The organism is Lentzea aerocolonigenes (genome assembly GCF_000955955.1).
Classification (GTDB): Bacteria; Actinomycetota; Actinomycetes; order Mycobacteriales; family Pseudonocardiaceae; genus Lentzea; species Lentzea aerocolonigenes_A.
The window spans coordinates 1-56,539 of the sequence record NZ_JYJG01000027.1 but is presented as its reverse complement, the minus strand read 5'-3'; the positions used below and the strand labels follow the sequence as shown (position 1 = coordinate 56,539).

Sequence of the window (56,539 nt, the reverse complement as noted above, 5' to 3'; positions counted from 1 at the left end):
GCTGATCCTGGCGTTGCACCGCTGCGACCGGCAGACCGAGGCGTTGCAGGCGTACGACTCCGTCCGCGGCAGGCTGGCCGACGAGCTCGGCCTCGATCCTGGCAAGGACCTGCAGAAGGCCCACCAGCAGGTGCTCACCGCCGACAACCGGCCCAGGGCCCGCAACGACCTGCCCGGCGACATCCCGGACTTCGCGGGACGTTCCCAAGATCTCGACGAGATCCTCGCCGCCGTCCCGTCCGGCTGCGTCGCGATCACCGCGATCGACGGCATGGCGGGCATCGGCAAGACCACGCTCGCCGTCCGCGCCGCCCACCGGCTGGCCTCGCGGTTTCCCGATGCGCAGCTGTTCGTCGACCTGCACTCCTACACCGACGGCGTCGAGCCGCGCACCCCGTCGGACGCGCTGCTGGCGTTGCTGACCGCACTCGGCGTGCCCGCGCACGACATCCCGGACGGCATCGACGCCCGCGCAGCTCGGTGGCGGGCGGAAATGGCCCACCGCAAGGCACTCGTGGTGCTCGACAACGCGGGCAGCGCCGCCCAGGTCCGCCCGCTGCTGCCCGGCACCGGGCTCGTGCTGGTCACCAGCAGGCGCCGGCTCCTGGATCTCGACGCCGCTCACACGGTCTCGCTCGACGTGCTGTCCGAAGAGGACTCGCTCAACCTGCTCGCGAGCATCGTCGGCCCCAAAGCCGATGTCGAGGAGTCACGCGAGATCGTCCGGCTCTGCGGCTACCTCCCGTTGGCCGTGCGCGTCGTCGGCGCCCGTTGGCGCACCAGGCCCGCGTGGTCGGCCCAGGACCTCGTCCGCAGGCTCACCGAACAGCGGCTGCTGGAACTGAAAGCGGGCGAGCGCAGCGTGTCGGGCGCGTTCGCCCTGTCCTACCAGCAACTCACGCCTCGGCATCAGTGCCTGTTCCGGCGGCTCGGCCTGCACACGGGCGACGACTGGGACGCCTACCTCGCCGCCGCGGTGATCGGCTCGACGCGCGCGGAGGCGGAACAGTTGCTGGACGACCTGCTGGACGTGCATCTGGTGCAGCAGAAGGAGAACGGCCGCTACCGCTTCCACGACCTGCTGGCCGACCACGCCAAGGCCAGCGTCGAGCCGGACGAGAAGGACGAGGCGGTCGTCCGCATCCTCGACCACTACCTGAACGCCGCCGCCGCCTCCGCCCTGCGGATCGCACCTGGCAGGCCCGAGCTCTACGACACGGTGTCGTACGAGCTGGTCGACCCGCCGGTGTTCGCCACGCCGGTCGAGGCGCTGGCGTGGCAGGAGGCGGAGCGGCGCAACCTCAGGGCGGCGGTCTACCTGGCCGCGTACGAGGGGCACTACCGGTACGCGTGGCAACTGCCGCACCACTTCTCGCACTTCCTGCTGTTGCGCGGATCTGGCCGGGAACGGGTCGAGGTGCAGAGCGTCGCGCTCGCCGCCGCACACCAGCTCGGCGACCTGCGGGCACGTGCCGAGGCGTTGCGCGGCTTGGGTTCTGCGTACCTGGGACAGGACGACCGCGGGAGAGCCGCGCGGCATCTCCACGAGGCTCTCGGCCTCATGCGGCAGATCGGCGACATGCGTGGCGAGGCGTCGACGCTGGGGCTGCTCGGCATGATCGCGCGAGACGAGTACGAGTACGACAAGGCGATGGAGTACTTCGAACGCGGCGTCGTGCTGATGCGGGCTGCCAACGCCCCCACCGGGGTGGCCAACGCGCTGCACAACATCGGCATCGTGCACGCCGAGCTCGGACGTACCGAGGAGGCGCTCGCCGCCATGCGCGAGTCAGCCGAACTCCTGAAGTCGCACGCGGATCTGCGGTCGTCCGCGATGGTGCTGCACGACATCGCACATGTGCACTTCGACGCGTTCCAGGACCAGGAGTGCCTGTCGTACCTGGAACAGTCACTGGCCTCCTACCGGGCCACGGGGGACCGGCGGGGCGAGGCGCTGGCTCAGGCGGACTTCGCGTACTGGCAGTACGTGATGGGCGACTTCGCCGGTGTGCGGCAGCGGGTGCCGGAAGTGGCGAGGTTGTGCACGGCGTACACGAACCTGCCCGACGTCCGGGCGGTGCTGGCCGCGATGGAGGACGTTCACGATCACATGGGTCAGGTCGCGGTGCTCGTGGCCTTGTCACTCGACGCCCAGCTGAACGGACGGCTGGCCGAGGCGATCGATCTCGTGCGGCGGTGCCTGGGCGTGGTCAGGTCGACCAGCCGCTGGTGGAGCGAGTGCCGGCTGCTCGGGCAGCTTTCCACGCTGCACCTGGCACTCGGTGACCGCGAGGCCGCCATCCGGTACGGCGAGGAGGCGGTCGCGGCCGCCGGGCGTCTGCGTCAGCCCAGGGCGGTGGCCGTGGCCGAGCAGATCCTGGCTACAGCGACAGCCCCAGCCACGCCAGCGTGACCACGGCCGCCGCCAATACGGCGAAGGCCGTCCACTGCTGCACCCTGTCCTTGGTCGTGCGCATCCCCGGCTCCCCTCGGTGGTGTTGCCACCGAGGGTGCGAGAGAGCGTCCACACATCGTCCCCACCGCGATCACACGGGCGACAAAGCGCTGCTCGGGACCACTCGCTGGGACTCGTACGGGTTGCTCCAGAGCAGCTTGAGGTAGGCCTCGCCGGTCAGGTCGGCGTACTCGACCTTGATCGGGTACTTCTTCCCGGCTTCGAGGTTCACCACCGCCTTGTCGACGCGTGGGCCGTGCGGCTTGGTGTTGTCGATGACGACCTGGTCGCCGAGCCACACCTTCACCGTGTCGTCGGACACGGTCATCAACGTGTGCGGGCCGGTGTAGCTCGCCTGCAGCGATCCGGTCCACCGCACCGAGAAGTCGTCCAACGGCACGCCGGGCGCAGCCGGAGTGGTCAGCCGCCACGGGAAGTCCAACGTCGGGTCCGTGCGGCGAACGACGAGCCGGTCGCCGTCGAAGTACTCGCCGCTCAGGCCGGATCCGGTGCCGTGCACCGGTTGTGGCGTGCGGATCGTCAACTCGACCACGGACGCCGTGGAGTTGGTCGGCTGACCTGACGGCAGCACGTCGATCCCGTCACCGGAAGCTTGCCAGCGCACCCGTTGCGAGCTGCCGAGAACCCGCGCGGCCAGCACGTCGAACGGCGCCTTCGTGCTGAGGTGCAACGAGGAAGCCCAGTCGTAGACCGAGAGGTAGAGCTTGTCACCGCGCCGGGTCACCGCGCCCCAGCCGGGATCCGCGACCAGACCGGTCATCGAGGTGCCGTAGACCGCCTTTCCGTTGGCCCGCAACCAGTCCCCGACGCCGCGCAACGACTGCTGGGCGCCCGCCGGGATGCGGCCGAGGTCGTCGGGGCCGACGTTGAGCAGCATGTTGCCGCCGCGGCCGGTGATGTCCGTGAGGAACCGGGTGAGCTGGGACGACGGCTTGAACGCCGTGTCGTAGCGGGCCCAGCCCCAGCGGTTGCTCGTCGTGATGCACGATTCCCAGGCGACGGCGTCCAGTGGCGCTTGGGGGATGTTCTGGTGGCGTTCCGGGGTTTCGTGGTCGCCGTCGACGAACCGGCTCTTGGCGACGCGGTCGTTGATGATCAGCTTCGGATCGAGCGAGCGCAGGTACTGCTGCAGCTCGTCACCGTCCCGCAGCGACCACCACGGCTGGCCCTGACCGTCGAACCACAGCGTGGCCGGGTGGTACGTGGTCACGAGCTCGCGCAGCTGTTCGCGCATGCGCTGCTTGTAGGCCGACGCGTCGCCGGTGACGCCGGGGTCGTGCCAGTCGTTGATCGAGTAGTAGAGCCCGAACCGGAGGCCGCGCCGTTCGGACGCGCGCTTCAGCTCGGCCAGGATGTCGCGCTGGAACCCGGAGTGGTCGTGGAGGTTCCAGGTCATCGTGCGGGTCGGCCACATCGCGAAGCCGTCGTGGTGCTTCGACGTGATGACCACGTACTTCTGGCCCGCGTCCTGGGCGAGCCGCGCGATCTCGTCGGCGTCGAACTCGGTCGGGTTGAACTTGCGCGCGGCCGCCTCGTACTCGGGCCACGGGATGTCGCAGCGCAGTTTGATCCACTCGGCGTCCTGGCACACCGTGCCGTCCGGGCGCCGGTACTCGCCGCCCCACCACGAGTACGGTCCGAAGTGGACGAACATGCCGAACTTCGCGTCGCGCCACCACTGCGTGCGGGCCGAGGTCAGCGGGTCGTCGAACGCGGGGGCGGGAGCTGCCGAGGCGGGCGGTACGAGCCCGAGCACCAGCAGAACGGCGAGCAGCACGCGCACGAGTCCTCCAAACGGAAGGTTCGCGGCGGCTGGGCTCAACGTAGCTCGGAATCATGTTGCGAAAGGAGGGATCATCCGTGCCTCCTTTCCCGGCGGCGGCGAAATTCCGGTGATCCGCGGGATCGCGTGGAACGCCGGCCCGTGGAGCGGCACGCACCGGTGATGGCGACTGCTCCGAACGGCCGGGCGCGGATGCGCCGGAACAGACCGGACGTGCCGTCGCACAGGAAGCGCGGGACGCGCGGAAACGCCGAGCACGATGTGCCTCACGGGCCCGAGGGTCGCCGCGCCGGATCCCGTCTCGCTACCGTCTCGTTCCCTTTCCCCAAGTGCGGAAATTGCCCCTACGGTGACGCCCGTGGACTTCGGAATCCTGGGGCCGATCCAGGCTCGCGACTCAGGCGTCAGGCTCGAGCTCGGCGGCGTGCGCGGCCAGAAGGTGCTCGCCGCGTTGCTGCTCGCGCCCGGCCGGGTGGTGCCACTGGCGCACCTGGTCGACGTGGTGTGGGACGGCGAGCCGCCGTCGACCGGCAAGCACCAGATCCAGAAGTCGGTCGGTGATCTCCGTGCCGCGCTGGGCGTGCCGGGGATGATCGTCACGGACGGGCCCGGCTACCGGATCGTGCTCGGAGCGGCGGCCCTGGACGTGGTCACGTTCGAGCGGCACGTGGCCACCGCGCAGACCGTGGAACCCGCTGAGGCGGTCCGGTTGCTGCGCACGGCTCTCTCGCTGTGGCGCGGGCCGGCGTTGGCGGGCTTGAACAGCCAGGCGCTGCGAGTGGAGGCCGAACGGCTCGACGAGCGCCGGATCGCCGTGGCCCAGCAGTGCTTCGCGTTGCAGCTGGAGCTCGGGCAGCACGAGCAGGTGATCACCGAGCTGTCCGCGCTGGTGGCCGCGAACCCGTTCCGGGAGCAGCTGGTAGAGCAGCTGATGATCGCGCTGTACCGGTCGAACCGGCAGGCCGACGCCCTGGAGCTCTACGACCGGACACGCCGGTTGCTCGCCGACGAGCTGGGTGTCGACCCTGGCCGCAGCTTGCGCACCGCGCATCAGGCGATCCTCAACCAGGACAACGAATCCGGGCCGGTGTCTCCGAAGGCGCCCGCGCAGCTCCCCGCGGATCTTGCCAGGTTCACCGGCCGGAAGTCCTATTTGGACGAACTCGATGCGAGCCTGTCGGCGTCGACCGTAGTGATCACGTCGATCGCGGGCACCGCTGGTGTCGGTAAGACGGCGTTGGCCGTGCACTGGGCGCATCGGGTGCGCGACCGGTTTCCGGACGGCCAGTTGTACCTGAACCTGCGCGGCTACGACGACGCTCCCGCCACGACACCGGTCGAGGCGCTCACGCAGTTCCTGCGCGGGCTCGGCGTCGAGCCGGACCAGATCCCGCGTGAGGTCGACGAGCAGGCGAGCACGTACCGGTCGATCCTGTCGAACCGGCGGGTGCTGATCCTGTTGGACAACGCGGCCTGCGAGGACCAGGTACGGCCGTTGCTGCCCGGCTCGCCCGGTTGCGCGGTGATCGTCACGAGCCGCAACGACATGCGCGGGCTGACGGCGCTGGACGACGCCCGGCGCGTCGAGCTGGATCTGCTCACTCCTGGCGAAGCCCACACGTTGATCAACCGCGTGCTGGGTTCCGCGCGTGCGGAGGCCGAACCCGAGGCCGTCGCGGATCTCGCGGCGTTGTGCGGGTACTTGCCGTTGGCGATCCGGATCGCTGCGGCGAACCTGGCTTGCCGTCCGCACGACCGGATCTCGGACGCCGTCGCGGATCTCGCTCAGGGCAACCGGTTGGCGCAGCTGGCGATCAGCGGGGACCGGCGCGCGGCGGTGACGGCGGCGTTCGAGCTTTCGCTGACAACGTTGCCAGACGAGGCCGTCCGGTTGTTCCGGCGGCTGGGGCTGTTGCCGCGCACGGACTTCACCGCGCACACGGCGTCCGTGCTGATGGGCGTGGACGACGTGCGGCCGCTGGTGTCGTTGCTCGAGGGCGCGAGCCTGATCGAACCGCACACCCGTGGCCGGTTCCGGATGCACGACCTGTTGCACCTCTACGCGCGGGAGCTGGTGGACTCCGACGAGGACGCGGAGAAGGCCGCGCTGCGGTTGCTCGACCACTACCTGCACACCACGGACGCGGCGCTGGACGTGCTGGCGCCGGAGATGTACCGGCTCGGCCGGGACGGCACCTCGAGCTTGTCGTTCGACAGCAAGGAAGCCGCGCTGTCCTGGTTGGACGGTGAGGGGGAGTCGGTGGCGACCTGCGCTCTCCGCGCCGAACCGCTGAACTACCGCTGGGAGCTGGCGGACTCGTTGCGCCGCATGTGGTATCTGCGCCAGCAGTTCGACCGGTGGCACGAGACTTCGTCGGCCGGGCTGCTGGCCGCTGAGCAGGAGAACGACCTGCGCGGCCAGGCCTCGATGCACCTTTCCCTGGGAACGCTGCACTGCGAGCTGGACGGACGGCGGGGGATCGGGCATCTGGAGACGGCTCTCGCGCTGTACGGGGAGTCCGGTGATCGGGACGGACGGTTCCACTGCCTCAACAACCTGTCCGTCATCCACCTGACGCTCGGCCGCACGCAGGAGGCGGTCGGGCTGCTGCGCGAGGCGTTGCCGTTGGTGGAGGACAACCTCCGGCTTTCTGCTGTGGTGAACCTGAACTTGGGTGTGGCGACCGCGCAGACCGGACGGCTCCGCGAGTCGCTGGAGCACTACGAGCGGTCGAGGGAGTTGTTGCAGGACGCCGGTGGCAGCGTCTCGGACACGTTGGTGGAGTTCGCCTTGGGGGAGCTGCACGCGTTGCTCGGTGATCCGGCGCGGGCCAAGGAGTACGCCGACCGCGGTGCGCGGCTGGCCGAGGAGTCCGGCTCGCACGCGTGGCGGTACGTGCTGCAGTCGGTCGAGGCGAAGATCGACCGCGACACCGGGCGGACCGAGCGTGCACTGTCCCGTGCCCTGGCTCTGGTCGAGGAGGCAGAAGAGGGCGAGGCGGAACTGTACGTGCTGCTCGGCCTGGTGATCGTGGGAAGCGCTTGCCACCGGCTGGGACAGCTGGAACCCGCCGTCGAGGCGTTGCGGCGCGGGCTGCGGCTGGCCGAGTCGCTCGGGCGGGTGGACAACGAGACCGAGTACCTGATCGATCTGGCCCGTGTGCTGCACACGGCCGGCGACTCGGAGTCCGCGGTGGAGCTGGCCACGCGGGCTTTGGCGCAGGCCACGGACTTCGGGTTCCGGATGCAGCGCGGACGAGCGTTGGCGACGCTGGCCTTGCTGGGGCTGAAGGCGGGCGACTTGGCGCGGGCGCACGCGTATGCCGTTGAGGCCGTGGAGGTGCAGCGGGCGACCGGTTTCGTGCTCGGGGAAGCGGAGTCGTTGCTGGCGCTGGCGCATGCGGCGGACCGGCTCGGCGACCCGGCCGCGGCCTCGCACCTGCATGAAATGCGAGCGATCGTCGCACGGGTCACGGGTGTTCACGGCGGTGAGCCTGCGGGTGTTCTGTGTGAGACTGACTTCGACTGACGGTTTTCCGGCAGAAGGGGGCAGGTGTGCGGATCGACCTGTTCCCGCGCCCGCACCAGCTGCCGGCGGCCGTCGCGGACTTCGTCGGACGTGCGGGCCTGCTCCAGTCCGTTGTGGACCTGATCACCACGTTTCCGCAGGTGGTGTTGCTGACGGGGCCGGTGGGGGCGGGCAAGACGACGCTCGCCGTGCACGCGGCGCACCGGGTGGCGAACGGGCACTTCCCCGACGGTCAGCTGTTCGTGCGGCTGCGCGGTTCGACTCCTTACGAAGTGCTGGGCCGGTTTCTCGCTTCGTTCGGGTTGCCCGTCCCCGGGGATTTCGCGGCGCGGTTGAGCGCGTATCGAGACGCTGTTGCGCGGCAGTCACTTCTGCTCGTGCTGGACGACGCGACGAGCGTGCAGCAGGTGACGCCGCTGCTGCCGCACTCGCCGGGGTGCGCGGTGGTGGTGACTTCGCGGCACCGGTTGCGGCTGCCGCACGTGGTCTCCGTCGGCCCGTTGGAACCTGAGCAGGCGCTGGCGTTGCTGGGCAAGCAGATCGGCGCCTCTCGGGTGTCGGCTGAGTCGTCTTCCGCGGATGCGCTGGTGTCGGCGGTGGACTGCTCGCCGCTGGCGCTGCGGATCGCGGGAGCTCAGCTCGCCGCACGCCCGCATTGGCCGATCTCGCTCCTCCTCGACCGGCTCTCGTTGGACGCGTTGGCGCACGGCGGGCTGTCCGTTCGGGCGCGATTCGAGGAGACGGCCGGGGATCTGAGCCTGCATGCGCGGCGGCTGCTGGGGGTGCTCGCCGGCTTGGGCACCGTGCCGTCGTGGGCGCCGGTGGTGGCGTTCGGGGACGTGCGCGGACAGTCCGCTGTGGACGAGCTGGTGTCGGCGCATCTCGTCTCATTCTCCGGCGGCGACTACGTGGTGCCGCCGTTGGTCCGGGAGTTCGCTTCGCAGGCGTCCATCGATGCGTTGCGGCGGGTGCTGGGCGGGTGGCTGTACCTGTTGGACCACGCGCGGTCCGCGTTGTACGGCGGCGAGTTCTCGATCGTGCGCGGGTCGGCGGTGCGCGAGGTCGTGCGGCCTGATGCCTTGCTGCGGTCCGATCCGCTGGCGTGGCTGGAGGCTTCTGCCGCGTCCTTGGCCGAGGCGGTGTCGCTGGCGGCAGAGGCCGGGTTGGACGAGCTGAGCTGGGAGCTGGCGCACCGGCTGGTCACGCTGTTCGAGGCCAGCACCGACTACGACGGCTGGCAGCGCACGCACGACGTCGCTCTCGCGGCCTGTTCGGGCAACGTTCGCGGCACGGCGGTGTTGCGCTGCTCGCTCGCGTCGCTCTACATCAGCCAGAGCCGCTACGACCTCGCGTACGAGATGACCGTGCTGGCCAAGGACGTCCTGGAAGATCTCGGCGACCTCGCCGGGCTCGGACTGGCCTACCGCAACATGGGCATCGTGCTGCGGTCGTCCGGCGACCTCGTCGGCGCCCGGCAGTGGTATCAACGGGCGCTGGCGGTGTACGAGCGGCTGGGAGATCCCGTGGGCCAGGCGGCCGCGCTGCAGTTCCTGGCCCAGATCGACCTCTACGACTCGGATCCCGCCTCCGCGCGGCAACGGCTCGTTGCCGCCCTGGAGTTGTGCGGAGGGGTCGGGCCGGTCCGGGTGCTGGCGCAGATCAACTACCGGCTGGGCAAGCTGCTGGTGGCCGAGGGGCAGCACGGCAAGGCGTTCGACGTGCTCTCCGTCGCGCTGGACCTGGCGCGGTCGGCGCGCGACCGTCGTGGTGAGAGTTTCGTGCTGTATGTGTTGGGGTGCAACGAGTTCTCCCGCTCACAGTGCGGGGCGGCCCGCACGTTCCTGCACTCGGCCGTGGCCGTCTGCGAGGCCGGCTTCGACATCGTGGGCGCGGCGCGGGCCCGTCTGGAGCTCTCCCGCGTGCACCGCGCGTGCGGTGAAACCCAACTCGCGGACGAGCTGGAAGCAGCGGCCCGTGCGGTTTACTCGGAATTCGGGTTGAAACCGGCTCTGGGTGATTTGATCTTTCAGATGTGAGGTACTCGTGAAGCATTGCTCCAACCGAGTGCTTGGCTGAGTCGTAAGATTCCGTTAGGGTCGCATTCGCGAGCAATTGGCAGGGCGGATGGCGTTACCGAAAATCGCCCAAAAATTGATCAAAAATTAGCCACTTGTTCGATTGCAACCAAAACGCTGCTCCGTCCGGGTGTCGGTTTCCACGAGGGGACCAGTGAGTCCTCACCCTCCGGGGCGGTGGTCACGGAGACGTGTGCGGGCAGTGGTGTGGCGTCGGCCAAAAGGGGCTTGCGAGTCGTGAGAATCGGACCAGTCTTGTCTAATGGCATCGCCGGGATCCGTCCGGCGGACAGTGGCCTCGACGCGGGGGTGGAACGCACCATGGGTGGTGTCCCGACGTTTCCCCACGGCAGACCACTGACGTGGGCGGACCTGGAGGCGATGCCTGATGATGGGCACCGTTTCGAACTCGTCGACGGGGTGTTGGTCATGAGCCCCTCACCCCGCCCCGTGCACCAGCGGGTCGTCGCCCGGCTGCTGGTGGCGCTGACGGCTGTCTGCCCGCCGGAGCTGGAAGTGCTTCCCGCTCCGGTCGACGTGGTGCTCGCCGACGACACGGTCTTCATCCCCGATCTGGTGGTGGGCCGGCGCGAGCAGTTCACGAAGCAGGCGTTGATGGGACCGCCCGTGCTGGCGGTCGAGGTCCTCTCGCCGCGCACGCGACACGTGGACCTCGAGTTGAAACGGGCGAAGTTCCAGGAAGTCGGCTGCGAGAACTACTGGATGATCGACTACGACAGTCCGTGGCTGCGTTGTCTGCACCTCGAAAACGGGGTGTACGTCGAGCAGGCCCGTTCTGACGGTGAAGAGATCATCGAGCTCCAGTTCCCCTTTGCGGTGAAGTTGAGCGCACAATCTCTCGTGCGCTGAGTGCGTGCCGATCAAGACGGAATGGGCTGAACGGGCGAGGTCGCCCTACGAACGTGTAGATCAGGGTTTCACCATCTGGCGCACATGATCGCCGGGCTGGTTGCGTGCACCGCGACACGTCCAACGCGCGGAGGTCCCACGCCCATGCAGCCGTTCCAGCTGCCGGAGTTCTACACGCCCCACCCGGCCCGGCTGAACCCAGGCCTCGAGCGCGCCCGCGTCCACACACGGGCCTGGGCGCACGAGATGGACATGATCGACGTGCCCCAGCACGGAACCGTCATCTGGACCGACGACGACCTCGAGTCGCACGACTACGCGTTGCTGTGCGCGTACACGCACCCCGACTGCGACGGCGACACCCTGGACCTCATCACCGACTGGTACGTGTGGGTCTTCTACTTCGACGACCACTTCGTCGAGCTCTACAAGCGCAACCCGGACATCAAGGGCGCCCAGGCGTACCTCGACCGGCTCCCGCTGTTCATGCCGGTCAACGGCGTGATCACCGAGAAGCCCGCGAACCCGGTCGAGAAGGGGCTCGCGGACCTGTGGCGGCGCACGGTCCCCAGCCACTCCCAGGACTGGCGGACCAGGTTCGCCGGCAACACCAAGCACCTGCTCGACGAGTCGATGTGGGAGCTGCACAACATCAGCGCCAAGCGGCTCAGCAACCCCATCGAGTACATCGAGATGCGCCGCAAGGTCGGTGGCGCACCGTGGTCCGCGAACCTGGTCGAGCACGCCGTCGGGCTGGAGGTGCCCGCCCGGATCGCCCTCAGCAGGCCGATCGGGGTCCTCAGGGACACGTTCAGCGACGCCGTGCACCTCCGCAACGACCTGTTCTCCTACGAACGCGAAGTGCTCGACGAGGGCGAGCTGTCCAACGGCGTGCTGGTGTTCGAGAAGTTCCTCGACCTGCCCACGCAGGAGGCCGCGGAGGCTGTCAACGACCTGCTGACGTCCCGGCTGCACCAGTTCGAGCACACGGCGCTCACCGAGATCCCGATCCTGCTGGACGAGCACGGCATCGACCCCATCGGGCGGGCGGCCGTGCTGGGCTACACCAAGGGCCTGCAGGACTGGCAGGCCGGCGGCCACGAGTGGCACCTGCGGTCGTCTCGCTACATGAAGCAACAGCCGAAGAAGTCGTCCATCCTCGGCTCGTACGCCAAGACCATGCCGCAGCGGCTCAAGCAGTTCACCGGCACGCCGAAGACCGTCGAACCGTACGAGGTGCCGTTCCGCTTCCCGTTCCCGCTGACCCTGTCCCCGCACCTCGACCAGGCCCGCGAGGAGATCATCACGTGGGGCCGGGAGATGGGCCTGCACAGCGAGGGCATCTGGGACGAGGCCAAGCACCGCGGCTTCGACCTGGCGCTCTGCTCGTCGGGGCTCGACCCGGACGCGACGCCGTTCGAGCTGTTCACCTCGGCTTGCTGGCTGTCGTGGGGCACCTACGCGGACGACGTCTACCCGTGGGTTTTCGGACGTCTGCGCGACCTCGCCGGCCTCAAGGCGCAGACGGCGCGGCTCAAGCAGTGCATGCCGCTGGACCTGAAACCGGTCGTCGTCCCGGTCAACGCCACCGAACGCGGCCTCGCCGACCTGTGGCTGAAGACCGCGGAGCCGATGTCACCGGAGTTCCGGAAGGTGTTCCGGGAGACCGTCGACGTCATGCTGGACGCCTGGGTGTGGGAAGTGGTCAACATCCAGCAGAACCGCATTCCGGACCCGGTCGACTACCTGGAGATGCGCCGCACGACGTTCGGCTCGGAGCTGACGATGTCGCTCTCCCGTTTTTCGCATTCCGGGGTCGTTCCTCAGGAGATCTGGGGAACGAGGGTCATTCAGACCATGGAGCGGTCGGCCATGGATTACGCCTGCATGCTCAACGACGTCACCTCGTACCTCAAGGAAATCCAGTACGAGGGCGAAGTGCACAACATGGTGCGGGTGATCGAGAACTTCCTCGGGGTGTCCCAGTCCCGTGCCTTCGAGATCACCTACGCGCTGATGGACGCCCGGCTCGCGCAGTTCGTCAAGTCCGTCGACGCCGACATGCCGAAGCTCTTCGAGGACCTGTCCCTCGACGACGCCACCCGGGCCGCGCTCGTCCGCTACAGCGACGAACTGAAGGACTGGATCGTCGGCATCGTCAACTGGCACAAGGAAACCTCGCGTTACGGCGAGGCGGAGCTGAGGACCCCGGTGAAGTTCCACCGGGGTCCGTCAGGCCTCGGTACGTCGGGGCTCCGGCTCACATCCCGAACTTCGAGCTGAGCCACGCGCGGGTCGCATCGCGGTAGGCGGCCGCGTTCCGGTGCAGGGCGAGGGAATGCCCTGCACCGGGCAGCACGTAGGTCTCCAGCTGGGCCTCGGGCCGGTAGTACGGGGCTTCCTGGGCGCGCAGGTTTTGAGCGTTCGAGCAGTCGCGCAACGCCAGCACACCGCAGAACAACACGTCGTTCGTGCCGACGGCGTTGAACACCGGCACGTCGATGCCGTACGTCGTGGGCAGCACGATCCCGAACACCGCCACGGTTCCCATGCCCGGTACGGAAAGCTGGTCCTTCGTCGCCTCGTCGGCGTTGACCACGAGCTGCTCGGCGTCGTCCATCGCGTAGAACAACCCGGCCCGGGCACCAGGCCGCGTCGTGAAGTACAGCGGGTCGCTGCCGAGGTGCGCGAGCAGGTTGTCCAGGAACACCGGCTGAAGCCCAAGTGCCGCACCAAGAGCGAGCACCGGAACGGCGGGCATGTGCGTCATGCCGGAGAGCACCACGCCGTCGACGTCGTGATAGGTCGCGGCCTCCATCGCCACGATGCCCGATCCGACGGAGTGCCCGACGATCACGACTTTGCGGTACGCCGTTCCGCCGACGTTTCCGGCGCGCAGGTGCTGCACGACCTCGTGGAGGTTCTGCGCCTCCAAGGAGATCAGCAAGGGCAGGCTCGGCGGATGCGTCGAGGCACCTGTTCCGAGGCGGTCGACCGCGAACGTCGCACGGCCCTCACGAGCCATGTCCCGTTGGTACGAATAGGACTCCGGCACACCCGGCAGGTCCCAGTACGAGCGGTTGTACGTGCCGCCGTGCACCAGCAGCTGGATCGCGCCGGGGTTCTTGCCCACCGGCTTGCACAGCTGACCGGAGATCGTCGCGGTGCCGGACGGGCCGGACACCGGCAGCGTGGTGAGTGAGCATTCAGCAGCGGAGGCGTGCGCGGCAGGCGTCAGGGACGTCATTGCCAGCACCGCGGCAAGAACGGGGAGCAGTTTCACGCTTTTCTCCTAGTGGCCACCATCGGCAGCTGGTTGGGCTGCATGGTCGCCTTCACCTGGGCGTAGACGCGTTGTCCCGCGACGGGGACGAGATCCCACCGGGTGCCGATCGTCGCGGCGGCGATCGCGATCTCCGTGTGGGCGAGGAAATGTCCTGGGCAGAACCGGGAACCCGCGCCGAACGGGATGAACGCACCCTTCGGCAGCTCGGCCGCTTTCGAGGGCTCCCAGCGGTCCGGGTCGAAGCCGTCGGGATCGGGGAACCAGCGCGGGTCGCGGTGCAGAGTGTGCTGGGAGACCGCGATCTCCGAGCCCTTCTCGACGAGCACGCCACCGATCTCGACGTCCTCGCGGGCCCGGCGCATCAGGATGATCGGCGGGGTGCGGCGCAGCACCTCGTTGATGATCCGGCCGGTGTACTCCAGTTTCGCCACGTCCTCGAACGTCGCCGGCCGGTCACCGAGCACGGCGTCGACCTCGGCGTGGAACCGCGCTCGAACGTCCGGCCGCGTGCCGACCTCGTGGAAGAACCACGCCAGCGCCACGGCCGTCGTCTCCGCGCCGGTGGTGAGGATCGTGACGACCTCGTCGTGGATCTGTTCGTCGGTCATCGCCTCGCCGGTGTCCGCGTCCCGCGCGGCGAGCAGTGCCGAGAGCAGGTCACCGTGGTCGGTGCCCTCCCTTCGGGCTCCGACCACGACCTCGGGGATGATCCTGCGCAACCGGGCCGCGGCCTCGTCGAACTCGCGGTTCGCCTTGAGCGGCAGCTTTTCCACGAACGACGGCGAGAACGCGCGCACCAGCACGTGCTTGAGCATGATCGGGATCGAGTGCTTGATCTCGGCCAGCACCTCCTGGCCGAGCTCGGCGGAGAACAGCGTGCGACCGGCGACGGTCATCACGAAGTCCTGCATCACCATGTCGAACTCGAGCCGCTGACCCTCGCGCCACGAGTCGCGCAGCTCGGTCGCCAGCGTGGTGATCACGCTCTCCGCGTAGGTGGAGACGCGGCCGCGGCTGAACGCGGGCAACATCATCCGGCGCTGCCGCTGGTTGAACGCACCGTTGGACGTGGCGAGCCCGTTGCCGAACAACGGGCGCATCTTGTCGAACACGATGCCCTTGTCGAACTTGTCCGACGTGAGCAGCTCCATCGCGAGCGCGGGTGTCGTGACCAGGTACACCGGTAGGGGACCGAGGAAAACCCTGACCACGTCACCCTTCGCGGGTAACGACGCCAGGAACTCGACCGGCGACCTGAGCAGGGTGACGGTGTGCCCGATGACGGGCCATCGGCCCGGCACCGTCGTGACGCTCGGCATCACCATCACCCTCTCGTGCGACCCCGAACAACCTAGGGCCATCGCGCTGGTGGAGGCGAGCAGATACACACGATCGGATGCTGATGCAGTCGGCCGAACTGGTGCACACACGTACAGTCAGTCCGTGAGCAGTGACCTCGGTTGGGTTCCACCAGGTGTGGACACGACGGTGCCGTCACCGGCACGGGTGTACGACTACTGGCTCGGTGGTGGTCACAACTTCGCCCCGGACCGCGCGTTGGCGGAGAGGATCCTGCAGATCATGCCCGGCGTCCGCGACGCGGCACGGCTGAACAGGTCGTTCCTGCGCAGGGCCGCGCTGCACATGGTCGAGCACGGCGTCACCCAGTTCCTCGACATCGGTTCCGGCATCCCGACGGTCGGCAACCTGCACGAGATCGTGCAGGCCGAAGCCCCGGACGCCCGCGTCGTCTACGTGGACAAGGACCCGGTCGCCGTCGCGCACAGCGAGCTGATCCTGGCGGGCAACCCGAACACGGCCGTCATCCAGGCCGACCTGCGCGACCTCGACGCGATCTTCGACGCCGACTCGACCCGCAAGCTCATCGACTTCGACCAGCCGGTCGGGCTGTTCATGTTGCTGTTGCTGCACTTCGTCCCGGACGAGTGGGAGCCGGCCGCGATCGTCGGCGAGTACCGGGACCGGCTCGTGCCCGGCAGCTTCCTCGCGCTGTCGCACGCGTCGGCCGAGGCCAAGCCGGACGGCATGGACGAGGCCGTGCAGACCTACAACGTCAAGAGCTCCCAGAACCAGGCCTTCCCGCGCACGCACGACCAGGTGCTGGCGTTCTTCGGCGGGTTCGACCTGGTGGAGCCGGGTCTGGTCACGTGCCCGTCGTGGCGGCCGGACGGCGAGGGCGACTTCGCGGCCGACGAGGAGGTCAACGAAGTGCCGTTCGCCGGGGTCGCTGTCAAGCCCTGACAGCGGCTGACGGCCGATGGTCAGTGGACGGTCAGCGGTGGTCGGCACCTTGTGAGCAACACCGACTCACAGGGGGAACACCATGAAGAACGTCCTGATCTCCGGCGCCAGCATCGGCGGACCCGCACTCGCCTACTGGCTGCGCCGCTACGGCTTCGACGTCACCGTCGTCGAGCGCTACCGGGGCATGCGGCCCGGCGGCCAGGCCATCGACGTGCGCGGCCCGGCGTTGCAGGTCATGGAGCGGATGGGCCTCGGCGAGCAGCTGCGGTCGTGCAACACCAACATGCGCGGCATGAACGTCGTCGACGAGGACGGCAACGAGGTCTACCGCTCGACCGAGCACACGCTGAGCGGCGGCGACCTCTCCAGCCCCGACGTCGAGCTGCTGCGCGACGACCTGGCCCGGATGATCTTCGACGCGGTCGAGGGCGTCGAGTACCTGTTCGACGACACCATCACCTCGATCGACGGCACCCGCGTCACCTTCGAGAAGGCCGCGCCGCGCGACTTCGACGTCATCGTCGGCGCGGACGGCCTGCACTCCAACGTCCGCAAGCTGGTCTTCGGGCCGGAGCAGGACTTCATCAGCCACCTCGGCATGAACCTCGCCGTGTTCACCGCGCCGAACTGGCTGGAGCTGGACCACTGGCAGACGTTCCAGCAGGGCGAGATCGTCGGCGGCGGCATCATGAGCGCCCGCGCCAACGCGGAATGCCGCGTCTACATGGGCTTCAACGGCCAGGTCGACTTCGACCACCGCGACGTCGAGGCGCAGAAGCAGCTGATCGCCGAGAAGTTCGCCGACGCCAAGTGGGCGTGGCAGACCGCGCTGAAGCACATGTGGGAAGCGCCGGACTTCCACTTCGACGCGATGGCCCAGATCCGGATGGAGACCTGGTCGAAGGGCAACGTGGTGCTGCTCGGCGACGCCGGCTACTGCGGTTCGCCGTTGTCCGGGCAGGGCACCAGCATGGCGCTCGTGGGTGCGTACGTCCTTGCCGGGGAACTCCGCGACAACCCGGAGATCGCCTTCCAGCGCTACGAGGAGATCCTGCGCCCGTACGTGACGGCGAACCAGGACATGGCGCTGAAGAACCAGGCGAACGGCGGGGCGCCCGTCGAGGAGTTCGCCGATGTGGTCAACAGCCTCACGCTGCCGACCTACTCGTAGAGCGCCTCGATCGCGGCGGTGATGTCGTCCTTCGGCAGCACACCGCCGGTGAATCGGGTGACCGCGGTGATCCCCTTCGCGTAGGTGTGCCGGACGTCCACGAAATCCAGTCCGTCGAGAGCGGCGACGACCTCCGGGTCGTCGCCGAATTCGGCGTCTTCCCAAGGTTCTTCCGACGAGACCAGCTCGCCCTTGCGGGCGAAGGACAGCATCGTGACGGCGTTGACGTTCCAGTAGAAGCTGGCCGCTTTTCCGTTGCGGGACATCTGCGCCAGCACGTTCTCGTCGGCGCCGACGTAGTTGTTGTCCTCGATCACGACGACACCGCCGTCGATTCCGATGGCGATCGAGTCCTCGTCGAAGTCGTCCACCACGTCGTCGACCTCGAGGCCGATGGCGATCGTGACGGTTGCCGCCTCGCCCAGAGCGTTGGCCAGCCAGCGCAGCCCGGCCTCAGGCGCAGGCGGCCGGATCGGCTCGGGTTCGCCGCGCAGTCGGTGGCCCAGCCGGTCGGTCTTCTTGTGCACCACCGGTTCTGTGAGCGGTGCCGGCCAGATCAGCAGCTCGTAGGCTTCGTCGTCATCACCGTCTCGGCCGCAGGCGGACACCCGGACGCGGTAGTCATCGGGCCAGGGCGGCATTCCGGCGCAACCGAGCTGCGCACCGCCGTTGACCGCGGTGAAGCTGACCTCGGCGACCTCGTCCCAGTACGTCGTCTCCGGCTCGCCAGGCGGGGTCAGCACGACCTGCGCCTCCACCGGGACGCGGCCCTGCTCGATGCCGGTGCGCACCGCGAAGCCCGTTTCCAACGCGGCGACCAGGCCCGTTGCCGAGAAGCCCGGTGAGTCACCCGGATCTTCGATGAGCTGGAACTGGTGGTGGGCCACCGGGACGCTCGGGTTCCAGGACTGGCCCTGGTACTCGTCGCGCATCCGCTGCCGCAACGCCTGCTCGTACGCCGGTGGCTTCGGGAGCTTCGGGATCACGAGTGCGGTCACGCCGATCGCGATGCCGATGACCGCCACCGGATCCGGCGACGTGCGGATCTTGTTCAGGACGGCGGCCGCGGTCGCCACGGCCACGGCGAGATGTGCCGCGCCGTGCTTCGCGATGACCGCGTTCTCGTCGCCCGTCACGTCGCCGAGGTCGACCAGCGCGGCAGTGGCCCGCACCTGCTCGGTGATCAGCTCGATCGCGCCGGGATTCACGATCGCGATCAGGCCCATCGGTTTCTCGAGCGGGCTTTGGCCACCGAACGACGCGTAGGAGAACGTGGTGCCGGCGGGGAGCGGCACCAGGTCGGCGACGATGTCGTCGGGCGCTTGGACCGTCAGCTTCGAGACACCGCGTTCGAGTGCGCCGAGGAGAAGTTCCGCGGCCGACCGGTCGAAGTCGTCGAGGGCTCGTTGCGCCGGCGTGCCGAACTCGGGGCCGTTCCAGTGGTGACGTGGTTCGTACCGGCCGAGATCCGCCGCCGGAGCCACCGGGATGAGCGGCTCGATCTGCCGTGCGGTGGCCAGGACCAGTTCCTCGAAATCCCCCATGCGCGCGATTGTGCCGGGTGATGGTCCAGCTCACAGCCATTTGACTCAACAAGATCCCTCCCGCACGATCCTTGGTTGACAACAGCATCCGCACGCCGCGGGGGAAGCCGGTGCAACTCCGGCACTGACCCGCAACGGTGAAAGTCCGACTGCCCGTGGCGTGCGGTAGCTCCACCAACCCGTCGAGGACATGCGGGGCAGGGAGGCGTTTTGTGATGCGGAGATCCGCGTTGGTCGCGCTCGTCGCGACCGCGCTCGTGGCGACACCTCAGGCGCAGGCCGCGGAGGTCGCGCCGGCCGCGGGAACGTGGCTGGTCAGCCAGTTCGTCCCGGGCGACCACCTGATCAACTTCCCGGGCGGCCCCGGCGACCCCGGACTGACCGCCGACGGCGTCTACGGTCTCGCGGCGGCGGGAGTGGGCCAGTCGGCGTCGGCCAAGGCGATGGCCTGGCTGTCGGCGAACCTCCCGGACTTCATCGGCAAGGGCGAGGAGTCGTTCACGGGTCCCGTCGCCAAGATCGCGCTGGCCGCGCAGGTCCAGGGTCTCGACGCGCGGAAGTTCGGCGGTGTCGACCTGATCGAGCGGCTCACCGAGTTGCAGGACGCTGATGGCCGGTTCCGCGACAAGGGTGATCCCGAGTGGGACGAGAGCAACGCGTTCACCCAGTCGCTGGCGATCATCGTGCTTCGTCGCGCCGCACTGCCGCTCGACAAGGCGACGACGTACCTGGTGTCCACGCAGTGCCCGGACGGCGGTTTCCCGATCGTGTTCGGCGAGGCGACCTGCAAGTCCGATGTGGACGCCACGACGATGGTGTTGCAGGCGCTGAGGAACCCGGCGGCCCTCGCGTGGCTCGTGAAGCAGCAGCAGGCTGACGGCGGATTCCCGGCGGCGGTCGGGCCGTCCAACGCCAACACCACCGGACTCGCGGTCGGCGCGCTGGTGGCCGGCGGTCAGGCCGGGGCGGCGGACAGGGCCGTGGCGTACTTGAGGACGCTGCAGGTCGGCTGTGCCGGACCGGAGGCTCAGCGTGGCGCGATTGCTTACGACAGCACGGGTTTCGAGGCGGCCAAGGCTGTTCGTGCCACCGCGCAGGCGATGCTCGGGCTCGCACGGGTGGGCCTCGTTGACGTGTCCGCTGCTTCGGCCTCGGCTGGTGTGCCCGCGATCGAGTGCGCGACCACGCCGCCGTCCACTCCGCCCTCTGCCGAGCCTTCGGTTCCCGCGCCCGCCGGTCCGGCGCCGGTCGACCCACCGCTCGCGGCCACCGGCCCGGACCAGGCCGTGCCGCTGACCCTGTTCGGCTCGTTCGCGGTCGTGCTCGGCGCCGCACTTCTCTTCGTCTCCCGTCGTCGGAAGGTTGGTGCGTGATGCGCCGCGTGCTCGCTGCCCTCGCTCTGCTGGCAAGTTCTTTCGCCGTCACGTCCCCGGCCTCGGCTTCCTCGTGCGAGGGCGTGCAGGTCGTCGTCGACTTCACCGCGCTGGGCGGCGGCGTCGAGACCGGCTGCGCCGCGGGCGACCCGGCCTCTGGCCTGGCGGCGCTGACGGATGCCGGCTTCACGTACTCGTTCGTGCCGCGCCGCCCCGGGTTGGTGTGCACGATCAAGTCGCTGCCGAACCCGTGCAAGATGCCCACGACCAGCGCCTACTGGTCGTACTGGCACGCCACGCCCGGCGGCGCCTGGACCTACAGCAGCGTGGGCGCCGGCAGCTACGACCCGGCGCCCGGCACGGTCGAGGGCTGGTCGTACGGCACGGGTGTCGCGCCGGGTGCCACTCCGTGAAAAGGCTCTTCTTCGCGCTGGCACTGGTGATCGGGTTCTTGCCGGTGCCGGCGCAAGCCGCGGGATGCGACGGCGTGACGGTGGTCGTCGACTTCCGCGGTCTCGGGGGAGGCGTGCGGCAGGGCTGTGCGCCGGGCAGCCCGGCTTCCGGCGTGGCGGCTTTGAGCGCGGCCGGGTTCGGCTACACGTTCGCGTCGCGGCAGCCCGGATTCGTCTGCCGCATCAACGAGAAGCCCGGCACCGACACCGACAAGTGCGTCACCACCTCGCCCGCCTCGGCGTACTGGTCGTACTGGCACGCGCCGGCTGGTGGGGCTTGGTCGTACAGCAACTCCGGCGCGGCTTCGCACGTGCCTGCCCGGGGAACTGCCGAGGGTTGGGCGTTCGGGGCGGGCGAGCAGCCCGGGATGGCGCCGCCCGCGGCTCCGGCCCCTCAGCAACCGGCTCCGCAACCGCCGCAGGTTCCGGCGCCCGTGAACCCACCCGCTGGCCAGCCGCAGCCGACCACGACCACGCCTCCGGTGCCGAGTTCTTCTTCGGTGACAACGTCTTCGGAGCCGTCCTCGACGGCGGTGACCACCACGACGAGCGGTTCGGAGGCGGTCGAGATCAAGGCGGAGTCGGCGCCGCCCGAGGAGAAGGCGAGCCCCGGCTGGTGGTGGACCGCGATCGGAGTGTTGCTGATCGCGGCGCTCGTCGTGGCGGGGCTGCTGGTGGCGAGGCGGCGTCGCGGTGGTGCGGAAAACGAATGACGAGTGTGCTTCTGCCGGCGCTGATGGCTGGTGTTGCGGGCGGGGTGCGGTGACGGCGGCGTGAGGCTTCATCCCGGTGCGTGGTGGCTCTGGGCACTCGGCCTGGCCACCGCCGCCAGCCGCACCACGAACCCGTTGCTGCTGGGCCTGATCCTGGCCGTCGCGGGCCTCGTGGTCGTGACCTGCCGGGCGAACACGCCGTGGGCAGGGACCTACGGCGTGTTCCTCAAGTTCGGCCTGCTGGTGATCGGCATGCGGGTGCTCCTGCACGTGTTCCTCGGCGGCGTCGCCGGCCCGACCACCCTCTTCAGCCTGCCGCAGCTTCCGCTCCCGGACTGGGCCCAGGGCATCCGCATCGGCGGACCGGTGACGGCCGAGGGGCTGGTCTTCGCGCTGTACCAGGGTTTGCTGCTGGCCACGATCCTCAGCTGTGTCGGTGCCGCCAACGCCCTGGCGAACCCCAAGCGGCTGCTCCGTTCACTCCCCGCTGCCCTGTACGAGGTGAGCGTCGCTGTTGTGGTGGCGCTGACCGTTGCGCCACAACTGGTTTCGTCCGTGCGGTCGGTCCGCAAGGCCCGGCAGCTCCGGGGTGACACGGCGCGTGGAGCCCGGGCGATTCGCACGATGCTGGTGCCGGTGCTGGAGGACGCCCTGGAACGCTCGCTGGTGCTGGCCGCTTCCATGGACTCTCGTGGCTATGGGCGTACGGCCGGCATTTCGCGGCGGGACCGGGTGCTCACCGGAACGTTGGTGCTGGCCGGACTCTTCGGGTTCTGCATCGGGCTGTACGGGCTGCTGTCCGACGCCTACTCCGGCTGGCTGTTGCTGGCGATCGGTGGTGTGCTGGCGATCGCGGGGCTGCGGGTGGGGGCGCGGCGGGTGCCTCGGACGCGTTATCGGCCGGACCGGTGGTCGGCCAGGGCGGTCGGGGTGGCGTCGAGCGGGGTGATCGGGGCGGTGGTGCTGGTGTTCTCGGGGGATCCGGCCCTGTCGCCGTCGACCGTGCCGCTGCAGGCGCCGGAACTGCCGGTGCTGCCGGCGTTGGCGGTGTTCGCGGCGTTGGCTCCGGTGCTGCTGGTGAGGGAGCGATGAGCAGGCGGGCGGCGGTGCTGCCGGTGGTGGTTGTGAGGGAAGCATGATCAGGTTTGAGGACGTCACGATCACCTATGCCGAGCAGCCGGTGCTCGCGAACATCTCGGTGGAGATCCCCGAGGGCGAGCTGTGCCTGGTCGTCGGGCGGACCGGCTCGGGCAAGTCGACGTTCCTGCGTGCAATCAACGGGCTGGTCCCGCACTTCAGCGGTGGCACGCTGGCCGGACGCGTGCTGGTGGACGGCCGTGACACCTCCCGGTTCCCGCCGCGCGAGCTGGCCGATGTCGTCGGGTTCGTCGGGCAGGATCCGGTGGCGGGCTTCGTCGCGGACAACGTCGAGGACGAGCTCGCCTACTCGATGGAATCCCTGGGGCTGCCCGGCGACGTCATGCGCAAGCGCGTTGAGGAGACCCTTGACCTGCTCGGGCTTGCGCAACTCCGTGATCGTCCACTTGCGACTTTGAGCGGCGGGCAGCAGCAGCGCGTCGCGATCGGCGCGGCCCTGACAGCGCATCCACGTGTCCTGGTGCTCGATGAACCGACCTCCGCACTGGACCCTGGTGCCGCCGAGGACGTTCTGGCTGCCGTGCAACGACTTGTGCACGACCTCGGCATGACCGTGGTGATCGCCGAGCACCGACTCGAACGCGTCGCTCAGTACGCCGATCGTGCGCTGTTGCTGCCGGCAGGGGAGATCGGTGATGTCGGTGAGGTGCTGGCAGCTGCACCCGTCGCACCGCCCGTGGTCAGGCTCGCGCAGGTCGCCGGGTGGTCACCCGTGCCGGTGTCCGTCCGCGATGCGCGCCGGCACGCGGCTTCCTTGCGCGAGCGACTGCCCGAACCCGCGACCCGCAATCCCGCGGTTGCCGTGCCTGTGCTGGCAGCACGGGATGTTGTCGTGAAGTACGGCGATGTGCAGGCTGTGCGCGGGGTTTCGTTCAGCGTTGGTGCGGGCGAACGGGTTGCGCTGATGGGGCGCAACGGGTCCGGCAAGTCGTCGCTGCTCTGGGCGGTGCAGGGGAGTGGCAAGCGCACGTCCGGCACGGTTTCCGCCGGAAACACCGATCCCAAGTCGCTGAAACCCGCCGAGCGCCGGAAAACTGTCGCGCTGGTGCCGCAGCAGCCGTCCGATCTGCTGTACCTGGAGACTGTCGCCGAGGAGTGCGGCCAGGCCGATGCCGAGACTGGTCAGCCGGCAGGAACCTGCCGGAAGCTGTTGGAAGGCTTGGCTTCTGTGCCGCAGGACGCACATCCGCGGGATCTGTCGGAGGGGCAACGGCTGGCGCTCGTGCTCGCGGTGATGCTGACCGGGACGCCGGACGTGCTGTTGCTCGACGAACCCACCCGCGGCCTCGACTACCCCGCGAAGGAAGCGCTCGCCAAGGTCCTCAAGAACCTCGGCAGCGCGATCGTGCTGGCCACGCACGACGTCGAGTTCGTCGCCGAGTACGCGACGCGGGTGGTCGTGATGGCCGAAGGGGACGTGGTCGCGGACGGGCCCGCACGCGAGGTCGTCACGTCGTCGCCGGTCTTCGCGCCGCAGGTCAGCAAGATTCTGGGGCCGTGGCTGACGGTCGCCGATGTCGAGGCAGCGCTGTGATCGCGATTCGGCGCAGGTCGGCGGCAGCGCTGGCGGTGTCCGGGGTGATCGGGCTGGCGGCGTTCACCTGGCCGCTGTTCGTCGCACCGTCCAGCGACATCGCGCACGGCGGCGACGCGCCGTGGACGTTCGCGCTGCTGTTGCCGCTCGTGCTCGCCGTTGTGCTGGCGGAGCTGAGCGACAAGGGCATGGACTCCAAGGCGATCGCGATGCTCGGGGTGTTGTCCGCGCTCGGGGCGGCGATCCGGCCGTTGGGCGCGGGCACCGCCGGCATCGAGACGATCTTCTTCCTGATGGTGCTGGGCGGGAGGGTGTTCGGGCCGGGGTTCGGGTTCGTGCTGGGCAACACGACGTTGTTCGCGTCGGCGTTGCTGACCGGCGGTGTCGGACCGTGGCTGCCGTACCAGATGCTCGGGGCGGCTTGGGTGGCGTTGGGCGCCGGACTGCTCCCCCAATGGCGCGGGAAAGCCGAGATCGCGTTGCTGGCCGGGTACGGCGTGGCCAGCTCGGTGGTCTACGGCTTTCTGCTGAACCTGTCGTTCTGGCCGTTCGCGGTCGGCGAGGGCACGTCGGTGAGCTTCGACCCGAACGCGTCTGCGGGCGCGAACCTGGTGCGGCTGGTGGCTTTCACGCTCGCGACCTCGCTCGGCTGGGACCTCGGACGGGCCGTCACCACCGCCGTGCTGGTGGTGGTGACGGGTCCCGTGCTGTTGCGGACGTTGCGGCGCGCCTCGCGGAAAGCCGCGTTCCTGCCCAGTCGCTGACTCCAAGAGACATCGGAGTTGTCCTGAAATTGGCTCAGACCATTGACGACAAAAGGGATTCACGCCCAGGCTGAGCTCAGGGTCGCCGCCCCCCGACTCGTGAGGAGGAGTCGTGAGAACTCGCGTTCTCGTCGCGGTCATCGCTGTCACCGCAGCGCTGTCCGTGAGCGCGCAGTCACAAGCCGCGGAGCCACTGCAGAGTCTGGTACCCGTACCGGTGTCGGTGCAGGCCAGAGCCGGTGTCACGTACACGCTGACGGCAGCCACGAAGATCTACACCGCCCCTGCCGCGAGGGACGTCGGCGACTTCCTGGCGGGTGTCCTGCGGCCCTCCACCGGTTACGCGCTGCCGGTGTCGGACGCGGCCGGCGCGCCCGCCGACGGTATCTCACTGCTGCTTTCCGGAGCGCCCAGTCCGGCGGGACAGCAGGGTTACCAGCTCGACGTCGCGGCCAACGCCGTGGTCGTGCGCGCCAACACGTCGGAGGGCTTGTTCGCGGGTGTGCAGACGCTGCGGCAGCTGTTGCCCGCCAATGCCGAGAGCGCGACCACACAACCCGGTCCGTGGACCGTGCCGGGCACGCTGATCGTCGACTACCCGCGCTTCTCCTACCGCGGCGCGATGCTCGACGTGGCACGGCACTTCCACCCGGTCGCGTCGGTCAAGCGGTACGTCGACCAGCTCGCGCTGTACAAAATCAACTACTTCCACCTGCACCTGAGCGACGACCAGGGCTGGCGGATCGTGGTCGACAGCTGGCCGCGCCTGGCCACGTACGGCGGCAGCACGCAGGTCGGCGGCGGCGCCGGCGGCTACTTCACCAAGGCGCAGTACAGCGAGATCGTGCAGTACGCGGCCGCGCGCAGGATCACGGTCATCCCGGAGATCGACATGCCCGGCCACACCAACGCCGCGCAGGCCTCGTACGCGGAGCTCAACTGCAACGGCCAGGCCCCGCCGCTGCGCACGGACATCGAGGTCGGCTACTCCTCGTTGTGCGTCAACAAGGACATCACCTACCAGTTCATCGACGACGTGGTGCGCGAGATCGCGGCTCTGACGCCCGGCCCGTACTTCCACATCGGCGGCGACGAGGCGCACGCGACCTCCGACGCCGACTACCAGGCGTTCATGAACCGCGCTTTGCCGATCGTGAAGAAGTACGGCAAGACCGTGCTCGGCTGGCACGAGTTCGTGAAGACCACGACCGATGTCAACGCCATCCCGCAGTACTGGGGCACCACGACGTCCAACGCGGTGGTGCAGGCGGCGGTCCAGCGCGGCAACAAGGTCATCATGTCGCCCGCGAACAAGGCGTACCTGGACATGAAGTACAACTCCAGCACGCCTCTCGGTCTGTCGTGGGCCGGCCTGATCGAGGTGCAGACCGCCTACGAGTGGAACCCCGGCACGCACCTGAGCGGCGTGACCGAAGCGGCGGTGCGCGGCGTCGAAGCTCCACTGTGGACCGAGACCCTGGTGACCTCGCGCGACCTCGAGTTCATGGCGTTCCCGCGGCTGTCCGCGATCGCCGAACTGGCCTGGTCGCCGTGGTCGACGCACAACTGGGACCAGTTCAAGGCGCGGCTCGGCGCCCAGGCCCCGCGCTGGACCACGATGGGCATCAACTTCTACCGCTCGGCCCAGGTCCCGTGGGACACCGGCGGCCCGCCGCCCGGCCCCTGCGCGCAGCCCGCGTGGGACCGCGCGAAGGTCTACAACGGCGGGGAACTGGTGTCGCACAACGGCCACAAGTGGACCGCGAAGTGGTGGACCCGGGGAGAGGAGCCCGGTACGACCGGCCAGTGGGGCGTCTGGCGTGACGACGGCGTCTGCTGAGTGATTCCGGGTATCCCTCGTTCATGACGGATCCAGAAGAAGCTGAAGAGTTCGCCGAAGAGGTGGGTGTCGACCCCACGCCTCAGGAAGTCGACGAATACCGCGACATGACGCAACCGGGTGAGTGGCGCGCCGACGAGAAGATGCAGCCGGGCGGCGCGCCCGCACCTCAGGACGGGGAGGACCCGACCGGCGGCTCCGGTGCCTGATCCGCGTCTGGCGTGACGACGGCGTCTGCTGATTGAGTGATGAAGGAAACCTTCATCAACGAAGGGCGGGCGCGTGCGGGTACTGGTCACGAACGACGACGGCATCGATTCGCCAGGGCTGTACGCGCTGGCCCGTGCTGCTGCATCGGTGGACTGGGAGGTGCTGGTCGCCGCGCCGTCCACCGAGGCGAGCGGTACGGGTACCAGCTTCGCGTCCACTGCCGGCCGTGCACCCATCCCGCTGGACCGTCGTTCGGTCGAGGGCTTCGAGGCGATCGCCGTGCCCGCGCACCCGTCGCTGATCTCGTTCATCGCGTGTCTCGGCGGCTTCGGCTTCAAGCCCGACCTGGTGCTGTCCGGCGTGAACCTGGGCGCGAACACGAGCACCGGCATCCTGCACTCGGGCACCATTGGCGCCGCTCTGACCGCCGGCGTCCGTGGTGTCAGTGCTTTGGCGGTCTCTCTGGACGTCGAATGGGACGGCCCCAAACCGTTGTGGGACACGGCAACTGAGGTGGCCGCGGCTGTGCTGCCGACGTTGGTGGAGATGCCGGCGGGAAGCGTGCTCAGCCTCAACGTGCCGAACGCGCCGACCGTGCGGGGAATCGAATGGGCGTCGATCGCGCCCGTCAGCCCGTACCAGGTGCGGGTGGAGGCGGACGGCGACTCGGTTCGGCTGCGCGGCGGCCTGACCGACCTGGAGCCGGTGCCGGGCACCGAAGTCGCCTGGCTGGCCTCCGGTCACGCGGCCCTGACCGCGCTGCACTCCGTCGGCGCTCTGCCTACTTCGGACTTGCCTTCCCCGGCCTGGCCAGCGTGATGACGAGTCCGATCAGAGCCGTGCGAACCTCGAGAAAACTCTCGGTGGTCACGTCGTTGAGCGAGAACGCCAGCATCCCGAACGAAATCAGCAGGAGCACGCCGTACATGCGAGCGACGTCGTGCCGCCACGCGCAGGCCACGCCCAGCGCGCCGACCCCGAGCTGGATCACGTGATAGTTCGGGTCCAACCCGAACACGTCGAACCACCCGAACCCGAGCTGCAGCAGCCCAGCGCTGAGTGTGAGGATCTGCGGCCTCGTGAACTCCAGCTCATTGCTCAACAAGGCCATCGTTTCTACCCTTCGGATCGCCGCCAGACCGCGTCGTACTGCGCTTGTCGTTCGCGGTCCTGCGCGGCGTTTCGCTCCCGGCGCCCATCAGTCGCCGACCCCCGTGGGTACCCGTACTTGGTGAGCCGGTAATCCACGCTTTCGGGCGCGTAGGACAACGCGAAGTACAGTCCTACAACGAAACCGAGCGCACCGCACGCGATTGCCAGCGGCCACGGCGAGCCGAGCCCGAACACGAGCGCGCAGGTGATGATCGTGACCAGCGGCGTGACCTGCACGAGACTGCGGATCGTGAAGCGCACCAGCCACTTCGGACCGGTCACGTCGTCGAAGACGAACTGGCGGTGTTTCCGCGGGAGCCGGCCGCCCGCGTAGTACCAGAGCTTCAGCGCGGGGTTCATCGCGTGGCCTTGGCGATCACTTTGTGCAGCACCTCGTTCAGCTGGGCGAGCTCCTCGAACGTCATGTCGAGCTGCTCGACGACCTTGAAGGGGATCTTCAGCGCTTCTTTTCTCAGTTCCTGGCCCTGTTCCGTCAGGGTCAGCGCCAACGCGCGCTCGTCGGCCTTGTCCCGCTGCCGTTGGACGTAGCCGATCGCTTCCAGCCGTTTGAGGAGCGGGCTGAGCGTGCCGGGATCGAGCTGCAGGACGTTGCTGAGGTCCTTGACCGTGCGCGGCGACCGCTCCCAGAGGGCCAGCATGACCAGGTACTGGGGGTGGGTGAGGTTCAGCGGCTCGAGGATCGGCCGGTACACCGCGATCACCGTGCGGGATGCCACGGCGAGGGCGAAGCACACCTGGCGCTCCAGTTCGAGCGGGTTCTCGGGGATACTTGGTGTACTAATCATTTGTGTACACAGTAACTCGCGGGCGCGCTCAGGTCCAAGAGATGTGGTGCGTCAGACTCCGAGCTCAGGCGTTCACCAAGTGTCAGCGTCGAGGAGACGCTCGATCACTTCACGCCTTGCCGGGGTTGAAGAGGTTCAGCGGGTCGAGCGTGTGCTTGACGGACTGCTGGAGAGAGCAGACGTCCGGGCCGAGTTCGCGGATCATGCCGTCGCGCTTGAGCAGGCCCACGCCGTGCTCGCCGGTGACGGTGCCGCCCAGGGCGAGCGCCTCGGTGATGATGTCCTCGAACGCTGCCTGGGCGGCGATGCGGGCGTTGTCGTCGCCGGGCGGGGTGATCAGCAACGGGTGCAGGTTGCCGTCGCCGGCGTGCGCGATGGTGGCGATCTGGACGCCGTGGCGGGTGCCGATCTCCTCGATGCGGGCGAGCATCACGGGGATCGCCGACCGTGGCACGCAGACGTCTTCGGTGAGCAGCGGGCCGAGGCGTTCGAGGGCCGGGTAGGTGAGGCGGCGTGCTGCGAAGAGGGCCTCTGCCTCGGCCGAGTCGGTGGAGCGTTCGGTCCACGCGGCGCCCGCGTCGGTGAAGGCCGCTACCAGGCCGTCGGCGTCTTCCGGTGTCTCGGCGCGGGCCAGCAGCATCGCCTCGGTGTCAGGCTCGATGCCGAGGTGCTTCCAGTCCTCGACGGCTTGCAGGCACGCTCGGTCGATCAGCTCCAGAGCCGCTGGTTGCAGGCCCCGGCGCGTGCTCAGGGCGACGGCCTGACCTGCGTCGACCAGGCTGGCGAAGGCGCCCACGACGGTGGCCGGCGGGCGTGGGGCCGGGCGCAGGCGCAGGGTGATCTCGGTGACGACGCCGAGCGTGCCCTCGGAGCCGACGAGCAGGCTGGTGAGGTCGTAGCCCGCGACGCCCTTGTTGGTGCGCCTGCCGAGTTTCACCGCGGTGCCGTAGGAGACCGGGCCGCCCATCACGACCTCCAGGCCGAGCACGTAGTCGCGGGTGACGCCGTACTTGAGGCAGCACAGGCCGCCCGCGTTGGTGGCGACGTTGCCGCCGATCGTCGACCACGGCGAGCTGGCCGGGTCCGGTGGGTACCAGAGCCCTTGTGCCGCAACGGCTTTCTTGAGGTCGTCGTTCACCACACCCGGCTGCACGACGGCGAGGAGGTTCTCGGCGTCGATCTCGATGATCCGGTTCATCCGGCTCAGGTCGAGGACCAGACAACCGTCGGTGGCGTTGGCGCCGCCGGAGAGGCCGGTGCCCGCGCCGCGTGGCACGATCGGGACGCCATTGGCAGCGCAGGCTTTGACGGCGTCCTGAACGTCCTCAGTGGACTGCGGGCGGAACGCGGCGGCCGGTGTGCCCGCCGGAGCCCACTCGGCTTCGTCGTGGCTCAGGTTCTCCAGGGTGGCCGGGTCGGTGAGCAGGCCGGGCAGGTCCAAGGTCGTCATGACGGGTTCAACGCTCCGTGGGCGGCTTTGTGCACGATTTGTTCCCGTTCGGCGCCCCACTCGTGCGGAGTGGATCGGTACGGGCCAGCGGTGACCTGAGCAGTGTGACGATCCGAGCGGCCCCGCGTCGAGATCCCAGGTGCGGGTGCGCAAATTTACTGTCAGCAACGGGCAGACTTTGTGGCATCTGCTGACAAGTGTGGAGGGCGCGCTGCGGGGTAGCTGACTGGCATGGCTCGCACCACCGTCGTCATCGCCACGCGGAACCGCTCGGCCAGCCTGCTGCGGACGCTCGCCCACCTCAGCGAGCTCGCGGTGCCGGTCATCGTCGTCGACAACGCCTCCGACGACGACAGCGTTGCTCTTGTGCGGCAACGGTTTCCGCAGGTCCTGACGCTGGAGTCGGCGGTGAACCTCGGCGCGGCAGGGCGCAACCTCGGCGTGCGGGCGGCGCGGACACCGTTCGTGGCCTTCGCGGACGACGACTCGTGGTGGGCGCCCGACGCGCTGGAGCGGGCCGAGCCGATCTTCGACGAGCACCCGGACCTCGCGGTGATCGCCGCGCGCACACTCGTGGGGCCCTCGGAGAAACCGGATCCCATCACGCCATTGCTGCGCGACAGCCCGTTGGGCAACGGCGTCGCGGGGCCGGCGGTGCTCGGGTTCATCGCCTGCTCGGCGATCGTGCGGCGGCAGGCGTACCTGGAAGTGGGCGGCTTCAGCCCGGTGCTGTTCTTCCGCGGCGAGGAGTCGTTGCTGTCGTGGGATCTCGCGGCGGCTGGATGGGCGCTCTGCTACGTCGAGGACGTGGTGGCGCACCATCATCCGGCCGCGGAACGAGCGCCCGGCGGCGATCTCGTCGAGCGGCGCAACGCGGTGCTGGCCTCGTGGATGCGACGACCGGTGCGCTCGGCGCTGGCGGCGTCGCTGAAGGACCCGAGGGCCTTTCGGGCGGCCCTGCCCCGGTTGCGCGCGGCGCTCCGGCAGCGACACGAGCTGCCGGAGCACCTGGAAACGCAGATCAGGAAAGCGAGCGGACCGCCGCGGCGAGGCGGGTGATGCCCTCGTCGATCTGATCCGGCGTGACGCCCGAGAACGCGAGGCGCATCTCGTTGTCGCCGCCCTCCAGCAGGAAGTCGGAGCCCTTCACGAACTCGACGCCGTGTTCCTTGGCGACCGGGACCAGCTTCTCGATCGACACGCCCGGCAGCTCGACCCACATGAAGTAGCCACCCTGCGGCGCGGTGAAGACGGCCTCCGGGAGCTCGCGCTCGAGCGCGGCCACGAGGGCGTCGCGGCGGGCGCGCAGGGCGGTGCGGACGTTCACGACCGACTCGTCGAGACGGCCGGAGCGGCAGTACGAGTTCACGATCGACTGCGCCACCATGTTCGGCGAGATGTACGTGGTGGTCGCGATGTCCTGGACCTTCTTGATGACGGCCTTCGGACCCACCAGGTAACCGCAGCGGATGCCGGGCGCCATGGTCTTCGAGAACGACGACGCGTAGACGACCTTCTCGTTCTTGTCCTGCGACAGCATCGTCGGCAGCGGCTCGCCCTCGAACCGCACCTTGACGTACGGGTCGTCCTCGAACAGCACGAAGTCGTACTCGGCCGACAGCTCCAGCAGTCGCGCGCGCTTCGCCTCGGACAGCGTGTAGCCGGCCGGGTTGTGGAAGTTCGGGATGATGTGCGCGAGCTTCGGACGCACACCGCTCTCCAGCAGCTTCTCGAGCGCGTCGACGTTGATGCCGTCGGTCTCCAGCTCGATGGCGTGGATGTTGGCGCCGCGCTGACGCAGGTTCAGCAGCGTGCGGTCGTAGGTCGGCGCCTCGACCACCACGTCGTCGCCCGCCTGGACGAGCAGTTCGAACAGGAACGCGTCGGCCTGCATCGAGCCGTTGGTGACGAGCACCTGCTCCGGCTCGACACCGTGCTGCTCGGCGAGCCAGCTGCGCAGCGGCACGTAGCCGACGCTCGTGCCGTACGCGAAGGTGCCGCCCGGGTCGTCCGTGAAGGCTTTCTGCGCTGCGTCGCGCAGGCCTTCCTGGTCGATGATGTCGAGAGAGGGCGCTCCGCGCGTGAACAGGATCGAGGCCATGCGCGGAGCGTACAACTCCCACGATTTGGGCTAAGCCCTGTATACGTATGAGTTCAGTTCGCTGACTGCCTGAGCCGCGTTCCCGAGGTGGTAGAGATCGACTGCCAGGAAGTTCGGCTTCTTCCTGGCCGCGGGCTGGCAGAACTGCTGCGCCCGGTTGCCGAGCTTGCCGTTGTCGGTCGTGGCGGTGCCGGTGAACGGGACGTCGCGGAAGTGGTTCATGACGAACAACGGCTGGAAGCTGCCCGTCGCGGTGAGCGGTTTTTCATCCCATCGGCTGTAGCAGGACCAGTCGGAGCTGCCGAGACCCGAACCCATCGACCAGTAGTTCTCGACCGTCCAGTCCTTCTGGTAGAGCACGCCGGAGTCCTCGCGCCCGTCCTTGCCGTGGTCGGTGAAGATCAGCAACCGCTTGTTCGCCGCCTGCAGTTCGCTGCGCTTCGGCCAGCCGTTCTGCCGCACGCCTTCCGCCCGGTACAGGACGTCGTTCAGCCCCTGCACTTTGCGGAGCTCTGCGCGCAGCACGTCCGCCGAGACGTAGTCCTCCAGGAAGACCGTGATGATCTCGCTCCGATTGTTTCGGAGAAAATCCACAATTCGCTGAATGTCGACGTTGAGCGCCACAGGCTTGCTCACCAGCGTGCAGCTGTTGTGGCACAGGATCGCGCCGTCGGGCGTCTGGTGGATGTCCAGCATGAAGCCGCGGACGCCGTCGCCCAGCTGCTGCACGATGCCGCGCGTCTGGTTCTTGGCGAGGTTGACGAACGGCGGCGCAAACCCGCCGTCCACGCCGTTCGCGTAGGCGTTGTGGGCGGTCAGGAACGTCATCTGGTCGAGCCGCGGGTCAGCCGGCATGGGGTCGGTCTGGTTCTGGACCGGGGTCAGGTACCAGCGGGACTGGCCGCTGAGACTGAAGAACTCCCATTGATCACCGAACTGCTTCGGCTCGTGAACCGTATCCCCTTGTGAGCACGAACCCATGGTGAGCTGGCGGGTGATGCACTGGCCCGGCGAGTCGGTGTTCTCGAACCTCCCGTCGCTCAGCCGCCATTGCTGGTGGTCCTCGTTGCCCTTGGGGCGGCGCAGGGCGAGTCCGGTGCCGCTCTGGGCGACGTTGAGGCCGGTGCTGACACTGGTGATGTAGTACGTGCCCGACGGAGCCGCGTTGGCGGCGGTGGGCACCAGGGGAAGCAGCAGCAGGGCTGCGACGGCAGGGAGGTATCGCACGGTGACCAGGGTCACTCATCTGAGTGAAACATGAAACGTCCTCAGGCGTTTGGACGTTTAACACTGTGGGTATCCCACGCGACGTCGGAGCCTCCTGGGTAGTAGTACAACTCCACGGCAGCCGTCGCCCAACCGAAGGGTTCGGGCCGGTTCTGAGCGCCGCCTTCACAAGCCGCGCAGGGTTCGACTCCCTCGGTTGCCACTTGCTCCAGTCGTCGTTCCCGCGGCGAGAAGACAGGCGTCGTGGTCGACGGACCGCGACGCCTTCTTCGGTTCAGAAGGGCGGATCGCCGCCCGAGGTGAAGTCGAACTCCTCGTGGGTGGAGTCCTTCTGTTTCGGGGCACGTTGGCGTTTGTTGAGGGCTCGCAGGCGATCGCCCGCGTACTCGAGGGCCTCGCGCAGCTGGTCCGCAGTGGCCTCGGCACGGCGCTCAACGCCCATCAGGTCGTTCAGCTCGCGGTTGACCGAGCCTGGATGGCGCCTGGTCTCCTTGGCGAGCACGTACGCCGCTTTGTTGAGGGAGCTTCGCAACGACTGCTTCGCCGTCATGGCGCCTCCCGCCCGCTGCGGACAGGGCTTCGGTCAGTCGTTCCTGCACGCAGCGCAGGGCTGCCCGGAATTGCTCGTCGGTGGCCGTGCGGCGGGTCCGCACCCCGATCCGGCGGTTCACCTCGAGGTTCACCTCCCGCGGGTGGCGCAGGGTTCGGCGCGACAGTTGCCAGACCTGGGCGTTCAGGGCGGAGTGCAGCGGCGAAGAGGTGCATGGCGGCCTCTCGATCATCATCGGTCTCCAATGGAACTGTGTGTGACCTCACGATGACAGACAGGTCTGACAATTTTGGAAGTCCAGCTCAGGGGCCGTTTCAGGGGCTTCGAGCTGGCGAACGCGGCACCTCGACCGGGCTTGCTGACCGCGTTCCGCATCGTCGGCCGCGTCTACGTCGTCGGCAACGCGATCGGCATCCTTGCCCTGAAAGGCAAGCGGAGGGCGTGGCTCGCGGTGCGCTCGTGGTCGCGCTGACCCTGCTGATCACCCGAGCCGCGCGAAAATCCGTCTGGGCACAAAAGAAGCCCGCCCGGCGATGAGCCGAGCGGGCTTCGAAGAGCTGAATCAGATGGCGCGGACCGCCTGTGCCTGCGGACCCTTCTGACCCTGGCCGATCTCGAACTCCACGCGCTGCTGCTCTTCCAGCGACTTGAAGCCGTTGCCTTCGATCTGCGAGTAGTGCACGAACACGTCCGGACCGCCGCCGTCCTGCGCGATGAATCCGAAGCCCTTCTCGCCGTTGAACCACTTCACGGTGCCCTGCGCCATACGAATTGCTCCCTAGATGTTGGTGCTCCCGCTGAGCGGGTGCGCGAACAGTCTGCCAGTGGTCGGTCTCTCTCACATCGTGGTTAGCCCGGTGGTGTGACGAAGTAAGTTGAAACGGGTACCCCGAGAGGAGCAGGGATGACGAACTGGCTGGACGTCGCGCACGAGGTGGCGGCGACGCTCAGGTCCGACGCGGCGGACAGGGACCGGGCCAACCAGCCACCCACCAAAGAGGTGGAACTGCTCCGGCAGAGCGGCCTGCTGAACGTCCAGGACTGGGCGCAGCAGCAGAAGATCGGGCGGATCATCGGGGCCGCCGACGCCAGCATCGGGCACCTCCTCGGGTACCACTACCTGCAGATATGGCGAAGCGGCCTGTTCGACACCCAGTTCAGCGTCCAGCCCGACCAGTTCTGGGCCGGCGTCAGCAACCCGCTCGACGCGGCGCTCGAACTCACGCCCAGCCAGACGGGATTCGTCCTCAACGGACGCAAGACGTTCGCCACCGGAGCGGCGGTGGCCGACCGGCTCGTGGTCAGCGCCACCCGCACCGACAACGGCGAGAAGCTCACCTTCCTGCTCGACGGAAAAGCGACGGGAATCACCTACCTGGACGACTGGGACAACATCGGTCAGCGGCTCACGGCGTCCGGCGGCGTCAACTTCGAGAACGTCGAAGTCACGGAAATCCTCGGCGTCCAGCCCGCGGGCGAGGACCCGCGCATCAGCCTCGCCGCCATCGGCTTCCAGCTCGTGCTCGCCCAGCTCTACGTGGCCATCGCGGAAGGCGCCCTGCAGGAAGCCGCCGACTACACCCGCACCAAGACGCGCCCGTGGTTCGTCAGCGGTGTCGAGGCGGCGACCGAAGACCCGTACATCGTCGCCGCGTACGGCGAGATGGTCTCCCAGACCAAGGCCGCGGGACTGCTCGCGGACGAGGCCGCCAGGCAGCTCCACGAAGCCACCGAGCTCGGACGGCACCTGACGCCGGCCAAGCGCGGCGAGGTCGCCGTGACCATCTCCGAGGCCAAGGTCGTCAGCACCAAGCTCGTCAACGAGGTCACCAGCCGGATCTTCGAGCAGGTCGGCGCGCGCGGAACGGCCGCCAAGTACGGCGTGGACCGCTTCTGGCGCAACGCACGCACGCTCACGCTGCACGACCCGGTGGTCTACAAGGCCCGCGAGGTCGGCGAGCACTTCCTCACCGGCGCGCGCCCCGCCTACACCGGGTACAGCTGATGCAGCCCGTCCTCGCCGACTCGGTCAAGCTCACCGACGACGGCGTGCTGATCCTCGACCGCCGCGAGTTCCCGTTCGAACGCAACTGGGTGCTCTGCCGGACGGCCGAGGACGTCGCGCGGGCCATCGAGGACATGGTCACCCAGTCCTCAGGCCCGTACTTCGCGGTGCTCTACGGCATGGTGCTCAAAGCGCGCACCCTCGAAGGAAAACCCTTCGCGGAAGCACGCGCGGAGCTCGCCCGAACCGCCGAACACCTCGAGAACACCAGGCGCACCAACAACGCCCTGCGCAAGGCCACCAAGATCGTCCTGGAGCACGTCGACGCGGCCCAGGACATCACGCACGCCCTCGCCGGCGCTGAAGAAGGCGACCGCAGGTACCGGGCCAAGAGCCAGGCATTGGGTGAGCACACGGCGAACCTGCTGCCCCAGCGAGCCACGGTTCTCACGCACTGCTGGGCGGATCTCTACCTGACCGAGACGGTCCGGGCGGCTCAGGCCCAGCACAAGGAACTGCGCTTCTTCTGCACGGAAACCCGGCCCTACCTGCAGGGAGCCAGGCTCACCGCCGAGACGTTGATCGAGATGGGCGTCGACACCACGCTCATCACGGACGGCATGGGCGCGGCAGTGTTGCAGTCCGGCGAAGTGGACGCGTTGGTCACGGCGGCCGATCGGGTCACCATGGACGGGCACGTCGTCAACAAGGTCGGCACACTGGGGCTGGCCGTGGCCGCGCACGCGTTCGGCGTACCGTTCCACGCCCTGGTGCAGGCACCGGACCGGCAGGCCCCGACAGCGCGGGACGTGCCGATCGAGCACCGCGACGGCGCGGAAGTGCTGCAGGTGCTGGGCAGACCGAGTGCCACGCCACGGGTGAAAGGGCTGTACCCGGCGTTCGACGTGACGCCGCCGCGGTTCGTCACGGACGTGGTGACGGACAAAGGGGTGTACGGGGCCGGGGAGCTGGACAAGTACTACGAGGGAGAACAGCGGTGAGCAAGTGGGTCGTGCTCGACATCGAGGGCACGCTGAGCGCGACGGACCAGGTGCTGGTCGTCCTGTACGACTACGCCCGCCCGCGGCTCGGGCCGTGGATCGAGCAGCACGGTGACGACCCGGTGGTCGCCGACGCCGTCAAGCAGATCAAGGAGCTGTCGGGCCACGACGACGTCGTCAAAGCACTGCACGACTGGATGGACGCGGACCAGAAGGTCACGCCCCTCAAGACGTTGCAGGGCCTGATCTGGCAGCAGGGCTACGCACAGGGCGACCTGGTGGCGGAGTTCTTCCCTGACGTCGTTCCCGCGATCCGCAAGTGGCACGACGACGGCGTGAAGCTCGCGATCTTCTCCAGCGGCTCGGTCGCCGGCCAGATCGCGTTCTTCCAGCACACCACGGACGGCGACCTGACCCCGTTGCTGGAGCACCACTTCGACACCGTCAACGCGGGCCCGAAGCGCGAAGCCGCGTCGTACCACAAGATCGCGGAGACGCTCCAGAGCGACGACATCACCTTCTACAGCGACGTCCCGGCCGAGCTGCACGCCGCGCAGGAGGCGGGCTGGAAGACGGTCGGCGTCGCGCGCGCCGGCGAGCCGTACGGCAACGCCGACTTCACGCCTCATCCGACGGTCTGGGAACTCTCGTGACGGCAGAGCTCGCCCGCGAGTGCGTCCGCTACGCGCAGATGGGCTGGATGCGAGGCACCTCAGGCAACCTTTCCGTTGTCCTGCAACGTGATCCGCTCCGCCTCGCGGTCACGGTCAGCGGCGTCGACAAGGGCGAGATCACGGCTGCGGACAGCGTGGTGATCGACTCCGACGGCCTCGCGGTCGACTCGGACAAGATCCCGTCCGCCGAAGCCGGTCTGCACGCCCGGATCGCGCGAGTGGCGGGCGCGGGTGCCGTGGTTCACGTCCACGCGTTGGCAACGGTCGTCGCGGCCGAGCACTGGCCGGACGGCGTTGTGCTGCAAGACCTGGAGATGCTCAAGGGTTTCGGACGCCAGGCGCACGAACAGGTCGTGGTCCCGGTCGTGCAGAACTCGCAGGACATGGTCGAACTCGGCGACGCGTTCGAGAAGGGCTTCGATCCGGGAGTTCCGGCGCTGCTCGTCGCACGGCACGGCGTGTACGTGTGGGGCGACGACCTGGTGCAGGCCCGGCACCGGCTGGAATGCCTGGAGTGGTTGCTGCGCTTCAAGGTGGAGACGCGAGACATCTTTACGGGGAGGCACTCATGACGCTGCTGACGGTGTGGCCGGACTCCGGCCCCGAGGAGACCGTGCTGCGCACCACCGACGCCGAGGAGATCGCCACCGTGCTCAAGGAGCACGGCGTCCGTTTCCACCGGTGGTCCGTTGTGGACGGTGTCACCGCCGAGAACGCCGTGCAGATCTACGAGTCCGAGGTCGCCCGAGTCAGCGAGACGGAGGGCTACACCTACGTCGACGCGATGGAGATGACCCCTGCCGACACCGACGAGTACCGCGCGAAGGCCGTCGAGTTCCGCAACAAGTTCCTCGCCGAGCACACGCACGACGACGACGAGGACCGCTACTTCGCCCGTGGCGCAGGCGTTTTCTACCTGCACATCGGTGACCAGGTCTACGCGGTGTTCTGCGAGGCCGGCGACCTGCTGAGCGTCCCGGCGAACACCACGCACTGGTTCGACATGGGCACCACGCCCGACTACGTGTCGATCCGGTTCTTCCACGACGACGACGGCTGGATCGGCAACTTCACCGGCAGCGACATCGCCACGAAGTTCCCCACCTTCGACGAGATCCGTTCAGGAATGTCAACTCCTCGGTCCTGAAGGTCTCGAACCTGTTCGGGACTCTCAAACCAAGTCGCGTTCCGGGCCGCATCTACCGGCAGTTGCTCGGGGCAACTGCCGGTAAGGGCGCGTTGACGAGTGCCCACGCGCGCCGTGCCCGATCACGGATGCTCACGGCGGCGACGAAGTCAGCGGGCCCGAATCTGATGTCCTTGAGCCGCCCGACCAAGGTCCAAATGGGCACCGTGCCCGCGCCGAACCGCCACGAGAGGCACCGATCGTCGAACGGCTGTGCTGCCACGGTTCAAGTTCAGCTACCTGAATCTAGTTCCGGAACTTGAACCAGCTATTGATCCCTCCGCCTTCGTGCCCCCAAAGTGGTACAGACCACTTATCGAAGGTCGGAGGGATTCAACGTGGAAACCCCTGCACTCCACACCCGTCGTTCCGTACTGGCACTGGCTTTGGCCACCCCGTTGATCGTGGCGCCGGCGGCTCAGGCCCTCGCTCAGCCGCCGTCCGCCCAATGGGTTTCGGCGCCGTACACGTACACCATGCAGAAGCCGTACAACCTCGCCCTGAGCGCGCGCTACAAGTTCGAGGGCGGCGTGCACACCATGTGGGTCTACGACTACGACCAGCCCCACACCCAAGGCAGCCCAACGGATCCGCGCACCGAGATGCGCTTCAACCAGGAGTACTCCAGCGGTTCGCGCGCGTGGGAGGGCGAGATCTACATCCCGTCCGGCGTGAGCGGCCCGACCGTCGTGCAGATCCTGCGCGGCAGCCGCCCGGACGGCACCCGCGCCACCGACGTCATGCTCAACGTCGCCAACATCAACGGCGGCTCGTTGCGCAAGGACAGCGACCAGGTCATCGCCACCGGCATCTACAACAAGTGGTTCAAGATCCGGGTCGAGCACACCGCGGTCGCGGGCGGACGCGGCACCGTCAAGGTCTACTACAACGGCGCCCTCAAGCTGACCCACGCCGACGAGGGCCCGGCGACGCGCTACTTCAAGAACGGCGTCTACCACCACGGCAGCGGCCGCGCGGAGGCCCGCTTCCGCAACATCACCTACTGGCGCCAGTGACCGGAGGTTCGTCCCCGGCGATCTCCGGATCGCTGGGGACGAGCCGATGCCAGGTGGCGTCGTCCGTGAACACTGCGCTGCTCGCGACACCCGCGCACGCCTGCGTAGACGCGGAAGCCGTTCACCTACAAGATCCAGAAGCCCTACTACCTGCCTGAGAGCGCGCGCTACGTCAACGGCCCGACAATCATGCAGATCCTGCGTGTCCGCGGCGGCGACCCCGGCACCCCGAGCGGTGAACGACCGCGGCAAGGCCACCCGGCACTTCAAGAACGGCGTCTACCACCACGGCAGCGCCCCCGCCGAGGCCCGTTTCCGCAACATCACCTGCTGGACCCGGTGACCCTAGAGTGAGCCCATGAGCTCACAGGTGGCGGTGGCATCGCTCGGCGGCACGATCACGATGACGGGCTCCGGTGCGGTGTCACCGACCTTGGGCGCGAAGGACCTGGTCCAGGGCCTGGAAGTGGGGGAGATCGCCACCCTGGCGACGATCCCCGGCGCCTCGCTCACGTTCACCGCGCTGCTCGAAGCCTTCGACTGGGCCGACAAGCAGGTCTCGCGGGGTGCCGTCGGTGTCGTGATCATCCAGGGCACCGACACCCTCGAAGAGACCGCCTACTTCTTCGACTGCCTGTGGCCGCACGAGGAACCGGTCGTCGTCACCGGCGCGATGCGACACCCAGGACTGCCCGGCCCGGACGGTCCCGCCAACCTCGCCGCGGCAGTCGCGACCGCGGGCGCCGGCAACTCCCGCGGACGCGGCGCACTGCTGGTGATCAACGACGAGATCCACGCCGCGCGGTGGGTTCGCAAGGCGCACAGCAGCCTCCTGAACGCCTTCGAGTCGTTCCCCGGCCCGCTCGGACTCGTGATCGAAGGCGCACCGCAGTACTTCCACCCCGCGCACCAGTTGCCCGCGTTGCCACGACCCCGGGATGTGCCAACGGTTCCGCTTCTCGAAGCGACGCTGGACGACGACGGCTCGCTCCTCGACTGGCTCGACGTGGGCGGAGTCGTGGTCGCGGCAACCGGCGTCGGACACGTCTCGGAGAGCATGGCCGAAGCGATCTCGCGCGCACGCTTCCCGGTCGTGGTGGCGACGCGGACCGGCGCGGGCACCACGTTCCGGAACACCTACGGCTTCACCGGATCCGAGTCCGATCTGATCAAGCGCGGTGCGGTCATGGCCGGGTGGTTGTGCCCGCGCAAGGCACGCGTGCTGCTGCGGCTCGCCCTCGGGTCGCAAAGCTCGATCGACGACGTTTTCTCCAGCCGCGGCAGGGTTTTCTGAGCGTTCTCGATGGCCGGTGAGGTCCGAATCCCGCCAGCACCAGAGACCGGCGTTTCACGACACTGGTCGGCGTGAACACTGATCAAGTCAGTCGGCTGCGTGGTTCCGCGGTGTTCTTCATGGCACTCGCGGCCGCGCTGGGAACGTCCACTCTGTACGCGTTGCAACCCGCGATGGCGGACGTCGCGGAGTCGTTGAGCTCACAGGTCACCGCTGTCGGGATCGCGCTCGCGGGCGGACCGGCCGGATACATGGCAGGGCTCGCCGTCCTCGTCCCCCTGGTCGACCGGTTCGCTCCGTCGCGGGTTCTCGCCGGGCAGTTCGCAGTTCTGGCCGTGGCGCTGGCGGCGAGCGCGGCCGCCGGTGGCGTGGTGATGCTGGGCGCCCTGACTGCCGTGACCGGGGCGTGCTCGGCCGTGGGTGCGGGTCTCAGCTCGGTGGCGGGACGGCTCGCACCCGTGCCGAGGCGCGCGACGGTCCTGGGCATCGTGACCGCCGGTATCTCGGCAGGGATTCTGGCCGGCCGGATCGCCGGCGGCTGGCTGACCGACGAGATCGGCTGGCGCGCAACGCTTCTGGTGTTCGCCGCGGCCTGTGCGGTCGTCGCGGCGGGATGTCTGCTGCTGGTGCCACCCACGCGCAGCGCCACCGACCTGCGGTACGGCGAGACGCTGCGTTCCCTTCCCGGCCTGTTCGTCCGGTACGCCGTGCTCCGGCTCGCGGCAATCCGCGGGGCCCTGTGGTTCTTCGCGTTCTGCACCTTGTGGTCAGGACTCGCGGTGGTCCTCTCGCAGCCGCCGTACTCGTACTCCGCCGAACGGATCGGGCTGTACGCACTGGCCGGTGTCTCGGGCATCTTCGCGACCCAGATCGCCGGTGCCTGGACCGACCGCGCAGGTGCTCGGCGGGTCATCCTGCTGGGCCTGGCCGTGGCGGGCACAGCGGCGGTCCTCATCGGCTGGTCGCTCACGAGCACCGCCGCGACCCTCGTGTGCCTGGTGCTCTTCGACGCCGGTTTGTTCGCCGCACAGGTCTCGAACCAGAGCACCGTCCTCGCCATCGATCCCACGGCACCCGCACGGTTCAACAGCGCTTACATGGTCGTCTACTTCATCGGCGGCAGCCTTGGTACGGCGTTCGGTGCGGTAGCGGTCGCACAGCTCGGATGGGCCGCCACGACAGCGATCATCGCGGCGGCCATCGGAGCTGCTGCCACGCTCAGCCGGTGAAGGCCGCCGCGTGGTCGACCGCCCATTCCGCGAGCGTGCGGGCCGGCCTTCCGGTCACCTCCCGCACGGTCGGGCGCACCACGTCAGGGGTGTCGACGGTGTCCGACCAGTAGTTGAGGAGCATCGAGACGATGTCGTCGCCGACGCCGTACGAGCGCATCTCGGTGCGGAACTCGTCCGGCGTGGTCTCGGTGAACCGCAGCTCACGGCCGATGGCCGTGCCGATCGCGTGGAGCTGCTCGACCCTGGTCAGCGCCTGCGGACCGGTCATCGGGTAGTGCCTGCCGGCGTGTCCTGGCTCGGTCAGGGCCACCGCGGCGACCGCGGCGATGTCGGCCTCGTGGATCGGCGCCTGGGCGGAAGTCGGATACGGCCCGCTCACCCCGCCGGTGTAGCGGATCGGCTGAGCCCAGGGCAGCAGGTTCCCGGCGAACGTGCCTGGTCGCAGGATCGTCCACGTCGCACCGCTGTCGCGAACGGTGTCCTCGATCGCGCTGTGGTGCACCTGACTGGCCGAACCGCGATCACGCTCGTGCTCGAGCGCGGCGGCGAGCGACGAGAGCAGCACCAGGTGCGGGACTCCCGCGGACGCGGCGGCCTTGACGAACCCGGCCACCTCCTCGACGGGGAAGACGAACACGCTGTCGACACCCTCGAACAGGCCTTCCGCGGGGGCCGCGGTGAGGTCACCCGCGACCAGCTCCACCTGCTCCGGCAGGTTCGCTTTCTCGGGGGAACGGGTCAGCGCCCGAACCCGGTGGCCGCCGGCGAGCAGCTGGTCGACGAGGTGGCGGCCGATGGTGCCGGTGGCGCCGGTGACGAGGACGGTCCTGGTGCTGTTCGTGTTCATGAGCACCAGGTTGGTCCACATTGCGGCAAGATCCTTGCCGCAATCCGAGTCCATCATGAAGACATGACGAACCCGTCCTCCCGCCTGCTGGCGCTGCTGACCCTGCTGCAGACCCGCTCGTCGTGGACCGGCGCGGAGCTGGTCGACCGGCTCGCGGTCAGCCCCCGGACCGTGCGCTACGACGTGCAGAAGCTGCGCGACCTCGGCTATCCCGTCGAAGCGGTACCCGGAGTGGCCGGCGGCTACCGGCTTCGTCCCGGCGCCGCACTGCCTCCGCTGCAACTGGACGACGACGAGGCGGTGGCCATCGCGATCGCGTTGCGGACCGCGACCGGAAGCGGCAACACCGACCTGGGCGAAGCCGCGGGCACCGCCCTGGTGAAGCTCGAACAGGTGCTTCCGCGCCGGCTGCGCGGACGGGTCTCGGCGATGCGCGACTACACGGAGGCGACCGGAGCCGCCGGCGGCGTCGACCCGGAAGTGCTGATCTTCCTCACCGGGGCGTGCCGCGATCACCGCCGCGTCCGCTTCGACTACGTGACACGGGCCAGCACGGCAAGCCGCCGCGAAGTCGAGCCGCACCGCGTCGTCCAGGTCGGGCGGCGGTGGTATCTCATCGCCTTCGACCCGGACCGCGACGACTGGCGGCAGTTCCGGCTCGACCGGATGGCCGTGAAACGTCCGGAGGGCGCGAAGTTCTCCCCGCGCGAGGCCCCGTCCGCGGCGGATGTGGTGCAGGGCATCGACTCCGTCTTCGCCCGCCATCGCGCCGTCGTCGTGGTCGACGCTCCGGCCGCGCTGATCACCGCCACACTGCCGTCGACCGTGCCCGTCGAAATGGTGGACGACCACCGCTGCCGCGTGCACGCCACCGCCGAGTCGCCGAGCGCGCTCGCACTCAACCTGCTGATGCTGGACGCGGACTTCGTGATCGAGCAGTCCTCACCCGAGCTCGACGCCGCGCTCGGCACCGTTTTCACCCGAGTGAGTGGGTGCTTGGAGCATCTCCAAGGCTTACGTTCGGGGGAATGACCGCGATCATTTCTACTGCCTACAGCAGGCTTCTCGGGGACGAGTTGCGTCAGCTGAGGGAGTCCTGCACTTCGTTCAACGGCCGCGCGATGGCCGTCCACCTCGGCTGGGATCCCAGCAAGGTGTCGAACATCGAGCGAGGTAAGGCGCGCGCCACGGAGGTCGATCTCGCGCAGTTCATGGCGACGTGCGGCAAGGATCTCAGCTACGTCGAGGGGTTTCATGACCGCTACCGCAACGCGTTCGATCCCTGCACCGTGACGCGGTCGGACAACCTGCGCACGCTTGTGTTGGCCGAGTCCATGGCCACGAAGATCTATTCCTACGAGGTCGTGAACGTCCATGGGCTCGTGCAGACAGAGCACTACGCGCGGGCGCTGTTCACCGACGCCAAGCTCGAACCGCCGGAGGACATCGAGATGTGTGTCCAGGCACGCATGGCGCGACAGGCGGTCCTGCGGCGGCCCCACCGCCCGGAATGTGTGTTCTACGTGCATGAGCTCGCCCTGCGGAGGCGGTTCGGTGACGCGCAGGTGATGATGGAGCAGTACAAGCGGCTTCTCCACCGTACGCACGTCTTTCGGATCGTGCCTGAGTCTGTCAGCACGCTCCGCTCGCCATGCCAACTGTTCGAGTTCGGCAAAGCGTCTCCCGTGGTTTACACGGAGACCGACATGGCCCAGGTGTTCGCGCAGGATGACAAGGCCGTTACGCGGGCGAAGAAGCACTTCCAGCGGTTGAACGTTCTCGCTCTGGATGAGGAGCGGTCGCGGAAGATGCTGATGGAGTACGCCCACGGGTTGCGCGAGGATTTCAATGACCCCGGCATCGGTGTTGCCTAGAAGCAAGCCCTGACTGGAAGCAAGTACGACCGAGAAGCACGAAGAACGCGAGTGGTGGGGTTCTCGCGTTCTCCACGACTTCCTGGCGTGCCCTGGTCACCTGGCTCTGACGACCGAGGTGTTGGCGGTCTCCACGGTCACCCGGACCGTCTGAGGTGCGAGCGACTGCAGGTACTGGGCGTGGTCGGGGCCGATCGTGTCGCTGAACGCGATGAAGCCCAGGTGCCGCAGCTCGAAGGCGGTGGTGGCGCAGAAGTCCTCCAGCCGGTCGAAGCCGCGCCGGATGCCCGTGGCGTCCAGCCCGAACACGGCGTGCCGGTCCAGCTTGGCGGCGCCGATGTCGAACAGGTGCAACGCGTGCAGTGCGTGGGTGAACGCCATCGCGCACACCTCGATGCGTGAGCACGAGACGAGCAAGGTCCGCACCATCGACGGGTGCAGCGACTTGCCGGACGTGCGCAGGACGACGCCGATTCCGGCGGCGCGGAACATCTCGACGATCTCGAACAGGCCTGGCACGCCGAGGGGTTCCCCGCCTCCCAGCGTGACGCTGTCCGGTCGCATCGAGATGAGCGCACGAGCGATGTGCAGCATGCGTTCGTGGCTGAGCCGCGCGTGTGCGACGTCCCAGGTTATGTCCATCGGTAGAGCCCCCTGAAGCTCGGCGGATGACGCCGATCCAAACGAGGGACCTGTCCCGCTGTCAGGTGACCGGTGTCCCGAACTAGGAGGGACTTCCGAGGCCTGCCTCGCGGGCGCGGACGATGGCCTGGGCGCGGTCGGCCACCTGCAGCTTGGTGAAGATGGAGGACACCCGGTTGCGGACGGTTTTGCCGGAAAGGAAGAGCTGGCGCGCGATCGAGGTGTTGTCGAGGCCCGACGCCATCAGCTCCAGCACGTCCCGTTCGCGGTCGGTCAGCTGCGGGAACACCACGGCCTTGGACGACGAGATCGCGGTGAAGTAGCCCATCATCCGTTGCGCGATGGTGGCGCTGAAGATCGCCTCGCCGGCGCCGATGGCTTGTACCGCGCGCACGATCTCGTCGTCGTCCGTGGTCTTGACGAGGTAGCCGCGGGCGCCGGCCTTCATCGCGGCGAACACCAGTTCGTCGTCCTCGTGCATCGTCAGAACCAGCACGCCCAACGACGGCAACGCCTCCAGGATCTGCTTGGCCGCCTCGACGCCGCCGAGAAGAGGCATGTGCAGGTCCATCACGACGACGTCCGGCTGCAGGTCGAGGACGACCTTCACGGCCTCGAGCCCGTCCGCGGCCTCGCCCACGACGGACAGGCCGTCCTCGCCGTCCAGCAACGCCTTCAGGCCGCGCCGGAACACCGGGTGGTCGTCGGCGATCACCACGCGCGTCACAGCGTCCATTACTGGGCCTCCAGCGGGATCCGCGCCACCACGCGTGTCCCGTGTGGTTCCGCAGGTCCCACTGTGCACGATCCACCCAGTTCGGCGCATCGCTCACGCATGGAATCGAGCCCGACGCCGGGCCGGGCATCAGCGGCGACGCCGCGCCCGTCGTCCACGATCTCCACGACCAGGTCGCCGTCGGTGCGCACGCTGATCACGCAGGTCGAGGCACCGGAATGGCGCGCGGTGTTGGTCAACGCCTCCGCGACGATCCGGTAGGCCGCGACTTCGACGGCCGCGGAAAGGCCGTCGATCTCCTCGGCCTCGACGCGAACGGTCAGCTCGCCGTTGAACCGCGCCGCTTCGTCTCGCACGGCCAAAGCCAGCCCCTGGTCCAGGATCGGCGGGCGCAGGCCGTCGACGAGCCGCCGCACTTCGCCGGCGGTCGTGTCGACGTCACCCAGCACCGGGTCCAGGACCTCACCCAACGATCGCCTCAAAGCCTTGAGCTGCAAGCGAATGCCGACCAACGCCGGTCCGACGCCGTCGTGCAGGTCGCGCCTGAGCCGCAGGCGTTCTTCCTCGCGGGCGCGCACGAGACGTTCGCGCGCGAGCTGCAGATCAGCAGTCAGCTTGATCGACTGGGCAGCAGGGGCGGTGGAACGGGCGAGGTCGACGAGCAGCGACAGTTCACGATCGCTCAACCGCTCGTCGGGTGCGCGAGGCTCGACGACGAGCTCGCCGACCAGAGAACCCCGATACGTCATGGGGAACCGCAGCAAAGGCCACCCCCGGCTGCGTCCGTGTTCGGCCAGCACCGAGCCACCGCGAATCGCCACGTAGGGCAGCTTCAACGACTCGGCGACGGTCTGAGCCACCGTCGGCAGGACGTCCTGGGAGCGTTCGAGCTTCTCGCTCAATGTCGACAGAGCGCTGTAAGGATCCGCGCGCTGACCGAACAGCCACCGGTCGAGCTTGCGCTGCAGCCAGCTCCGGATGGGTGCGAACACGAGGCCGGCCGCGACGACTCCGATGACCTCGGCGTCGTTCGTGAACAGCTCACCAGCGCCGACCATCACGCCGAGGTAGACCAGCAGCAGCACGACGGTCAACGAGCCGTAGAGCAACGACCGGTGGATGAGCAGGCTGATGTCGTACAAGCCGTAGCGGACGATGGCGATCACTGCGGCAGCGGGAAACGCCAGCACACCGATGATCCACGCGACGTGCCCGTCGGTGGTCTCGACGACGGTCGCCACGACGGCCAGCACCAGCAACGCAACGGCCCACACGAGCAGACGGCGTTCATCACCCTCGGCCCGTCGCCAGCGCAGAGCCAGCGACACCACTGCCGCGATCACCGAGACACCCGCCGCGAGCACGGCGACCAGCGTGATCGTCTTGGCGAGACCACCACCCGGCGTCTGCCAGAACGAAACAGGATCACCCCACGACGCCCACGCAATCCCAAGCGTGCCAACGAGAGCGCTGAACAGTGACGCACCGATGGCGATCCACCAGCGCCCGCTCAACGGTTTGCCGTTGGGGAAAACCAGCGCCACGGCGGGCAGCAACGCGTAGGTGGGCCACCAGACCCACGCCTCGACCCAGCGGGCGGGATGATCGGGAGCCTGGCCGGCGACCGCGACGGCAACACCGCCGAACACGCCCATGACCAGCAACAACCACCCGACGGCCGACCTGCGGACGTGGCCGATCACGCGCACCCCGAGCAGGGTGCACGCGAACGCGACCAGCCAGTTCCGGGGATGCGAAACCGCGCCGGTGACCGCTGTGTGCACGACGGCGAAGAGCACACACGCGGCCACCAGCGCGCCGATGACCCGAGCGAGGACGACCTCGCGCCGGGTCAGTCGCTGAGCCAGTGCCACAGGTTGTGGAAGGGCGAACCGGCGTCCATGGTGGTGAAGCCCTGTGCCGTGAAGCTCTCGGCCGTGAAGCTCTCGGCCGTGACTGCCTTGGGCCACCCCTGAAAGGTCATGATCCGGTGGCGCAGCTGCTCCACGGTCATCGGCTTGGCGGCCTTGTGGGCGTGATCGAAATCGACGTCCCCAGGCTGCGGGTTCATCGCCCGCGCCTGAAGCTCCGCGTACCACGTGAGGAGCTCTTCGTCGGACATGTGCGAAAAGTACGGCGGTACTACTTTCTGCCCGGACTTCGACATGTCTGGAAGGAGTCGTGGGCACTCGGCTGGATACACGAGTGCCCACGAACATTCGCACGCCGTTCAGGCCAAGATCAGGGCAGCACCTGGATCTTGCGGCCCTTACCAGCCTTGAACTGGCCCAACGCCCCCGCGTAGTCGTCCAGCGGCACCCTGTCACTGATGAAGACCGAGGGGTCGAGTACTCCGGTCGCGAAGAGGTCTGCCGCCCGTTCGAACGAGTGCAGCACCGCCATCGAGCCGGTGATCGTGATCTCCTGGTTGTAGATCTTGTAAGGCTCGATGGTGACCCGCGCGGAGTAGTCGGAGACGCCGAACTGGAGGAACGTGCCGCCCTTCGCGACCCGCCCGAGCCCGTCCTGGATGGCCTTCTCGTTGCCGGTCGCGTCGATGACCACGTCCCAGCCCTCCGGCCGGTCCAGCTCGTCGGCCGACGACGCGACCGCCGAGACGCCCAGCTGCCGAGCCGTCTCCAGCCGCTCGGCGTTCAGGTCCACGACCTCGATCGACGACGCACCCGTGAGCTTCCCGAGCTGCAGCATCATCAAGCCCATGGTCCCGGAGCCGTAGATCAGCACCCGCGAAGCCAGCTGCGACCGCAACACGTCGTACCCGCGCACCGCACACGACAACGGCTCGATCAACGCCGCGTCCTCGGTCCGCACGTGGTCAGGCAACCGAACGCAGTTCGCCACAGGAGCCACCGCGAACTCCGCGGCACCGCCCGAGGTCGTCACGCCGATGGCAGCCCACCGCTCGCACAGGTTGTTCTTGCCCGCACGGCACATCCGGCACTCGTAGCAGTAGAGCGACGGGTCGACGGCCACGCGGTCGCCGACCTTGAGCTCGTTGACCTGGGAGCCGATCTCCACGATCGTGCCCGCGAACTCGTGCCCCGGCACGACCGGCAGCGTCGGCGCGAACTCGCCCTGCAGGATGTGCAGGTCCGTCCCGCACAACCCGCAGGCCGCGACGTCGACGACGACCTCACGTGGACCGCACCGAGGATCGTCCACAGTGGTCACTTCGACGGACCCGACGCCGGTGATGACTGCTGCTTTCACTTCTCGGCTGCTTTCACTTGACTGCTCCCAACGAAAGGCCCTGGACCAGCTTGTCCTGGGCGGCGAACCCGGCGATGAGCACCGGCAGAGAAACCACGACCGCGGCCGCGCACACCTTCGCCAGGAACAGGCCCTGCGAGGTGACGAACCCGGTCAGGTACACGGGCGCGGTCCCGGCGACGACACCGGTCAGGACCCGTGCGAAGAGCAGCTCGTTCCAGCTGAAGATGAAGCAGATCAACGCCGTCGCGGCGATTCCGGGCATCGCGATCGGTGCCACCACCCGGCGCAGGATCGTGATCAGCCCGGCGCCGTCGATCGACGCAGCCTCGAGGATCTCGCGCGGCACCTCGGAGAGGAACGACCGCATGAGCCACACCGCGATCGGCAGGTTCATCGAGCAGTACAGCAGCGTGAGGAACGAGATGTTGTCGAGCATCCCGGCGAACTGCGCGATCAGGTAGATCGGCAGCAGTGCCGCGACGACCGGCATCATCTTGGTGGACAGGAAGAAGAACAGGACGTCCGTCCACTTCTCGACCGGCTTGATCGACAACGCGTACGCGGCCGGGATCGCCAGCAGCAGCACGATGATCGTCGACCCGATCGAGGCGCTGAACGAGTTGAGCAACGGCGGCCACGCGCCACCGTCGAAGAACTCGGTGTAGCCGTCCAGCGTCAGCGGCGCGGCAAGCGAAGGCGGGTTCGTCGCCGCGTCCGTCTCGCTGTGCAGCGACGTCAGGAACATCCAGGCCACCGGCGCGAAGAACACGATGCCCGCGAACCAGGCGAGCACACCCCAGATGCGGCCACCCGCAGTCTGCTTCATCGCTTCTCCTCCTTGAACAGCGAGGACACCGTGCGCAACGCGAACGTCGCGATGATGATCGAGCCCGCCACCACGATCACGCCGGCCGCGGAGGCCTCGCCGTACTCGTGGGCCTGGTAGAAGGTCTGGTAGATCATGTACGGCAGGTTCGCCGTGCCCAGACCACCGGACGTGATCGTGAAGACCGCGTCGAAGTTCTGCACGATGTAGATCGACCCGAGCAGCCCGCCGAGCTCCAGGTACTGCCGCAGGTGCGGGAACGTCAGGTACCGGAAGATCTGGAACGGCGAGGCGCCGTCGATCGTGGCGGCCTCGACGGGTTCGATCGGCTTCGACTGCAACCCGGCCAGCAGGATCAGCATCATGAACGGCGTCCACTGCCACACCAGCGACAGAACCACCGCGCTCATCGGCATCGAGCTGATCCAGTCCGGCTGCGCCGAGAAACCGAGCCAGTTCAGGATTCCGTTGAACAGGCCGTACTCCGGGTTGTAGAGCACGTGCTTCCAGATCAACGCCGCCGCCACCGGCACCACGAGGAACGGCGCGATGAGCATGGTGCGCACGAACCCGCGTCCACGGAACTTCTTGTCCAGCAACAGAGCCAGGCCGAGGCCCAGCACCAGGCTGATGAGCACGACCGACGCAGTCAGCACGATGGTGTTCACGACGGAAGACCTGAGGTCCGGATCGGTGAACACGTTGACGTAGTTGTCGAAGCCGGCGAACCCGCGGTTGGTGGGATCCAGCGAGTTCCACTTCATGAACGAGATCACGAGCGTCGCCACGAACGGCAGCTGCGTCACGATGATCAGGAAGATCAACGCGGGCAGGAGCGGCGCCCGCGTCGACCACTTCGCGTACTTCTTGCGGGGGGCGGGAGGCGGCCGGTCGACAACCGGCCGCTCTTCCCCCGTCAAACGAGAATCGAGGACAGCCATCGCGGTGCTCCCATCACTGGCCCTTGTACTTCGAGGCAACCTTCTCCGCGAGCCCCTGGCCGTTGTTCAACGCCTCGTCCACCGTGACCGCGCCCGCGATCGCCGAGCTGATCTGCTGCGACACCTGGGTGCCCAGGTCGGTGAACTCCGGGATGCCGACGAACTGGATGCCGGGCGCCGGGCGCGGCTGCACACCGGGGTCGAGCGGCTTCGCACCCTTGATCGCGGCTTCTGCCTGCGCGGAGAACGTGCCGGACGACTGCTTGTACTCCGCGCGCTGGTAGGTCGAGGAACGCTTGCCGTCCGGGACCTTCGACCAGCCGAGGTTCTTGCCGACGAGCTCCTCGTAGCCCTTGCCGGACGCCCACGAGATGAACTTCCAGGCCGCGTCCTGCTTCTTCGACGCCTTCTGGATGCCGAACGCCCAGGTGTAGAGCCAGCCGGAGCTGTCGGTCTTCACGACCGGCGCCTGGGCGAAGCCCAGCTTGCCCTTGACCGGTGAGTCGTTGGCCTCCAGCAGACCGGCGGCGACGGTGGCGTCGTACCACATCGCGACCTTGCCCTGCGTCATGTTGTTGAGGCACTCGGCGAACCCTGCCTGCGGAGCGCCCGCCTCGCCGTAGTTGCGCACCAGGTCGACGTAGAACTTGGTGGCCTCCTTGAACTCCGGCGCGTTGACCTGCGCCTGCCAGTCCTTGGTGAACCACGTGCCGCCGAAGGTGTTGACGACCGTCGTCAGCGGCGCCATGACCTGGCCCCAGCCCGGCTGGCCGCGCAGGCAGATGCCGCGAACCTCAGGCGTGGCAACCTTCTGCGCGGCTTCCGCGACCTGCTGCCACGTCGGCCTCTCCGGCAGCGTGACACCCTTGGCGTCGAGGATGTCCTTGCGGTACATGAGGAACGACGACTCACCGTAGAACGGCTGCGCGTACACCTTGCCGTCCGCCGCGGTGAGCGACTGCTTGATCGGCGGCAGGATGTCGGCCTGGTCGAACGCGCTGTCCTTCGCCACGAAGTCGTCCATCGGCGCGAGCCAGCCGTTCTTGGCGTACATCGGCGTCTCGTAGTTGGAGATCGTCGCGACGTCGTACTGGCCGGCCTGGCTGGAGAAGTCCTGGCTGATCTTGTCGCGGACGTCGTTCTCGGGCAGCACCGTGAAGTTGACCTTGATGCCGGTGTCCTTGGTGAAGTTGTCCGCGGTCAGCTTCTGCAGGTCCTGCATCTGCGGGTTGTTGACCATCAGGACGTTCACGGAGTCGGAGCCGCTGCCCCCACCACCTCCGGCGCCCGCGCAAGCGGAAGCCAAGAGCAACACGGCGGTGGCGGCCCCGAATGTGCGAAGGGGTGTGCGGATCGACAACATCGTCTTTCCTTCCGGGGAACGGTTTCCGGGCACGCTGAGGAGAGCCCGGGGAAAAACTCGGGGGTGGCGATTTCGGTGCGGCTGGAAAGTGCTCAAGCCCTGAGCACTTTGGGCCCGAGCAGGGTGTAGCGGTGGGCCTCGTGCGCGGAGAGGCCGGAGTCGGTGACGATCGCTTCGAGGTCGCCGACCTCGGCGAACCGGTGAAAGCTGGAGACGCCGAACTTCGTGTGCGTGCCGACGAAGATCTTCCGCCGCGCCACGCTGAGCGCTTTGGCCTTGACCGCGCCGACCGCCGGATCGGGCGTCGTCAGGCCGTGCTCGCGGGAGATCCCGTTCGCACCGATGTAGGCGAGGTCGATCACCATCTCGCCGAGCATCCTGGTGGTCCAATGGTCCACAGTGGCCAGTGTGTGACCGCGAACCCTGCCGCCCAGCAACAAAACCGTGCAGGACGGGTGCTCGGACATCGCCGCGGCGGTCGGCAGCGACGCCGTGATGATCGTGAGCGGGTTGGACGTGGGCAACGCCTCGGCGACGAGCTGCGGCGTGTAGCCCTCGTCGATGAACACGGTCTCCGCGTCGTCGATCCGTTCGGCCGCGGCCTTCGCGATGCGCCGCTTCTCCGGCACGTGCGACCCGGCGCGGAACCGGAGGCCCGTCTCGAAGCCGGCGCTCTCGACCGGGATGCCGCCACCGTGCGTGCGGCGCACCAGACCGTGCTCGTCGAGCACCCGCAGGTCCCGCCGGACGGTTTCGGGCGCGACCTGCAGTTCCTGCGCCATCTCCACCACGTCGACGCGGCCGTCGGCGCGGGCCCTGGCCAGGATGCGCCGTTTGCGTTCCTCGGCTCGCATGTCACCTGCCCACTCGGCTCTTGAGTTGCCCGTTCGGGCCGTGCATAGATGAAACACCCTCGAAACACTGTGGTCGCCACCACAAGTGGGTGACATCCTGCCCGATTTTCGCCCGGTTCGCCGTGTGTGACGCCTCGTTCACGCAGGTCGACCAGACTGGGCACGCCCGAACCGCCCTGGGTGTGTGCCCGGATGGCCCCCAGACGGCTGGTGAATTCGGTGGAACCGGGCGGCTCGGAGCGAAGTCCAACACGGACCGACGAGGGGATCGAGACGCATGAAGTGGCTCGCGGGCCTGTTCGCTCTGGTGATCTTGGGATGCGGTTGCTTGCTGGGGATGACGGGCTTCACGAAGTTCGACCCCGCCGCGGGCACGAACTCCAGGCCCGTCGTGGACCGGGGTGTCGCACGCGTGGCCGGCTGCACGAGTAGCGGACCGGTGAGCATCCACGGCTTCGGTCACTGGTGGATCTGCCAGGCGGACGTCGCGTGGGAGAGCGGGCAGCGGACGCACGTCACGGCCGAACCAGGTCAGCTCATGCCATCCGACCAGGAAGTGCCCGTGGTGCAACGGGGTGAGTCGAAGGTGCGCAACGGGTCGGGCAACCCGCCGGTGTACCGGGCGGACTTCGAACCGAGCGTGCTGCTCGGCATCGGCTCGTTGCTCGGCGGGATGGGACTTGGGGGAATCGGGGCGCTGGCCGTGCTCGGCACGGTCGCTTCCCGTCGCAAGAACGCACAGGAGAGGGAGTAGATGAACCCGGCAGCAGCTGATCCCGACGCGATGATGCGTCAGTGGAACGAGCAGATCCAGGCCAAGCTCAAGCAGGCCGACGAGATGAAGCAGGTCGCGAACGCCGTCAAAGTGACGCAACGTTCGTCCGACGGCTCGGTGACCGTCACCGTTGACCAGAACGGTGTCGTCTCGGCACTGGATCTGACCGACGCGGCGTTGCGCAAGCAGCCCGCGCAGCTGTCGTCCGAGATCCTCACGGCGATGCGGACCGCTCAGGCGCAGATCGCGTCGCGCATGCAGGAGGTCATGGCGCCGATCATCGGTGACGACTCCGCGACCATGGGCGCGCTGCTGGGCGGCTATCACGAGCGCTTCCCGGAGCCCGAGCCCGACGAGCCGGTGCGCGAACGTTCTCCCCGTCCGGATGACGACGACTTCGGCGGGCACAACTTCGCCCGTGACGACAAGGGCTGGTGATCATGACTGGCGGAGGGTTCAACGTCCACACGCAGGCGATGCGGGAGCACGCCAAGCGGCTGGACGGCATCGTGAAGCAGATCGAGACCGCTCAGCAGGCCATCGGGCAGGCGCAGATCAACGGTGCCAACGCGTAGGGCATCCTCTGCAGCCCGTTGCTGGAGCCGATCATGGGCACGGTCGAAGCCGCTGGGGTGGCGGCGATCGGAGCGTCGCACGGCGTCGTTGACGCCACTGTGGACGGTGTCAACGGCATGGCAGACATGTACGACGCAGCCGACAAGGCCGTCGAGGGCAAGCTGAAGAAGATCGTCGAGAAGCTGGGGGAGCTGACCTCATGACCGCACCGAACCCATTGGTCGCGAAGGCGCCTGACCCTGCTGGTTTCTGGGCAGGTGTCAACCTCATCGAACCCGCGTCGGACGCGGTTTCCGCAGTCAAGCGGGGTGACTGGGCAGAAGCGGGCATCAACGTCCTCGGCGCGGGCATAGACGCGCTCGGCTTTGTCACGGACCCGTTCGGCACGCTGCTGTCGTCGGCGTTCTCGTGGTTCATCGAGCACGTCGAACCTTTGACGTCGATGCTCAACTCGCTCGCGGGCAACCCTGGCGTGATCAACCAGAACGCCGCCACCTGGGGCAACGTCGCCGACTACCTCAAGAAGGCCAGCGAGGAGATGTCGCGGATCGTCGACTCCGACACCGCGCAGTGGCAAGGTGCCGCGATCGCCGCCTACACGCCGGTGGCGAAGCTGGAGGCCCAGGGCGTGAAGGCCGCCGGCATTGCGGCAGAAGGCGTTGGTGCTGCTCTCGTCGGTGCCGGTGTGGCAGTGGCGACGGTGCGGACGATCGTGCGTGACCTGATCTCGATGGCGATGTCCGAGCTGGTGCAGGCGTTGATCCGGTGGGCGGCCGCGGCGTTGCTGACGGTCGGCCTCGCGACACCGGGCATCATCGCGGACGGCATCCGGCTGATCATGAAGTGGGCCAAGAAGGTCTCGGACTGGCTCGACAAGGTCATCAAGACGATCCGCGGCCTGTCCAAGTGCATCGACACGATCTTCAAGACCCTCGACAAGGTCAAGGAAGTGCTGAAGGGCGTGATGCCCAAGGCGTCCGGGCCGTTCACGGAGATGTTCGAGAACATCGCGACCGGAGCGGTGAACACGACGGCGACCGGTGTGGTCAAGAACCTGCCGACCGAGGCCGCCAAGGTGGACGACTCGCCGTACGCGACCCGCTGAAAACGATGAAGGGAACCTTCATCCACCTC

General features: G+C 68.1%; 56 protein-coding genes, 1 pseudogene and 1 riboswitch (1 of these 58 cut by a window edge). Of the genes and pseudogenes, 35 read left to right on the top strand and 22 right to left on the bottom strand.

Going from position 1 to position 56,539, the window contains the following annotated elements; translation table 11 throughout:
* Positions 1 to 2,413 carry the 3' portion of an AfsR/SARP family transcriptional regulator gene (locus UK23_RS05770; RefSeq protein WP_052684383.1) on the top strand. 521 nt of this gene lie to the left of the window's left edge, so the window shows 2,413 of its 2,934 coding nt (coding positions 522-2,934); its start codon lies beyond the left edge, outside the window; its stop codon occupies positions 2,411 to 2,413.
* Positions 2,414 to 2,546: 133 nt separating this feature from the next.
* On the opposite strand, the gene UK23_RS05765 is transcribed toward UK23_RS05770, so the two are convergent.
* Positions 2,547 to 4,259, bottom strand: coding sequence for an alpha-L-fucosidase (locus UK23_RS05765; protein ID WP_196777624.1), 1,713 nt, complete (start codon positions 4,257 to 4,259; stop codon positions 2,547 to 2,549).
* A 358-nt stretch (positions 4,260 to 4,617) separates the two neighbouring features.
* On the opposite strand from UK23_RS05765, the gene UK23_RS05760 reads away from it, so the two are divergent.
* From UK23_RS05760 to UK23_RS05745, 4 genes are all read left to right on the top strand, one after another.
* The gene (locus tag UK23_RS05760) at positions 4,618 to 7,788 is read left to right on the top strand and encodes an AfsR/SARP family transcriptional regulator (protein ID WP_196777623.1); all 3,171 of its coding nucleotides are present in this window, start codon (positions 4,618 to 4,620) and stop codon (positions 7,786 to 7,788) included.
* A 26-nt stretch (positions 7,789 to 7,814) separates the two neighbouring features.
* Positions 7,815 to 9,824 (top strand): tetratricopeptide repeat protein, encoded by a 2,010-nt coding sequence (locus UK23_RS05755; protein WP_052684381.1) that lies wholly within the window; start codon positions 7,815 to 7,817, stop codon positions 9,822 to 9,824.
* Between the two features lie 360 nt (positions 9,825 to 10,184).
* A complete protein-coding gene (locus UK23_RS05750) occupies positions 10,185 to 10,733 on the top strand; it encodes a Uma2 family endonuclease (RefSeq protein ID WP_045310305.1) in 549 nt (182 codons plus the stop codon).
* Positions 10,734 to 10,877: 144 nt separating this feature from the next.
* Positions 10,878 to 13,016, top strand: a complete 2,139-nt coding sequence (locus tag UK23_RS05745; protein WP_045310304.1) for a terpene synthase family protein — start codon at positions 10,878 to 10,880, stop codon at positions 13,014 to 13,016.
* On the opposite strand, the gene UK23_RS05740 is transcribed toward UK23_RS05745, so the two are convergent.
* On the bottom strand, positions 12,994 to 13,980 hold the full coding sequence (locus UK23_RS05740) for an alpha/beta hydrolase (protein ID WP_045310320.1): 987 nt from the start codon (positions 13,978 to 13,980) through the stop codon (positions 12,994 to 12,996). The genes UK23_RS05745 and UK23_RS05740 overlap by 23 nt on opposite strands.
* 32 nt (positions 13,981 to 14,012) lie before the next feature.
* Complete coding sequence (locus UK23_RS05735; protein WP_045310319.1) at positions 14,013 to 15,338, bottom strand: cytochrome P450; 1,326 nt, start codon at positions 15,336 to 15,338, stop codon at positions 14,013 to 14,015.
* 124 nt (positions 15,339 to 15,462) lie between these two features.
* Here UK23_RS05735 and UK23_RS05730 point away from each other — a divergent pair, with 124 nt between their 5' ends.
* Both UK23_RS05730 and UK23_RS05725 read left to right on the top strand, forming a co-directional pair.
* On the top strand, positions 15,463 to 16,281 hold the full coding sequence (locus UK23_RS05730) for an SAM-dependent methyltransferase (protein WP_045310303.1): 819 nt from the start codon (positions 15,463 to 15,465) through the stop codon (positions 16,279 to 16,281).
* Positions 16,282 to 16,363: 82 nt separating this feature from the next.
* Complete coding sequence (locus UK23_RS05725; protein WP_045310302.1) at positions 16,364 to 17,455, top strand: FAD-dependent monooxygenase; 1,092 nt, start codon at positions 16,364 to 16,366, stop codon at positions 17,453 to 17,455.
* Here UK23_RS05725 and UK23_RS05720 read toward each other — a convergent pair.
* Positions 17,446 to 18,999 (bottom strand): DUF6461 domain-containing protein, encoded by a 1,554-nt coding sequence (locus tag UK23_RS05720; protein WP_045310301.1) that lies wholly within the window; start codon positions 18,997 to 18,999, stop codon positions 17,446 to 17,448. The two genes, UK23_RS05725 and UK23_RS05720, sit on opposite strands and share 10 nt — an antisense overlap.
* 67 nt (positions 19,000 to 19,066) lie before the next feature.
* A riboswitch (cobalamin riboswitch) is annotated at positions 19,067 to 19,175 on the top strand.
* Positions 19,176 to 19,214: 39 nt separating this feature from the next.
* On the opposite strand from UK23_RS05720, the gene UK23_RS05715 reads away from it, so the two are divergent.
* The 9 genes from UK23_RS05715 to surE all read left to right on the top strand — a co-directional run bounded on the left by UK23_RS05715 (position 19,215) and on the right by surE (position 27,862).
* Complete coding sequence (locus tag UK23_RS05715) at positions 19,215 to 20,372, top strand: LPXTG cell wall anchor domain-containing protein (RefSeq protein ID WP_052684380.1); 1,158 nt, start codon at positions 19,215 to 19,217, stop codon at positions 20,370 to 20,372.
* The gene (locus tag UK23_RS05710; RefSeq protein ID WP_045310317.1) at positions 20,372 to 20,785 is read left to right on the top strand and encodes a hypothetical protein; all 414 of its coding nucleotides are present in this window, start codon (positions 20,372 to 20,374) and stop codon (positions 20,783 to 20,785) included. The genes UK23_RS05715 and UK23_RS05710 overlap by 1 nt, the downstream gene beginning before the upstream one ends.
* Complete coding sequence (locus UK23_RS05705; protein ID WP_052684379.1) at positions 20,782 to 21,537, top strand: hypothetical protein; 756 nt, start codon at positions 20,782 to 20,784, stop codon at positions 21,535 to 21,537. The genes UK23_RS05710 and UK23_RS05705 overlap by 4 nt, the downstream gene beginning before the upstream one ends.
* 60 nt (positions 21,538 to 21,597) lie before the next feature.
* Entirely contained in the window at positions 21,598 to 22,629 is a 1,032-nt protein-coding gene (locus UK23_RS05700; RefSeq protein ID WP_052684386.1) for an energy-coupling factor transporter transmembrane component T, read from the top strand.
* Between the two features lie 43 nt (positions 22,630 to 22,672).
* Entirely contained in the window at positions 22,673 to 24,229 is a 1,557-nt protein-coding gene (locus UK23_RS05695) for an ABC transporter ATP-binding protein (protein ID WP_045310299.1), read from the top strand.
* Positions 24,226 to 24,993 carry an ECF transporter S component gene (locus tag UK23_RS05690; RefSeq protein ID WP_082114431.1) on the top strand — a complete coding sequence of 256 codons (768 nt, stop codon included), beginning with the start codon at positions 24,226 to 24,228 and terminating at the stop codon, positions 24,991 to 24,993. Before UK23_RS05695 ends, UK23_RS05690 begins: the two co-directional genes overlap by 4 nt.
* 112 nt (positions 24,994 to 25,105) lie before the next feature.
* Entirely contained in the window at positions 25,106 to 26,833 is a 1,728-nt protein-coding gene (locus UK23_RS05685; RefSeq protein WP_082114430.1) for a family 20 glycosylhydrolase, read from the top strand.
* A 23-nt stretch (positions 26,834 to 26,856) separates the two neighbouring features.
* A complete protein-coding gene (locus UK23_RS05680; RefSeq protein ID WP_045310297.1) occupies positions 26,857 to 27,042 on the top strand; it encodes a hypothetical protein in 186 nt (61 codons plus the stop codon).
* Between the two features lie 73 nt (positions 27,043 to 27,115).
* Complete coding sequence (gene surE / locus UK23_RS05675) at positions 27,116 to 27,862, top strand: 5'/3'-nucleotidase SurE (protein WP_045310296.1); 747 nt, start codon at positions 27,116 to 27,118, stop codon at positions 27,860 to 27,862.
* Here the strand turns inward: surE and UK23_RS05670 are convergent.
* The 4 genes from UK23_RS05670 to UK23_RS05655 form a co-directional block, all read right to left on the bottom strand.
* A complete protein-coding gene (locus UK23_RS05670; RefSeq protein WP_156212820.1) occupies positions 27,825 to 28,145 on the bottom strand; it encodes a hypothetical protein in 321 nt (106 codons plus the stop codon). The genes surE and UK23_RS05670 overlap by 38 nt on opposite strands.
* A gap of 14 nt (positions 28,146 to 28,159) precedes the next feature.
* The gene (locus tag UK23_RS05665) at positions 28,160 to 28,555 is read right to left on the bottom strand and encodes a DUF5313 family protein (protein ID WP_045310294.1); all 396 of its coding nucleotides are present in this window, start codon (positions 28,553 to 28,555) and stop codon (positions 28,160 to 28,162) included.
* Positions 28,552 to 29,001, bottom strand: coding sequence for a MarR family winged helix-turn-helix transcriptional regulator (locus tag UK23_RS05660; protein ID WP_196777622.1), 450 nt, complete (start codon positions 28,999 to 29,001; stop codon positions 28,552 to 28,554). Before UK23_RS05660 ends, UK23_RS05665 begins: the two co-directional genes overlap by 4 nt.
* Before the next feature lie 109 nt (positions 29,002 to 29,110).
* Positions 29,111 to 30,451, bottom strand: a complete 1,341-nt coding sequence (locus UK23_RS05655) for an FAD-binding oxidoreductase (protein ID WP_045310293.1) — start codon at positions 30,449 to 30,451, stop codon at positions 29,111 to 29,113.
* A gap of 231 nt (positions 30,452 to 30,682) precedes the next feature.
* On the opposite strand from UK23_RS05655, the gene UK23_RS05650 reads away from it, so the two are divergent.
* Positions 30,683 to 31,510 (top strand): glycosyltransferase family 2 protein, encoded by an 828-nt coding sequence (locus UK23_RS05650; protein ID WP_045310292.1) that lies wholly within the window; start codon positions 30,683 to 30,685, stop codon positions 31,508 to 31,510.
* On the opposite strand, the gene UK23_RS05645 is transcribed toward UK23_RS05650, so the two are convergent.
* From UK23_RS05645 to UK23_RS05635, 3 genes are all read right to left on the bottom strand, one after another.
* A complete protein-coding gene (locus UK23_RS05645; RefSeq protein ID WP_196777621.1) occupies positions 31,473 to 32,552 on the bottom strand; it encodes a PLP-dependent aminotransferase family protein in 1,080 nt (359 codons plus the stop codon). The two genes, UK23_RS05650 and UK23_RS05645, sit on opposite strands and share 38 nt — an antisense overlap.
* Positions 32,553 to 32,582: 30 nt before the next feature.
* Complete coding sequence (locus tag UK23_RS05640) at positions 32,583 to 33,779, bottom strand: PI-PLC domain-containing protein (protein WP_045310313.1); 1,197 nt, start codon at positions 33,777 to 33,779, stop codon at positions 32,583 to 32,585.
* Between the two features lie 274 nt (positions 33,780 to 34,053).
* A complete protein-coding gene (locus UK23_RS05635) occupies positions 34,054 to 34,329 on the bottom strand; it encodes a hypothetical protein (protein ID WP_045310290.1) in 276 nt (91 codons plus the stop codon).
* Between the two features lie 289 nt (positions 34,330 to 34,618).
* Between UK23_RS05635 and UK23_RS52520 the strand changes: the two genes are divergently transcribed.
* A complete protein-coding gene (locus UK23_RS52520) occupies positions 34,619 to 34,801 on the top strand; it encodes a hypothetical protein (RefSeq protein WP_045310288.1) in 183 nt (60 codons plus the stop codon).
* A gap of 90 nt (positions 34,802 to 34,891) precedes the next feature.
* On the opposite strand, the gene UK23_RS05620 is transcribed toward UK23_RS52520, so the two are convergent.
* Positions 34,892 to 35,095 (bottom strand): cold-shock protein, encoded by a 204-nt coding sequence (locus UK23_RS05620; protein ID WP_045310287.1) that lies wholly within the window; start codon positions 35,093 to 35,095, stop codon positions 34,892 to 34,894.
* 138 nt (positions 35,096 to 35,233) lie between these two features.
* Here UK23_RS05620 and UK23_RS05615 point away from each other — a divergent pair, with 138 nt between their 5' ends.
* The 9 genes from UK23_RS05615 (at position 35,234) to UK23_RS05580 (ending at position 42,734) form a co-directional block, all read left to right on the top strand.
* A complete protein-coding gene (locus UK23_RS05615; RefSeq protein WP_045310286.1) occupies positions 35,234 to 36,334 on the top strand; it encodes an acyl-CoA dehydrogenase family protein in 1,101 nt (366 codons plus the stop codon).
* On the top strand, positions 36,334 to 37,335 hold the full coding sequence (locus UK23_RS05610) for a s-methyl-5-thioribose-1-phosphate isomerase (RefSeq protein ID WP_045310285.1): 1,002 nt from the start codon (positions 36,334 to 36,336) through the stop codon (positions 37,333 to 37,335). The genes UK23_RS05615 and UK23_RS05610 overlap by 1 nt, the downstream gene beginning before the upstream one ends.
* A complete protein-coding gene (gene mtnC, locus UK23_RS05605; RefSeq protein WP_045310284.1) occupies positions 37,332 to 37,988 on the top strand; it encodes an acireductone synthase in 657 nt (218 codons plus the stop codon). The genes UK23_RS05610 and mtnC overlap by 4 nt, the downstream gene beginning before the upstream one ends.
* Positions 37,985 to 38,581, top strand: coding sequence for a methylthioribulose 1-phosphate dehydratase (mtnB, locus tag UK23_RS05600; RefSeq protein ID WP_269112245.1), 597 nt, complete (start codon positions 37,985 to 37,987; stop codon positions 38,579 to 38,581). The genes mtnC and mtnB overlap by 4 nt, the downstream gene beginning before the upstream one ends.
* Entirely contained in the window at positions 38,578 to 39,156 is a 579-nt protein-coding gene (locus UK23_RS05595) for a 1,2-dihydroxy-3-keto-5-methylthiopentene dioxygenase (RefSeq protein WP_045310283.1), read from the top strand. Before mtnB ends, UK23_RS05595 begins: the two co-directional genes overlap by 4 nt.
* A gap of 377 nt (positions 39,157 to 39,533) precedes the next feature.
* The gene (locus tag UK23_RS05590; RefSeq protein WP_052684378.1) at positions 39,534 to 40,211 is read left to right on the top strand and encodes a polysaccharide lyase family 7 protein; all 678 of its coding nucleotides are present in this window, start codon (positions 39,534 to 39,536) and stop codon (positions 40,209 to 40,211) included.
* 202 nt (positions 40,212 to 40,413) lie between these two features.
* Positions 40,414 to 40,554, top strand: coding sequence for a hypothetical protein (locus UK23_RS51280; RefSeq protein ID WP_196777620.1), 141 nt, complete (start codon positions 40,414 to 40,416; stop codon positions 40,552 to 40,554).
* A gap of 15 nt (positions 40,555 to 40,569) precedes the next feature.
* Positions 40,570 to 41,505: an asparaginase gene (locus UK23_RS05585; RefSeq protein WP_045310281.1), complete on the top strand. Its 936-nt coding sequence runs from the start codon at positions 40,570 to 40,572 to the stop codon at positions 41,503 to 41,505.
* Between the two features lie 71 nt (positions 41,506 to 41,576).
* Positions 41,577 to 42,734, top strand: a complete 1,158-nt coding sequence (locus UK23_RS05580) for an MFS transporter (protein WP_231114390.1) — start codon at positions 41,577 to 41,579, stop codon at positions 42,732 to 42,734.
* On the opposite strand, the gene UK23_RS05575 is transcribed toward UK23_RS05580, so the two are convergent.
* A complete protein-coding gene (locus tag UK23_RS05575) occupies positions 42,724 to 43,584 on the bottom strand; it encodes an SDR family oxidoreductase (RefSeq protein WP_045310310.1) in 861 nt (286 codons plus the stop codon). The genes UK23_RS05580 and UK23_RS05575 overlap by 11 nt on opposite strands.
* 63 nt (positions 43,585 to 43,647) lie before the next feature.
* Here UK23_RS05575 and UK23_RS05570 point away from each other — a divergent pair, with 63 nt between their 5' ends.
* The 3 genes and pseudogenes from UK23_RS05570 to UK23_RS54925 form a co-directional block, all read left to right on the top strand.
* Positions 43,648 to 44,616, top strand: a complete 969-nt coding sequence (locus UK23_RS05570; protein WP_045310280.1) for a helix-turn-helix transcriptional regulator — start codon at positions 43,648 to 43,650, stop codon at positions 44,614 to 44,616.
* Complete coding sequence (locus tag UK23_RS05565) at positions 44,613 to 45,458, top strand: helix-turn-helix domain-containing protein (RefSeq protein ID WP_045310279.1); 846 nt, start codon at positions 44,613 to 44,615, stop codon at positions 45,456 to 45,458. The genes UK23_RS05570 and UK23_RS05565 overlap by 4 nt, the downstream gene beginning before the upstream one ends.
* Positions 45,459 to 45,499: 41 nt before the next feature.
* Positions 45,500 to 45,568 (top strand): annotated as a pseudogene (locus UK23_RS54925) (hypothetical protein); the annotation flags it as partial.
* Here the strand turns inward: UK23_RS54925 and UK23_RS05560 are convergent.
* The 9 genes from UK23_RS05560 to UK23_RS05520 form a co-directional block, all read right to left on the bottom strand.
* On the bottom strand, positions 45,555 to 46,100 hold the full coding sequence (locus UK23_RS05560) for a radical SAM protein (protein ID WP_045310278.1): 546 nt from the start codon (positions 46,098 to 46,100) through the stop codon (positions 45,555 to 45,557). The pseudogene UK23_RS54925 and the gene UK23_RS05560 sit on opposite strands and share 14 nt — an antisense overlap.
* Positions 46,101 to 46,182: 82 nt before the next feature.
* Positions 46,183 to 46,836, bottom strand: coding sequence for a response regulator transcription factor (locus UK23_RS05555; protein WP_045310277.1), 654 nt, complete (start codon positions 46,834 to 46,836; stop codon positions 46,183 to 46,185).
* Positions 46,836 to 48,710, bottom strand: coding sequence for an ATP-binding protein (locus tag UK23_RS53590; RefSeq protein ID WP_052684376.1), 1,875 nt, complete (start codon positions 48,708 to 48,710; stop codon positions 46,836 to 46,838). Before UK23_RS53590 ends, UK23_RS05555 begins: the two co-directional genes overlap by 1 nt.
* Positions 48,689 to 48,958: a hypothetical protein gene (locus UK23_RS52510; RefSeq protein ID WP_196777619.1), complete on the bottom strand. Its 270-nt coding sequence runs from the start codon at positions 48,956 to 48,958 to the stop codon at positions 48,689 to 48,691. Before UK23_RS52510 ends, UK23_RS53590 begins: the two co-directional genes overlap by 22 nt.
* Before the next feature lie 119 nt (positions 48,959 to 49,077).
* Positions 49,078 to 50,067: a zinc-dependent alcohol dehydrogenase family protein gene (locus tag UK23_RS05540; RefSeq protein WP_045310275.1), complete on the bottom strand. Its 990-nt coding sequence runs from the start codon at positions 50,065 to 50,067 to the stop codon at positions 49,078 to 49,080.
* 13 nt (positions 50,068 to 50,080) lie between these two features.
* Entirely contained in the window at positions 50,081 to 50,896 is an 816-nt protein-coding gene (locus UK23_RS05535; protein WP_045310274.1) for a carbohydrate ABC transporter permease, read from the bottom strand.
* Positions 50,893 to 51,837, bottom strand: coding sequence for a carbohydrate ABC transporter permease (locus UK23_RS05530; RefSeq protein WP_045310273.1), 945 nt, complete (start codon positions 51,835 to 51,837; stop codon positions 50,893 to 50,895). Before UK23_RS05530 ends, UK23_RS05535 begins: the two co-directional genes overlap by 4 nt.
* A 13-nt stretch (positions 51,838 to 51,850) precedes the next feature.
* Positions 51,851 to 53,200: an ABC transporter substrate-binding protein gene (locus UK23_RS05525; protein ID WP_045310272.1), complete on the bottom strand. Its 1,350-nt coding sequence runs from the start codon at positions 53,198 to 53,200 to the stop codon at positions 51,851 to 51,853.
* Between the two features lie 92 nt (positions 53,201 to 53,292).
* Positions 53,293 to 54,054 (bottom strand): DeoR/GlpR family DNA-binding transcription regulator, encoded by a 762-nt coding sequence (locus tag UK23_RS05520; protein ID WP_045310271.1) that lies wholly within the window; start codon positions 54,052 to 54,054, stop codon positions 53,293 to 53,295.
* Between the two features lie 277 nt (positions 54,055 to 54,331).
* Here UK23_RS05520 and UK23_RS48280 point away from each other — a divergent pair, with 277 nt between their 5' ends.
* Genes UK23_RS48280 through UK23_RS05500 form a run of 5 tightly spaced genes read left to right on the top strand, consistent with a single transcriptional unit; the run spans position 54,332 to position 56,510 of the window.
* Complete coding sequence (locus UK23_RS48280; protein WP_052684375.1) at positions 54,332 to 54,808, top strand: DUF6346 domain-containing protein; 477 nt, start codon at positions 54,332 to 54,334, stop codon at positions 54,806 to 54,808.
* Positions 54,809 to 55,267, top strand: a complete 459-nt coding sequence (locus UK23_RS05510; protein ID WP_045310270.1) for a YbaB/EbfC family nucleoid-associated protein — start codon at positions 54,809 to 54,811, stop codon at positions 55,265 to 55,267. It begins immediately after the preceding gene.
* 2 nt (positions 55,268 to 55,269) lie between these two features.
* Positions 55,270 to 55,404 (top strand): hypothetical protein, encoded by a 135-nt coding sequence (locus UK23_RS54510; protein ID WP_156212814.1) that lies wholly within the window; start codon positions 55,270 to 55,272, stop codon positions 55,402 to 55,404.
* A gap of 33 nt (positions 55,405 to 55,437) precedes the next feature.
* The gene (locus UK23_RS51270; RefSeq protein WP_156212813.1) at positions 55,438 to 55,608 is read left to right on the top strand and encodes a hypothetical protein; all 171 of its coding nucleotides are present in this window, start codon (positions 55,438 to 55,440) and stop codon (positions 55,606 to 55,608) included.
* Positions 55,605 to 56,510 (top strand): hypothetical protein, encoded by a 906-nt coding sequence (locus UK23_RS05500; protein WP_045310269.1) that lies wholly within the window; start codon positions 55,605 to 55,607, stop codon positions 56,508 to 56,510. The genes UK23_RS51270 and UK23_RS05500 overlap by 4 nt, the downstream gene beginning before the upstream one ends.
* Positions 56,511 to 56,539 lie beyond the last annotated feature (29 nt).

Bases quoted from the DNA above. Each gene is read 5' to 3' on its own strand.
- UK23_RS05750 (WP_045310305.1), top strand. From the start codon at position 10,185: ATGGGTGGTGTCCCGACGTTTCCCCACGGCAGACCACTGACGTGGGCG.
- UK23_RS05745 (WP_045310304.1), top strand. From the start codon at position 10,878: ATGCAGCCGTTCCAGCTGCCGGAGTTCTACACGCCCCACCCGGCCCGG.
- UK23_RS05740 (WP_045310320.1), bottom strand. From the start codon at position 13,980: ATGACGTCCCTGACGCCTGCCGCGCACGCCTCCGCTGCTGAATGCTCA.
- UK23_RS05735 (WP_045310319.1), bottom strand. From the start codon at position 15,338: ATGCCGAGCGTCACGACGGTGCCGGGCCGATGGCCCGTCATCGGGCAC.
- UK23_RS05725 (WP_045310302.1), top strand. From the start codon at position 16,364: ATGAAGAACGTCCTGATCTCCGGCGCCAGCATCGGCGGACCCGCACTC.
- UK23_RS05720 (WP_045310301.1), bottom strand. From the start codon at position 18,999: ATGGGGGATTTCGAGGAACTGGTCCTGGCCACCGCACGGCAGATCGAG.
- UK23_RS05715 (WP_052684380.1), top strand. From the start codon at position 19,215: ATGCGGAGATCCGCGTTGGTCGCGCTCGTCGCGACCGCGCTCGTGGCG.
- UK23_RS05710 (WP_045310317.1), top strand. From the start codon at position 20,372: ATGCGCCGCGTGCTCGCTGCCCTCGCTCTGCTGGCAAGTTCTTTCGCC.
- UK23_RS05695 (WP_045310299.1), top strand. From the start codon at position 22,673: ATGATCAGGTTTGAGGACGTCACGATCACCTATGCCGAGCAGCCGGTG.
- UK23_RS05680 (WP_045310297.1), top strand. From the start codon at position 26,857: ATGACGGATCCAGAAGAAGCTGAAGAGTTCGCCGAAGAGGTGGGTGTC.
- UK23_RS05665 (WP_045310294.1), bottom strand. From the start codon at position 28,555: ATGAACCCCGCGCTGAAGCTCTGGTACTACGCGGGCGGCCGGCTCCCG.
- UK23_RS05660 (WP_196777622.1), bottom strand. From the start codon at position 29,001: ATGATTAGTACACCAAGTATCCCCGAGAACCCGCTCGAACTGGAGCGC.
- UK23_RS05655 (WP_045310293.1), bottom strand. From the start codon at position 30,451: ATGACGACCTTGGACCTGCCCGGCCTGCTCACCGACCCGGCCACCCTG.
- UK23_RS05650 (WP_045310292.1), top strand. From the start codon at position 30,683: ATGGCTCGCACCACCGTCGTCATCGCCACGCGGAACCGCTCGGCCAGC.
- UK23_RS05645 (WP_196777621.1), bottom strand. From the start codon at position 32,552: ATGGCCTCGATCCTGTTCACGCGCGGAGCGCCCTCTCTCGACATCATC.
- UK23_RS05635 (WP_045310290.1), bottom strand. From the start codon at position 34,329: ATGACGGCGAAGCAGTCGTTGCGAAGCTCCCTCAACAAAGCGGCGTAC.
- UK23_RS05620 (WP_045310287.1), bottom strand. From the start codon at position 35,095: ATGGCGCAGGGCACCGTGAAGTGGTTCAACGGCGAGAAGGGCTTCGGA.
- UK23_RS05615 (WP_045310286.1), top strand. From the start codon at position 35,234: ATGACGAACTGGCTGGACGTCGCGCACGAGGTGGCGGCGACGCTCAGG.
- UK23_RS05610 (WP_045310285.1), top strand. From the start codon at position 36,334: ATGCAGCCCGTCCTCGCCGACTCGGTCAAGCTCACCGACGACGGCGTG.
- UK23_RS05595 (WP_045310283.1), top strand. From the start codon at position 38,578: ATGACGCTGCTGACGGTGTGGCCGGACTCCGGCCCCGAGGAGACCGTG.
- UK23_RS05585 (WP_045310281.1), top strand. From the start codon at position 40,570: ATGAGCTCACAGGTGGCGGTGGCATCGCTCGGCGGCACGATCACGATG.
- UK23_RS05575 (WP_045310310.1), bottom strand. From the start codon at position 43,584: ATGAACACGAACAGCACCAGGACCGTCCTCGTCACCGGCGCCACCGGC.
- UK23_RS05570 (WP_045310280.1), top strand. From the start codon at position 43,648: ATGACGAACCCGTCCTCCCGCCTGCTGGCGCTGCTGACCCTGCTGCAG.
- UK23_RS05565 (WP_045310279.1), top strand. From the start codon at position 44,613: ATGACCGCGATCATTTCTACTGCCTACAGCAGGCTTCTCGGGGACGAG.
- UK23_RS05560 (WP_045310278.1), bottom strand. From the start codon at position 46,100: ATGGACATAACCTGGGACGTCGCACACGCGCGGCTCAGCCACGAACGC.
- UK23_RS05555 (WP_045310277.1), bottom strand. From the start codon at position 46,836: ATGGACGCTGTGACGCGCGTGGTGATCGCCGACGACCACCCGGTGTTC.
- UK23_RS52510 (WP_196777619.1), bottom strand. From the start codon at position 48,958: ATGTCCGACGAAGAGCTCCTCACGTGGTACGCGGAGCTTCAGGCGCGG.
- UK23_RS05535 (WP_045310274.1), bottom strand. From the start codon at position 50,896: ATGAAGCAGACTGCGGGTGGCCGCATCTGGGGTGTGCTCGCCTGGTTC.
- UK23_RS05530 (WP_045310273.1), bottom strand. From the start codon at position 51,837: ATGGCTGTCCTCGATTCTCGTTTGACGGGGGAAGAGCGGCCGGTTGTC.
- UK23_RS05525 (WP_045310272.1), bottom strand. From the start codon at position 53,200: ATGTTGTCGATCCGCACACCCCTTCGCACATTCGGGGCCGCCACCGCC.
- UK23_RS05520 (WP_045310271.1), bottom strand. From the start codon at position 54,054: ATGCGAGCCGAGGAACGCAAACGGCGCATCCTGGCCAGGGCCCGCGCC.
- UK23_RS48280 (WP_052684375.1), top strand. From the start codon at position 54,332: ATGAAGTGGCTCGCGGGCCTGTTCGCTCTGGTGATCTTGGGATGCGGT.
- UK23_RS05510 (WP_045310270.1), top strand. From the start codon at position 54,809: ATGAACCCGGCAGCAGCTGATCCCGACGCGATGATGCGTCAGTGGAAC.
- UK23_RS54510 (WP_156212814.1), top strand. From the start codon at position 55,270: ATGACTGGCGGAGGGTTCAACGTCCACACGCAGGCGATGCGGGAGCAC.
- UK23_RS51270 (WP_156212813.1), top strand. From the start codon at position 55,438: ATGGGCACGGTCGAAGCCGCTGGGGTGGCGGCGATCGGAGCGTCGCAC.
- UK23_RS05500 (WP_045310269.1), top strand. From the start codon at position 55,605: ATGACCGCACCGAACCCATTGGTCGCGAAGGCGCCTGACCCTGCTGGT.